The organism is Streptomyces sp. enrichment culture (assembly GCF_964272855.1).
GTDB lineage: Bacteria > Actinomycetota > Actinomycetes > Streptomycetales > Streptomycetaceae > Streptomyces.
The window spans coordinates 5,504,371-5,561,250 of the sequence record NZ_OZ186847.1 but is presented as its reverse complement, the minus strand read 5'-3'; the positions used below and the strand labels follow the sequence as shown (position 1 = coordinate 5,561,250).

The 56,880-nt window shown below is 71.4% G+C and carries 49 protein-coding genes and 2 tRNA genes (2 of these 51 cut by a window edge); 21 read left to right on the top strand and 30 right to left on the bottom strand.

Annotated elements, in window-relative coordinates; translation table 11 throughout:
• The 10 genes from ACSU6L_RS24495 to ACSU6L_RS24450 form a co-directional block, all read right to left on the bottom strand.
• Positions 1-446: the start of a CHAD domain-containing protein gene (locus ACSU6L_RS24495; RefSeq protein WP_437060073.1), read on the bottom strand. The gene continues 1,063 nt to the left of window position 1, outside the view; the window shows 446 of its 1,509 coding nt (coding positions 1-446); the start codon lies at positions 444-446; its stop codon lies beyond the left edge, outside the window.
• A gap of 118 nt (positions 447-564) precedes the next feature.
• Positions 565-1,764: a rod shape-determining protein RodA gene (gene rodA, locus ACSU6L_RS24490; RefSeq protein ID WP_073938521.1), complete on the bottom strand. Its 1,200-nt coding sequence runs from the start codon at positions 1,762-1,764 to the stop codon at positions 565-567.
• Complete coding sequence (gene mrdA, locus ACSU6L_RS24485) at positions 1,761-4,025, bottom strand: penicillin-binding protein 2 (protein ID WP_437060070.1); 2,265 nt, start codon at positions 4,023-4,025, stop codon at positions 1,761-1,763. The genes rodA and mrdA overlap by 4 nt, the downstream gene beginning before the upstream one ends.
• A gap of 229 nt (positions 4,026-4,254) precedes the next feature.
• Positions 4,255-4,923, bottom strand: coding sequence for a rod shape-determining protein MreD (gene mreD / locus ACSU6L_RS24480; RefSeq protein ID WP_437060068.1), 669 nt, complete (start codon positions 4,921-4,923; stop codon positions 4,255-4,257).
• A gap of 15 nt (positions 4,924-4,938) precedes the next feature.
• Positions 4,939-5,889: a rod shape-determining protein MreC gene (gene mreC / locus ACSU6L_RS24475; RefSeq protein WP_437060066.1), complete on the bottom strand. Its 951-nt coding sequence runs from the start codon at positions 5,887-5,889 to the stop codon at positions 4,939-4,941.
• Positions 5,890-6,018: 129 nt separating this feature from the next.
• A complete protein-coding gene (locus ACSU6L_RS24470; protein WP_028422119.1) occupies positions 6,019-7,038 on the bottom strand; it encodes a rod shape-determining protein in 1,020 nt (339 codons plus the stop codon).
• 280 nt (positions 7,039-7,318) lie between these two features.
• Positions 7,319-7,732: a nucleoside-diphosphate kinase gene (ndk, locus tag ACSU6L_RS24465; RefSeq protein ID WP_073938517.1), complete on the bottom strand. Its 414-nt coding sequence runs from the start codon at positions 7,730-7,732 to the stop codon at positions 7,319-7,321.
• A gap of 65 nt (positions 7,733-7,797) precedes the next feature.
• Positions 7,798-8,154: a DUF4233 domain-containing protein gene (locus ACSU6L_RS24460; RefSeq protein ID WP_437060064.1), complete on the bottom strand. Its 357-nt coding sequence runs from the start codon at positions 8,152-8,154 to the stop codon at positions 7,798-7,800.
• Between the two features lie 6 nt (positions 8,155-8,160).
• Positions 8,161-9,684 (bottom strand): bifunctional tetrahydrofolate synthase/dihydrofolate synthase, encoded by a 1,524-nt coding sequence (gene folC / locus ACSU6L_RS24455; protein ID WP_437060062.1) that lies wholly within the window; start codon positions 9,682-9,684, stop codon positions 8,161-8,163.
• A gap of 212 nt (positions 9,685-9,896) precedes the next feature.
• Positions 9,897-12,521, bottom strand: coding sequence for a valine--tRNA ligase (locus tag ACSU6L_RS24450; protein WP_437060060.1), 2,625 nt, complete (start codon positions 12,519-12,521; stop codon positions 9,897-9,899).
• 136 nt (positions 12,522-12,657) lie between these two features.
• Between ACSU6L_RS24450 and ACSU6L_RS24445 the strand changes: the two genes are divergently transcribed.
• Complete coding sequence (locus tag ACSU6L_RS24445; RefSeq protein ID WP_437060058.1) at positions 12,658-13,599, top strand: hypothetical protein; 942 nt, start codon at positions 12,658-12,660, stop codon at positions 13,597-13,599.
• 75 nt (positions 13,600-13,674) lie between these two features.
• On the opposite strand, the gene clpX is transcribed toward ACSU6L_RS24445, so the two are convergent.
• The 5 genes from clpX to ACSU6L_RS24420 form a co-directional block, all read right to left on the bottom strand.
• Positions 13,675-14,961: an ATP-dependent Clp protease ATP-binding subunit ClpX gene (clpX, locus tag ACSU6L_RS24440; protein ID WP_365517439.1), complete on the bottom strand. Its 1,287-nt coding sequence runs from the start codon at positions 14,959-14,961 to the stop codon at positions 13,675-13,677.
• A gap of 170 nt (positions 14,962-15,131) precedes the next feature.
• Positions 15,132-15,812, bottom strand: coding sequence for an ATP-dependent Clp protease proteolytic subunit (locus ACSU6L_RS24435; protein ID WP_437060056.1), 681 nt, complete (start codon positions 15,810-15,812; stop codon positions 15,132-15,134).
• 97 nt (positions 15,813-15,909) lie between these two features.
• Positions 15,910-16,521, bottom strand: coding sequence for an ATP-dependent Clp protease proteolytic subunit (locus ACSU6L_RS24430; protein WP_073938509.1), 612 nt, complete (start codon positions 16,519-16,521; stop codon positions 15,910-15,912).
• Between the two features lie 261 nt (positions 16,522-16,782).
• Positions 16,783-18,177, bottom strand: a complete 1,395-nt coding sequence (gene tig / locus ACSU6L_RS24425; protein WP_437060054.1) for a trigger factor — start codon at positions 18,175-18,177, stop codon at positions 16,783-16,785.
• Positions 18,178-18,403: 226 nt separating this feature from the next.
• A tRNA-Pro gene (locus ACSU6L_RS24420) sits at positions 18,404-18,480 on the bottom strand.
• Positions 18,481-18,635: 155 nt separating this feature from the next.
• On the opposite strand from ACSU6L_RS24420, the gene ACSU6L_RS24415 reads away from it, so the two are divergent.
• Positions 18,636-18,706: transfer RNA gene (locus ACSU6L_RS24415), tRNA-Gly, on the top strand.
• Positions 18,707-18,774: 68 nt separating this feature from the next.
• On the opposite strand, the gene ACSU6L_RS24410 is transcribed toward ACSU6L_RS24415, so the two are convergent.
• Positions 18,775-18,969 (bottom strand): hypothetical protein, encoded by a 195-nt coding sequence (locus tag ACSU6L_RS24410; RefSeq protein ID WP_073938507.1) that lies wholly within the window; start codon positions 18,967-18,969, stop codon positions 18,775-18,777.
• A 377-nt stretch (positions 18,970-19,346) separates the two neighbouring features.
• Here ACSU6L_RS24410 and ACSU6L_RS24405 point away from each other — a divergent pair, with 377 nt between their 5' ends.
• Positions 19,347-20,543: an acyltransferase family protein gene (locus ACSU6L_RS24405; RefSeq protein ID WP_437060052.1), complete on the top strand. Its 1,197-nt coding sequence runs from the start codon at positions 19,347-19,349 to the stop codon at positions 20,541-20,543.
• A gap of 17 nt (positions 20,544-20,560) precedes the next feature.
• Here ACSU6L_RS24405 and ACSU6L_RS24400 read toward each other — a convergent pair whose 3' ends face one another.
• Positions 20,561-21,019 (bottom strand): HD domain-containing protein, encoded by a 459-nt coding sequence (locus ACSU6L_RS24400; protein WP_437060050.1) that lies wholly within the window; start codon positions 21,017-21,019, stop codon positions 20,561-20,563.
• A gap of 12 nt (positions 21,020-21,031) precedes the next feature.
• The gene (locus ACSU6L_RS24395) at positions 21,032-22,243 is read right to left on the bottom strand and encodes a PP2C family protein-serine/threonine phosphatase (protein ID WP_437060048.1); all 1,212 of its coding nucleotides are present in this window, start codon (positions 22,241-22,243) and stop codon (positions 21,032-21,034) included.
• 168 nt (positions 22,244-22,411) lie between these two features.
• Between ACSU6L_RS24395 and ACSU6L_RS24390 the strand changes: the two genes are divergently transcribed.
• Positions 22,412-23,653 carry a GNAT family N-acetyltransferase gene (locus ACSU6L_RS24390; RefSeq protein ID WP_437065034.1) on the top strand — a complete coding sequence of 414 codons (1,242 nt, stop codon included), beginning with the start codon at positions 22,412-22,414 and terminating at the stop codon, positions 23,651-23,653.
• 10 nt (positions 23,654-23,663) lie between these two features.
• Here the strand turns inward: ACSU6L_RS24390 and ACSU6L_RS24385 are convergent, their stop codons facing one another.
• Positions 23,664-24,473, bottom strand: coding sequence for an Fpg/Nei family DNA glycosylase (locus tag ACSU6L_RS24385; RefSeq protein ID WP_437060046.1), 810 nt, complete (start codon positions 24,471-24,473; stop codon positions 23,664-23,666).
• A gap of 36 nt (positions 24,474-24,509) precedes the next feature.
• Positions 24,510-24,998 carry a ribose-5-phosphate isomerase gene (locus ACSU6L_RS24380; RefSeq protein ID WP_437060044.1) on the bottom strand — a complete coding sequence of 163 codons (489 nt, stop codon included), beginning with the start codon at positions 24,996-24,998 and terminating at the stop codon, positions 24,510-24,512.
• A 204-nt stretch (positions 24,999-25,202) separates the two neighbouring features.
• Between ACSU6L_RS24380 and ACSU6L_RS24375 the strand changes: the two genes are divergently transcribed.
• Positions 25,203-26,675 (top strand): amino acid permease, encoded by a 1,473-nt coding sequence (locus ACSU6L_RS24375; protein WP_437060042.1) that lies wholly within the window; start codon positions 25,203-25,205, stop codon positions 26,673-26,675.
• Positions 26,676-26,738: 63 nt separating this feature from the next.
• Here the strand turns inward: ACSU6L_RS24375 and ACSU6L_RS24370 are convergent, their stop codons facing one another.
• A complete protein-coding gene (locus ACSU6L_RS24370; RefSeq protein ID WP_437060040.1) occupies positions 26,739-28,199 on the bottom strand; it encodes a serine/threonine-protein kinase in 1,461 nt (486 codons plus the stop codon).
• 145 nt (positions 28,200-28,344) lie between these two features.
• Here ACSU6L_RS24370 and ACSU6L_RS24365 point away from each other — a divergent pair, with 145 nt between their 5' ends.
• Together ACSU6L_RS24365 and ACSU6L_RS24360 are read left to right on the top strand one after the other, a co-directional pair.
• The gene (locus ACSU6L_RS24365) at positions 28,345-29,064 is read left to right on the top strand and encodes a hypothetical protein (protein ID WP_437065032.1); all 720 of its coding nucleotides are present in this window, start codon (positions 28,345-28,347) and stop codon (positions 29,062-29,064) included.
• A gap of 62 nt (positions 29,065-29,126) precedes the next feature.
• A complete protein-coding gene (locus tag ACSU6L_RS24360; protein ID WP_437060038.1) occupies positions 29,127-30,434 on the top strand; it encodes an FAD-binding oxidoreductase in 1,308 nt (435 codons plus the stop codon).
• 13 nt (positions 30,435-30,447) lie between these two features.
• Here the strand turns inward: ACSU6L_RS24360 and ACSU6L_RS24355 are convergent, their stop codons facing one another.
• Positions 30,448-31,032 (bottom strand): biotin transporter BioY, encoded by a 585-nt coding sequence (locus tag ACSU6L_RS24355; RefSeq protein WP_437060036.1) that lies wholly within the window; start codon positions 31,030-31,032, stop codon positions 30,448-30,450.
• Positions 31,033-31,391: 359 nt separating this feature from the next.
• On the opposite strand from ACSU6L_RS24355, the gene ACSU6L_RS24350 reads away from it, so the two are divergent.
• Positions 31,392-32,771, top strand: coding sequence for an amino acid permease (locus ACSU6L_RS24350; RefSeq protein ID WP_437060034.1), 1,380 nt, complete (start codon positions 31,392-31,394; stop codon positions 32,769-32,771).
• Between the two features lie 170 nt (positions 32,772-32,941).
• Here ACSU6L_RS24350 and ACSU6L_RS24345 read toward each other — a convergent pair whose 3' ends face one another.
• Together ACSU6L_RS24345 and ACSU6L_RS24340 are read right to left on the bottom strand one after the other, a co-directional pair.
• Positions 32,942-33,550: a histidine phosphatase family protein gene (locus tag ACSU6L_RS24345; protein WP_437060032.1), complete on the bottom strand. Its 609-nt coding sequence runs from the start codon at positions 33,548-33,550 to the stop codon at positions 32,942-32,944.
• A 6-nt stretch (positions 33,551-33,556) separates the two neighbouring features.
• Complete coding sequence (locus tag ACSU6L_RS24340; RefSeq protein WP_437060030.1) at positions 33,557-35,035, bottom strand: FGGY-family carbohydrate kinase; 1,479 nt, start codon at positions 35,033-35,035, stop codon at positions 33,557-33,559.
• Between the two features lie 176 nt (positions 35,036-35,211).
• Between ACSU6L_RS24340 and ACSU6L_RS24335 the strand changes: the two genes are divergently transcribed.
• The 9 genes from ACSU6L_RS24335 (at position 35,212) to ACSU6L_RS24295 (ending at position 45,217) form a co-directional block, all read left to right on the top strand.
• Positions 35,212-36,633 (top strand): ABC transporter substrate-binding protein, encoded by a 1,422-nt coding sequence (locus ACSU6L_RS24335; RefSeq protein WP_437060028.1) that lies wholly within the window; start codon positions 35,212-35,214, stop codon positions 36,631-36,633.
• Positions 36,630-37,562: a carbohydrate ABC transporter permease gene (locus ACSU6L_RS24330; RefSeq protein WP_437060026.1), complete on the top strand. Its 933-nt coding sequence runs from the start codon at positions 36,630-36,632 to the stop codon at positions 37,560-37,562. The genes ACSU6L_RS24335 and ACSU6L_RS24330 overlap by 4 nt, the downstream gene beginning before the upstream one ends.
• Positions 37,559-38,383, top strand: coding sequence for a carbohydrate ABC transporter permease (locus ACSU6L_RS24325; RefSeq protein ID WP_437060024.1), 825 nt, complete (start codon positions 37,559-37,561; stop codon positions 38,381-38,383). The genes ACSU6L_RS24330 and ACSU6L_RS24325 overlap by 4 nt, the downstream gene beginning before the upstream one ends.
• A complete protein-coding gene (locus ACSU6L_RS24320; RefSeq protein WP_437060022.1) occupies positions 38,380-39,459 on the top strand; it encodes an ABC transporter ATP-binding protein in 1,080 nt (359 codons plus the stop codon). Before ACSU6L_RS24325 ends, ACSU6L_RS24320 begins: the two co-directional genes overlap by 4 nt.
• Positions 39,456-40,301 (top strand): DeoR/GlpR family DNA-binding transcription regulator, encoded by an 846-nt coding sequence (locus ACSU6L_RS24315; protein ID WP_437060020.1) that lies wholly within the window; start codon positions 39,456-39,458, stop codon positions 40,299-40,301. The genes ACSU6L_RS24320 and ACSU6L_RS24315 overlap by 4 nt, the downstream gene beginning before the upstream one ends.
• Positions 40,279-41,355 (top strand): ABC transporter ATP-binding protein, encoded by a 1,077-nt coding sequence (locus ACSU6L_RS24310; protein WP_437060018.1) that lies wholly within the window; start codon positions 40,279-40,281, stop codon positions 41,353-41,355. Before ACSU6L_RS24315 ends, ACSU6L_RS24310 begins: the two co-directional genes overlap by 23 nt.
• Before the next feature lie 92 nt (positions 41,356-41,447).
• Positions 41,448-42,452 carry a 2-hydroxyacid dehydrogenase gene (locus ACSU6L_RS24305; RefSeq protein WP_437060016.1) on the top strand — a complete coding sequence of 335 codons (1,005 nt, stop codon included), beginning with the start codon at positions 41,448-41,450 and terminating at the stop codon, positions 42,450-42,452.
• Between the two features lie 34 nt (positions 42,453-42,486).
• Positions 42,487-43,908 (top strand): FGGY family carbohydrate kinase, encoded by a 1,422-nt coding sequence (locus tag ACSU6L_RS24300; RefSeq protein ID WP_437060014.1) that lies wholly within the window; start codon positions 42,487-42,489, stop codon positions 43,906-43,908.
• A 220-nt stretch (positions 43,909-44,128) separates the two neighbouring features.
• Complete coding sequence (locus tag ACSU6L_RS24295; protein WP_437060012.1) at positions 44,129-45,217, top strand: glycerophosphodiester phosphodiesterase family protein; 1,089 nt, start codon at positions 44,129-44,131, stop codon at positions 45,215-45,217.
• Between the two features lie 22 nt (positions 45,218-45,239).
• Here ACSU6L_RS24295 and ACSU6L_RS24290 read toward each other — a convergent pair whose 3' ends face one another.
• Positions 45,240-45,884 (bottom strand): mycothiol-dependent nitroreductase Rv2466c family protein, encoded by a 645-nt coding sequence (locus tag ACSU6L_RS24290; protein ID WP_437060010.1) that lies wholly within the window; start codon positions 45,882-45,884, stop codon positions 45,240-45,242.
• Between the two features lie 143 nt (positions 45,885-46,027).
• Between ACSU6L_RS24290 and pepN the strand changes: the two genes are divergently transcribed.
• Positions 46,028-48,604: an aminopeptidase N gene (gene pepN / locus ACSU6L_RS24285; protein WP_437065030.1), complete on the top strand. Its 2,577-nt coding sequence runs from the start codon at positions 46,028-46,030 to the stop codon at positions 48,602-48,604.
• Positions 48,605-48,825: 221 nt separating this feature from the next.
• A complete protein-coding gene (locus ACSU6L_RS24280; protein WP_437060008.1) occupies positions 48,826-49,869 on the top strand; it encodes a hypothetical protein in 1,044 nt (347 codons plus the stop codon).
• A 27-nt stretch (positions 49,870-49,896) separates the two neighbouring features.
• On the opposite strand, the gene ACSU6L_RS24275 is transcribed toward ACSU6L_RS24280, so the two are convergent.
• The 5 genes from ACSU6L_RS24275 to ACSU6L_RS24255 form a co-directional block, all read right to left on the bottom strand.
• Complete coding sequence (locus tag ACSU6L_RS24275) at positions 49,897-51,669, bottom strand: TIGR03767 family metallophosphoesterase (protein WP_437060006.1); 1,773 nt, start codon at positions 51,667-51,669, stop codon at positions 49,897-49,899.
• A 283-nt stretch (positions 51,670-51,952) separates the two neighbouring features.
• A complete protein-coding gene (gene argG, locus ACSU6L_RS24270; protein ID WP_437060004.1) occupies positions 51,953-53,407 on the bottom strand; it encodes an argininosuccinate synthase in 1,455 nt (484 codons plus the stop codon).
• A 27-nt stretch (positions 53,408-53,434) separates the two neighbouring features.
• Positions 53,435-53,878 carry an NUDIX hydrolase gene (locus tag ACSU6L_RS24265; RefSeq protein WP_437060002.1) on the bottom strand — a complete coding sequence of 148 codons (444 nt, stop codon included), beginning with the start codon at positions 53,876-53,878 and terminating at the stop codon, positions 53,435-53,437.
• Between the two features lie 9 nt (positions 53,879-53,887).
• Complete coding sequence (locus ACSU6L_RS24260; RefSeq protein ID WP_437060000.1) at positions 53,888-54,775, bottom strand: pyridoxamine 5'-phosphate oxidase family protein; 888 nt, start codon at positions 54,773-54,775, stop codon at positions 53,888-53,890.
• 11 nt (positions 54,776-54,786) lie between these two features.
• Positions 54,787-55,230, bottom strand: coding sequence for a VOC family protein (locus tag ACSU6L_RS24255; RefSeq protein ID WP_437059998.1), 444 nt, complete (start codon positions 55,228-55,230; stop codon positions 54,787-54,789).
• 124 nt (positions 55,231-55,354) lie between these two features.
• Between ACSU6L_RS24255 and ACSU6L_RS24250 the strand changes: the two genes are divergently transcribed.
• Positions 55,355-55,897, top strand: a complete 543-nt coding sequence (locus tag ACSU6L_RS24250; protein ID WP_365517316.1) for a CGNR zinc finger domain-containing protein — start codon at positions 55,355-55,357, stop codon at positions 55,895-55,897.
• Between the two features lie 204 nt (positions 55,898-56,101).
• Positions 56,102-56,880, top strand: partial view of a S8 family serine peptidase gene (locus ACSU6L_RS24245; protein WP_437059996.1) — the beginning only. The gene runs 2,527 nt beyond the window's last position; the window shows 779 of its 3,306 coding nt (coding positions 1-779); it begins with the start codon at positions 56,102-56,104; the stop codon falls past the right edge of the window.

Genomic DNA, 56,880 nt, shown 5'->3' with positions numbered 1-56,880 from the left:
CCGCCGCCGTCGGTGAGCCGGTCGGCGCGTACGGCATCCACGCTGACCTCGGCGAGCAGCCGTCCGTCGGCGTCGACGAGGTCCCGGACGTCGCGGGCGGAGCGCAGCCGCACCACGGGCAGCAGTTCGGCGTCCCGCACCCGGGAGCGCACGAGTCCGGCGAGGGCGCGCGGCACGCTGTCGGAGAGCGGCGCCCGGATCTCGTCGCGCACTCCGGGGGCGACGGGGAACTTCAGATGCCAGCCGGCGTCGGCCCCGCCGGTGCGGCGGCGCAGGGTGATGGAGGCCGCGGCGAGGCGCTGGTCGGCGGTGTCGTAGTAGACGGCGTCGAGTTCGGCGACGCCCTTGTCGAGGACGGCCGCCACTCCGGCGACACCGGTCAGGTCGGGCAGGCCACTGTCGTCGGATGCGTACTTGCGCTCGATCTCGCGCTTCGTGTCCGCCATGCACCGAATCTAGTGCCAGTCACGCGGCGGCGGCAGAGCACGCGGCGGGCTGGAGGCGGGGCGGGGCCGCGGGTGATCACCGGGCACCCCCGGCCCGCGCCCCCGGCCCTCGCCCGGTTCACGCGGACAGCGGCCGTTGCACCCGGATCGACTGCAACAGGCCGACCGCCACCCACACCGCGAACATCGACGAGCCGCCGTACGACACGAACGGCAGCGGCAGACCGGTGACCGGCATGATGCCGAGCGTCATCCCGATGTTCTCGAACGCCTGGAAGGCGAACCAGGCCACGATTCCGGCGGCCACGATGGTGCCGTACAGGTCGGTGGTCTCGCGGGCGATGCGGCAGGCCCGCCACAGCACCACGCCGAGCAGCACGATGATGAGCCCGCCGCCGACGAAGCCGAGTTCCTCGCCCGCCACGGTGAACACGAAGTCGGTCTGCTGTTCCGGCACGAACTGGCCGGTGGTCTGCGAGCCCTGGAACAGTCCGGAGCCGGTGAGCCCGCCGGAGCCGATGGCGATGCGGGCCTGGTTGGTGTTGTAGCCGACGCCGGCCGGGTCCAGTTCGGGGTTGGCGAACGCGGCGAAGCGGTTGATCTGGTACTCGTCCAGGACGCCCAGCTGCCACACCGCGAGCGCGCCGGCCGTGCCCGCGCCGATCAGCCCGAAGATCCAGCGGTTGGAGGCGCCGGAGGCGAGCAGGACGCCCAGCACGATCACCACCATCACCATGACCGAGCCGAGGTCGGGCATGAGCAGCACGATCAGCATCGGCACGGCCGCCAGGCCCAGCGCCTGCAGGACCGTGCGGTGGTCCGGGTGCTGCTTGTCGCCCGCGTCCACCCGGGCCGCCAGCAGCATCGCCATGCCCAGGATGATGGTGACCTTCACGAACTCCGAGGGCTGGAGCGAGAAGCCGCCGCCGATCACGATCCAGGAGTGGGCGCCGTTGACGGTGGAGCCCAGCGGGGTGAGCACCATCAGGATCAGGAACACCGAGGCGCCGTAGAGGATCGGCACGGCGGTGCGCAGGGTGCGGTGGCCGAGCCAGACGGTGCCGACCATCAGGGCGAGCCCGATGCCGGTGTTCAGCAGATGCCGCAGGAGGAAGTAGTACGGGTCGCCCTGGTTGATCTCGGTGCGGTTGCGGGTCGCGGAGAACACCAGCACCGAGCCGATCAGCGACAGCGCGAGCGCGGCCAGCAGTATCGGCCAGTCGAGGCGGCGGGCCATCGAGTCGCGGGCGAACAGCCGCGTCCAGCCGGCGCGCTCGGGGCCGTACCCGGAGACCTGGAAGCTGTTGACGCCGGTCATCGCTGGGTCCTCCGGCTTCCCCGGCGACGGCGGCCTGGGCCGCGGCCCCGTCGGCGCGTCTCACGGTTGCCCGCCTCCGGTGAGGGCACGGTCGCCGCGGCCTGCTGCTGCTCCGCCGTGTCCTCGGGGGCCTTCTGGCTGTCCTGCTGCTCCTTCGCCACGTCCTTGGGGAGCTTGGGCGCGGTGATGGAACCGTCCGTCTGGATCTTCGGCAGGTCCTTCTGCGGGGTCGGCAGCAGGGCGTTCTTCTTGTTGATGGTGCCGTCGTCGGAGACGCCGTACAGCGCGTCGTAGATGTTGCGAACGGCGGGGCCGGAGGCGCCGGAGCCCGTACCACCCTGGGAGATCGTCATCACGATCGCGTAGTCGTCGGTGTAGGTGGCGAACCAGGAGGTGGTCTGCTTGCCGTAGACCTCGGCGGTGCCGGTCTTGGCGTGCATGGCGATCTCGTCCTGCGGCCAGCCGCCGAACCGCCAGGCCGCCGTACCGCGGGTGGCGACGCCGGCCAGGGCCTCGTCCATCTGGGCGAGGGTCTGCCGGCTCACCGGCAGCTTGCCGTGCGACTTCGGCTTGATCTCCGTGACCTCCTTGCCGTCGGCGCTGACGACGGCCTTGCCGACGGTCGGGGTGTAGAGCGTGCCGCCGTTGGAGATGGCTGCGTAGATGGTGGCCATCTGGATGGGGGTCACCAGGGTGTCGCCCTGGCCGATGGAGTAGTTGATCTCGTCACCGGCGCGCATCTTGTTGCCTTCGAGGCAGTTCTCGTAGGAGATCCGCTCGACGTAGTCGCCGTCCTTCTTGCCGGTCTTGCACCAGGCGTCCTTGTTGGCCTCCCAGTACCGCTGCTTCCACTCGCGGTCGGGGACGCGGCCGGTGACCTCGTTGGGCAGGTCGATTCCGGTCTCCTCGCCGAGGCCGAACTGGTGGGCGGCCTTGTAGAACCAGTCCTTCGGCTTGCCCTTGGGGTTGATGCCGCCGTCCTTCTTCCACTCGCTGTGCGCGAGCCGGTAGTAGACGGTGTCGCAGGAGACCTCCAGGGCGCGGCCGAGGCTGATCGGGCCGTGGTTCTGCGACTCGAAGTTCTTGAAGACCTGGCCGCCGACCGAGTACGCGCTGGAGCAGTCGTAGCGGCCGTCGAATGCGTAGCCCGCCTGGACCGCGGCGGCCGTGGAGACCACCTTGAAGATGGAGCCGGGCGCCGCCTGACCCTGTATGGCCCGGTTGAGCAGCGGGTAGTTGGAGGACTTCCCGGTGAGCTTCTTGTAGTCCTTGGCGGAGATGCCGCCGACCCAGGCGTTGGGGTCGTACGTCGGGTTGGAGGCCATGGCGACGATCCGGCCGGTCTTGGCCTCCATCACGACGACGGCGCCGGCGTCGGCCTTGTAGCGCTGCTGGGTGTTGCGGTCCCACTCCTTGCGGGCGGTCTTCATCGCCTCGTTCAGCTCGTACTCCGCGACGCGCTGGACGCGGGCGTCGATGCTGGTGACGAGGTTGGAGCCGGGCTCGGCGGCCTCGGACTCGGCCTGACCGATGACCCGGCCGAGGTTGTCCACCTCGTAGCGGGTGACGCCCGCCTTGCCGCGCAGCTGCTTGTCGTACTGCCGCTCGATGCCGGAGCGGCCGACCTGGTCGGAGCGCAGGAAGGGCGAGTCGGTGTCCTGGGCCTGCTGGATCTCCTCGTCGGTGACCGGGGAGAGATAGCCCAGCACCTGGGCGGTGTTGGCCTTGCCGGGGCTCGGGTAGCGGCGCACGGCCTGCGGCTCGGCGGTGATGCCGGGGAAGTCCTCGGCGCGCTCGCGGATCTGCAGCGCCTGGCGGGGGGTTGCCTCGTCGGTGATGGGGATCGGCTGGTACGGCGAGCCGTTCCAGCAGGGCTGGGGGGTCTCGGCGTCGCACAGCCGGACCTTCTCCTTGACCTCCTTGGGCGTCATCCCGAGCACGCCGGCGAGCTTGGTGAGGACGGCGTCACCGTCGTCCTTCATCTTCATCAGCTCGGTGCGGGAGGCGGAGACCACCAGCCGGGTCTCGTTGTCGGCGAGGGGCACGCCGCGGGCGTCCAGGATCGAGCCGCGGACGGCGGGCTGGACGACCTGCTGGACGTGGTTGCCGGAGGCCTCCTTGGCGTACTCCTCGCCCTCGCGGATCTGCAGGTACCACAGGCGGCCGCCGAGGGTGCCGAGGAGGGAGAGGACGAGGACCTGGATGACGATGAGCCGGATCTGGACGCGTGGTGTGCGTCCGGTCTCGGGGATGTTGGTCACTGCGGCTGCTCCCCCTCTCAGTGCGTGGGCGGCTGGGTGCTGACGGGTACGAGTGAGGAACGAAGGGCGCGTGCGCCGCGGTTCCTCACGAATTCACCCGTTCTGGTGAACTCACGGGCTGTGGTCGCCGCTTGGCCCTCGCGGGCGTTCACCGCGGGCTGACCCTCGCGGGCGTTCACCGCCGCTCGACCCTCGGGGACTGTCACAGCCGTTCGGCGTTCGAGGGTCTTCACAGCCGCTTGACCCCCTTGATGCGGCCGGCGCGCGCGGTGCGGGCCCGGGCGACCTTCACCTTGAGGCCGTTGCGCTGGCCCCCGATCCGCAGCCCGGTCCCGGAGAGCCAGCCGGCGGAGATGTCGGTGCCCTGGGCGGCGGAGTTGGTCTCGGTGAGCGGGTCGTTGTCGGCGCGCCGGGCGAGCGCCATGATGCCGGGCACCACGAACGGCGCGAGCAGCAGGTCGTAGACGGTGGCGGTGAACAGCAGCCCGCCGAGGCCGACATGGCGGGCGGCGGTGTCGCCGACGAGGGCGCCGACCCCGGCGTACAGCAGGGTCGTGCCGATCGCGGCGGCGCCGACCACGGCCATCGTGCCGGTGGCCGACTTCAGCCGGCCGTTCTCCGGCTTGACCAGACCGGCCAGGTAGCCGACGACGCACAGCACCAGCGCGTAGCGGCCGGCGGCGTGGTCGGCGGGCGGGGCGAGGTCGGCGAGCAGGCCCGCGCCGAAGCCGATGAGGGCGCCGCCGACATGGCCGTAGACCAGGGCGAGGCCGAGGACGGTGAGCAGCACCAGGTCGGGGACGGCGCCCGGCAGGTGCAGCCGGGCGAGGACGCTGACCTGGAGGACCAGGGCGACGACGACGAGTGTGACGGAGAGCAGGATCCGGTTGAAGCGCATGAAGGTCAGCTCCCCCTACTGGTCTTGCTGCTGGAACTCGCCGTCGCCCGGCGCCTGCGCCGACGGCGTGACCGTCACCGTCACGGTGGGCTTCGGGGTCGGCTCGGGCTTGTCGGGCAGGACCGTGTCGCGCGGGTCCTTCTCGGGCACCTGGACGACGACGCCGACGACGTCGAGCTTGGTGAAGCTGACGAACGGCGTGACGTACAGGGTGCGGGTCAGGCCTCCGCCGGAGGGGTCGACGCGGGAGACCACGCCGACGGGCACGCCGGGCACGAACGGCTTGTCGGCCTGCGAGCCGAAGGTGACCAGGCGGTCGCCCTTCTTGACCTGCGCCTTGCCGTTGAGGAGTTCCACGCGCAGCGGGCGGTCGCCCTGGCCGGACGCGAAGCCCAGCTCGTCGTTGCCCTCTATGCGCGTGCCGACGGTGAAGTCGGGGTCGCTGGCGAGCAGCACGGTGGCGGAGTTCGGGCCGACGGTGGTGACGCGGCCGACGAGCCCGTCGCCGTTGAGGACGGTCATGTCGCGCTTGATTCCGTCGTCGGCGCCGACGTCGATGGTGATGGTCCAGGAGAAGCCCTGTGCCGCGCCGATGGCGATGACCTGGGCGCCCTTGATGCCGTACTGGCCCTCGCCGGCGACCTTCAGCATCTTGTCGAGCTGCTGGAGCCGGCTGCGGTTGCGGTCGTCGCTGCCGAGCTTGGCCTTCAGGGCGGCGTTCTGCCGCTCCAGTTCGGCGATCCGGTCGTGCCGGTCACCGGAGTCGCGGACGGCGGCGACGGCGTTGCCGACCGGGTCGACCGCGGACGCCACCCCGTTCTCGATCGGGCCGAAGACCGTGGCCGCGGCGCGCCGCGCACCGTCGACCGGTGAGTCCTCCCCGCCGCGGATGTCCACCGTGATCAGCGCGAACGCGATGGCGACCAGCAGCACCAGGAGCAGCCGGCTCTCTCGTGTGTCCCTCACGTGCGGCGGCCGTGCCCTTCCTCATAGGAACCGGTGTGAACAGGAACTGGGGTGTGAGCTTGTGTTTCTATGCCAACGATCCGCCGCGCGAGAGGAGATCGCCTCGCACGGCGGAATCGTCACGGCGGGTCATCGGCGCGGCTGGGCGTCCAGCACCTGCTGCAGCGCCTCGAACTCCTCGACGCACTTGCCGGAGCCGAGCGCCACGCTGTCCAGCGGGTCCTCGGCGATGTGGATCGGCATGCCCGTCTCGCGCCGCAGCCGCTCGTCCAGACCGCGCAGCAGCGCGCCGCCGCCGGTCAGAACGATTCCGCGGTCCATGATGTCGCCCGACAGCTCCGGCGGGCATTTGTCGAGCGTGGTCTTCACGGCGTCGACGATCGCGTTGACGGGCTCCTCGATCGCCTTGCGCACCTCGGCGGCGGAGATGACGACGGTCTTGGGCAGCCCGGAGACGAGGTCCCGGCCTCGGATCTCGGTGTGCTCGTCGGTGTCCAGGTCGTACGCCGAGCCGATCGTGATCTTGATCTGTTCGGCCGTGCGCTCACCCAGCAGGAGCGAGTACTCCTTCTTGACGTGCTGGATGATCGCGTTGTCCAGCTCGTCGCCCGCGACGCGGATGGACTGGGCGGTGACGATGCCGCCGAGGGAGATGACCGCGACCTCCGTCGTGCCGCCGCCGATGTCCACCACCATGTTGCCCGTGGCCTCGTGGACCGGCAGGCCGGAGCCGATGGCGGCGGCCATGGGCTCCTCGATGATGTGCACCTGGCGGGCGCCGGCCTGGGACGACGCCTCGATGACGGCGCGGCGCTCGACGCCGGTGATCCCGGAGGGCACGCAGACGACGACGCGCGGCCGAGCCAGATACCGCCGCTTGTGGATCTTCAGGATGAAGTAGCGGAGCATGCGCTCGGTGATCTCGAAGTCGGCGATCACGCCGTCCTTCAGCGGGCGCACGGCGACGATGTTGCCCGGCGTCCGCCCGATCATCTTCTTCGCTTCGGCACCGACCGCGAGGATGCCACCGGTGTTGGTGTTGATCGCGACGACGGACGGCTCGTTGAGTACGATCCCGCGACCCCTGACGTACACCAGCGTGTTGGCGGTCCCGAGGTCGACAGCCATGTCACGGCCGATGAACGACATTGAGTTCCCCATCAGGATTCGTCTGGCCTTCCCACGGAGCTTTTGAGGGCTTGTCAGGTCGGCGTGGTGGGTGCTGTGACGTGAAGGCTTCCATCGTAGACGCGCCTTCCCGGACACTGCGCGAGGGTCTCCGCCATTGTCAGCAGATGGCGCACGGCCTCGCTTGTGGAGACGGTCCATCGGGGGCACTCGTTCCCCCGATCGCCACGGCATATGCCAAGCCACGGCCGAAAACGTACGGCCGCGGCTGTCCGGCGGAGTCCGTCGAGCTGACGTATCCTCAGGCGCGACCCGGGAAGAAGATCTTGACCTCGCGCTCGGCGGACTCCTCGGAGTCGGAGGCGTGGATCAGGTTCTCGCGGACGATGACACCGTAGTCACCGCGGATGGAGCCCGGCGCGGCGGCGATCGGGTCGGTCGGGCCGGCGAGCTGACGCAGACCCTCGATGACCCGCTCGCCCTCGACGATCAGCGCCACGACCGGACCGGAGGACATGAACTCGACCAGCGGCTCGTAGAACGGCTTGCCCTTGTGCTCGCCGTAGTGCTGCTCCAGGGTCTCCTGGTCGAGCGTACGCAGTTCCAGCGCGGTGATCTGCCAGCCGGCCTTCCGCTCGATACGGCTGATGATCTCGCCGGTCAGGCCACGACGGACGGCGTCGGGCTTGAGGAGGACGAGGGTGCGCTGGGTCACGACGGACTCCTTTGAATCAAGTTGTGCGGGGTGGGTCGAGGCTACAGGGCGACCCCGAGGCGCTGTTACGCAGCGTCAGCTTGAGAAGAAACCGCCTGCGCTGCAAATCGGGCCTTCGCCTCGTCCACCTTTCTCCCGAAATGCACCGACGCCCACCACAGCGCCGCGAACAGCACGCCCATGAAGAACATCGTCGGCACCACGAACCCGGACGCGATCAGCGCGAGCTGGAGCACCCACCCGAGGGCGACCCCGCCGGGCCGGGTGACCATCCCGCACAGCACCAGGCACAGGAACATCGCGATCCCGCTGACCGTCCACACCGCCGACATCGACAGGTCGGGGTCCTTCATCGCCACCAGCCCGGCGAAGCCGATGACGAAGAACTCGCCGATCAGCGTCGAAGCACACAGCGTACGCACGGAAAATCAGCCCTTCCCCAGCAGCAGCCGGGCCTCGCCGACGGTGATCACGGAACCGGTGACCAGCACGCCACCGCCCGCGAACTCGCCCTCCTCCTCGGCCAGCGTGATCGCCGCCTCCAGCGCGTCCGGCAGCCGCGGCTCCACCTGCACCCGCTCCTCGCCGAACACCTCGACCGCGATCGCGGCCAGCTCGTCGGCGTCCATCGCGCGATGGCTGGAGTTCTGGGTGACGACGATCTCCGCGAACACCGGCTCGAAGGCCTCCAGCAGCCCCCGCACGTTCTTGTCCCCGCTCGCGCCGACCACGCCGATCAGCCGGCTGAACTGGAACGCCTCCCCGACGGCCTCGGCCGTCACCCGCGCCCCGGCCGGGTTGTGCGCGGCGTCCAGCACCACGGTCGGCGACCGCCGGACGACCTCCAGCCGTCCCGGCGACGAGACCGCCGCGAACGCCTTGCGGACCGTGTCGACGTCCAGCGGCTCGGGGCGCTGCGAGCCGACCCCGAAGAACGCCTCCACCGCGGCGAGCGCCACGGCCGCGTTGTGCGCCTGGTGCGCGCCGTGCAGCGGCAGATACACCTCGGGGTACTCGCCGCCCAGGCCGCGCAGCGTCACCAACTGCCCGCCGACGGCCACCTGCCGGGCCACCACGCCGAACTCCAGGCCCTCGCGGGCCACCGTGGCGTTCACCTCGACGGCCTTCTTCAGCAGCACCTGCGCCGCGTCCACCGGCTGCTGGGCCAGGATCACGGTGGCGTCCTGCTTGACGATCCCGGCCTTCTCACCGGCGATCTCGGCGGGCGTCTCACCGAGCCGGTCGGTGTGGTCCAGGTCGATCGGCGTGACCACGGCGACATCCCCGTCGATCACGTTGGTGGCGTCCCAGGAGCCGCCCATGCCGACCTCGACGACGGCCACGTCGACGGGCGCGTCCGCGAACGCGGCGTAGGCCATGCCGGTCAGCACCTCGAAGAAGGACAGCCGGTACTCCTGCGAGCCGTCGACCATCTCGACGTACGGCTTGACGTCCTGGTACGTCTCGATGAACCGCTCCGCCGAGATCGGCGCGCCGTCCAGGCTGATCCGCTCGGTGATCGACTGGACGTGCGGCGAGGTGTACCGGCCCGTGCGCAGCTCGAAGGCGCCGAGCAGGGCCTCGATCATGCGGGCGGTGGACGTCTTGCCGTTCGTCCCCGTGATGTGGATCGAGGGGTACGACCGCTGCGGCTCGCCCAGCACGTCCATCAGCGCGGCGATCCGGCTGACGGACGGCTCCAGCTTGGTCTCGCCCCAGCGGGTCGCCAGCTCCGCCTCGACCTCGCGCAGCGCCTTGTCGACCTCCGGGTCCTCCGGCCGCGCGGGCACCTCGGCCTGCGGCTGTCCGCCCTGGGTACGCAGGGTGCGGCTGCCGGCCTCGATCACCGCGAGGTCGGGGTCGCGGGTCGTCTCCGCCTCGATGATCTCGTCGAAGGAGTCGAGGGGATCGTGGGGGTCTGGCTGGTCGGGGGTGCCGGGGATGTCGCTCACGGGGCCAGTCTACGGAGCGGCGACAGCTTGCGTGGCTGCGGGCAGTCGTGCCGCTGGGGCGATGGGGGTCCCCCCTGCTCGAGCGAAGTCGAGAGCTTGGGGGAGGGTGGGCGCAGCGGCACCTCGTCGCGCCGAGCTGCGCAACGCCCCTCGGAAAGCGAGAACCCCCGGCACCGAGACGGCACCGAGGGCCTTCACCCGCGTACGGACGCTCACGCCGGCGGCAGCTTCTCCAGTTGCGCGGCGATCCGCGCGATGTCCTCCTCCGCCTTGGCCAGGCGGGTGCGGATCTTCTCCACGACGTGGTCCGGCGCCTTGGCCAGGAACGCCTCGTTGCCGAGCTTGCCGGTGGCCTGCGCCTTCTCCTTCTCGGCGGCGGCGAGGTCCTTGGCGAGCCGCTTGCGCTCGGCGGCCACGTCGATCACACCGGACAGGTCCAGCGCGACCTCGACGCCCGCCACCGGCAGGGTCGCCGTCGCCGAGAAGCCGTCGCCCTCCGGCTGGAGACGCAGCAGCTGGCGGATGGCGGCCTCGTGCCGGGCGAGCGCGGTGCCGTCGAGGGCGAGGCGGGCCGGGACCCGCTGGCCGGGCTGGAGGCCCTGGTCGGCGCGGAAGCGGCGGACCTCGGTGATGACGGACTGCAGCGTCTCGATCTCCCGCTCGGCGTCCGCGTCCCGGAAGCCGCTGTCCACCGGCCACTCGGCGATGACGACCGACTCACCACCGGTGAGCGTGGTCCACAGGGTCTCCGTGACGAAGGGGACCACCGGGTGGAGCAGCCGCAGGGTGACGTCCAGGACCTCGCCCAGGACCCGCTTGCTGACCTCGGCCGCCTCGCCGCCCGCCTGGAAGGTGGTCTTGGACAGCTCGACGTACCAGTCGAAGACCTCGTCCCAGGCGAAGTGGAACAGCGCGTCGGACAGCTTCGCGAACTGGTAGTCCTCGTAGTAGGCGTCGACCTCGGCCACGACCGAGTTGAGCCGCGACAGGATCCAGCGGTCGGTGGAGGACATCTTCGACGCGTCCGGCAGCGGGCCCTCCACCGTCGCGCCGTTCATCAGCGCGAAGCGGGTGGCGTTCCAGATCTTGTTGGCGAAGTTGCGGGAGCCCTGGACCCAGTCCTCGCCGATCGGCACGTCGACGCCCGGGTTGGCGCCGCGCGCGAGGGTGAAGCGGAGCGCGTCGGAGCCGTACTTGTCCATCCAGTCAAGCGGGTTGACGACGTTCCCGAAGGACTTCGACATCTTCTTGCCGTTCTGGTCACGGACCATGCCGTGCAGCGCGATGGTGTGGAACGGCGGGGTGCCGTCCATCGCGTAGAGACCGAACATCATCATCCGGGCGACCCAGAAGAAGAGGATGTCGTAGCCGGTGACCAGGACGGAGTTCGGGTAGAACTTCGCGAGGCTCTCGGTCTGCTCGGGCCAGCCGAGCGTGGAGAACGGCCACAGGCCGGAGGAGAACCAGGTGTCGAGGACGTCGGAGTCCTGGTGCCAGCCCTCGCCGCTCGGCGGCTCCTCGTCGGCACCGACGCAGACGACCTCGCCGTCCGGGCCGTACCAGACGGGGATGCGGTGGCCCCACCACAGCTGGCGCGAGATGCACCAGTCGTGCAGGTTGTCCACCCAGTCGAAGTACCGCTTCTCCATCTCCTGCGGGTGGATCTTGACCTTGCCGTCGCGGACGGCGTCGCCGGCGGCCTTGGCCAGCGGACCGACCTTGACCCACCACTGCATGGACAGGCGCGGCTCGATCGTCGTCTTGCAGCGCGAGCAGTGGCCCACGGAGTGGACGTACGGCCGCTTCTCGGCGACGACCCGGCCCTCGGCGCGCAGCGCGGCGACGATGGCGGAGCGGGCCTCCAGGCGGTCCAGGCCCTGGAAGGGGCCGTGCGCGGTGATCACGGCGTGCTCGTCCATGACGGTGATGGCCGGCAGGTCGTGGCGCTGGCCGATCTCGAAGTCGTTCGGGTCGTGCGCCGGGGTCACCTTGACCGCGCCGGTGCCGAACTCCGGGTCGACGTGCGTGTCGGCGACGACCGGGATGGAGCGGTCGGTCAGCGGCAGCTTGATGAGCTTGCCGACGAGGTGCTTGTACCGCTCGTCGTCGGGGTGAACGGCGACGGCCGTGTCACCGAGCATGGTCTCGGCACGGGTGGTGGCGACGACGATGGTCTCGTCACCGTCGCCGTACTTCATGGAGACGAGCTCGCCGTCGTCGTCCTGGTACTCGACCTCGATGTCGGAGATCGCGGTGAGACAGCGGGGGCACCAGTTGATGATGCGCTCGGCGCGGTAGATCAGCTCGTCGTCGTAGAGCCGCTTGAAGATGGTCTGGACGGCCTGGGACAGGCCCTCGTCCATGGTGAAGCGCTCACGCGACCAGGCCACGCCGTCACCGAGGCGGCGCATCTGCCCGGAGATCTGCCCGCCGGACTCGGCCTTCCACTGCCAGACGCGCTCGACGAAGGCCTCGCGGCCGAGGTCGTGCCGGGACTTGCCCTCCTTGGCCAGCTCCCGCTCGACGACGTTCTGCGTGGCGATACCGGCGTGGTCCATGCCGGGCTGCCACAGCGTCTCGTAGCCCTGCATCCGCTTGCGGCGGGTCAGCGCGTCGATGAGCGTGTGCTCGAACGCGTGCCCGAGGTGCAGGCTGCCGGTGACGTTCGGGGGCGGGATGACGACGGTGAACGGCGGCTTGTCGCTCTTCGCGTCCGCCTCGAAGTAACCCCGCTCTACCCAGCGCTCGTACAGCTTCCCCTCTACCTCGGCCGGCGTGTACTGGGTCGGCAGTTCGGTGGTGGTCGCTGGCGGCTGCTGCTGAGTGTTCTCGGTCACGGGCTCAGTTTAGGGGTGTCACGGCGCGGTCCCGAAACCCGATTGCTTCGTAACAGTGCCCACCCCGATGCAGTGGGTTCCCGCCACCTGCGCCAGGATGTCAGGTACGCATAAGCATCTGGAGGGGAACCCAGTAATGAGCTACAACCAGCCGGGCCCGTACGGCGGGCAGCCCCAGCAGCCCGGACCGTACGGTCAGCCGGGCCCCTACGGCCAGCAGCCGCAGGCACCCCAGCCCGGCTACGGCTACCCCCAGCAGCAGCCCGGCCAGCCGCAGCCCGCCTACGGCTACCCGCAGCAGGCCCCCCAGGGCGTCCCGCCGCAGCAGCCCCCGTACGGCCAGCAGCCGCCCTACGGCCAGGCCCCCTACGGCGCCCCCCAGCCGCCGGCCCCGTCCGGAGGCAAGAAGAAGACGGGCCTCATCATCGGCGCGGTGGCGGTGGTCGCGGCGATCGCGGTGGGCGCGTACTTCGTGATCGGTGGGGGCGGGGGCGGCGCGGCCGCCGGGGACGACGGCCCGCACAAGCTCACCACCCCGGCCACGGTGCTCGGCGAGTACAAGAAGAGCGAGGGCGCCGACTCCGACGGCGCGATGACGGAAGAGGATCTGAAGGACGCCGAGAAGTGGGGCGTGACGAACCCCAAGGACGTCAACGCGTCGTACGAGGCGGGGGACGAGAGCAACCCGCTGGCGGGCAAGCTTCTGTCGTTCGGCGGCGTCTACGGCGAGATCGAGGACCCCGAGAAGGCGGTTGACGGGCTCTTCGCCCAGATGAAGAAGGACGCCGGGGACGAAGGCGTCACCTTCAAGGACGACCCGCAGCCGTACACCCCCGAGGGCTTCGACGGCACCGTCCTGAAGTGCCAGCAGGCCGTGATGAAGAACACCGACGCCACGGCGGGTTCGGGTGAGCCGTCCGAGATGAACATGACGTACTGCATCTGGGGCGACTACAGCACGATCGGATTCGTCCTGCCCATGGAGTTCGCCGACATCGCGGCCGGCAAGGAGACCGACCCGACGGAGGCGGCCGCACTCACGGCAAAGCTCCGCAAGGAAGTCCGCGTCAAGGCCTGACGCCGCCCGAGCGGCAGCAACGGCGAAGGGGCCCCGGTCGGTTGACCGGGGCCCCTTCCCGTGTGCTCGGAAGCGTCACGCCGTCTTCTGCTCCCCCGAACCCCTCCCCCGCGCATCCCGCGGGATCAGCGTCGGGTTGACGTTGGAGTGGACGACGTCCGCCGTGATGACGACGCGGGCCACGTCCTTGCGGGACGGGACCTCGTACATCACGGACATCAGGACTTCCTCCATGATGGCGCGCAGGCCGCGTGCGCCGGTCTGGCGGAGGATGGCCTGGTCGGCGATGGCCTCCAGGGCCTCGCGTTCGAAGTCGAGTTCCACGCCGTCGAGTTCGAAGAGGCGCTGGTACTGCTTCACGAGGGCGTTGCGCGGCTCGACGAGGATCTTGAGCAGCGCCTCGCGGTCCAGGTTGTGCACGCTCGTGATCACCGGCAGACGGCCGATGAACTCGGGGATCATGCCGAACTTGACCAGGTCCTCCGGCATGACGTCCTCGAACTGGTCCTTGGCCTCCAGCTCCCGCTTGGAGCGGATCGTCGCCCCGAAGCCGATGCCCTTCGCGCCGGCCCGTGACTCGATGATCTTCTCCAGGCCCGCGAAGGCACCGCCCACGATGAACAGCACGTTCGTCGTGTCGATCTGGATGAACTCCTGGTGCGGGTGCTTGCGGCCGCCCTGCGGCGGGACCGAGGCCGTGGTGCCCTCGAGGATCTTCAGCAGGGCCTGCTGGACGCCCTCGCCGGAGACATCGCGTGTGATCGACGGGTTTTCGCTCTTACGGGCTACCTTGTCGATCTCGTCGATGTAGATGATCCCGGTCTCGGCCTTCTTGACGTCGTAGTCCGCCGCCTGGATCAGCTTCAGCAGGATGTTCTCGACGTCCTCGCCGACGTAGCCCGCCTCGGTCAGCGCCGTCGCGTCCGCGATCGCGAACGGGACGTTCAGCATGCGGGCGAGGGTCTGGGCGAGCAGGGTCTTGCCCGAGCCGGTGGGCCCGAGCAGGAGGATGTTGGACTTCGCCAACTCGATCGCGTCGTCACGGCCGTTGCCGCCGCCGTTCTCGCCGGCCTGGACGCGCTTGTAGTGGTTGTACACCGCGACGGAGAGGGCCTTCTTCGCGGCCTCCTGGCCGACGACGTAGCCCTCGAGGAACTCGTAGATCTCGCGCGGCTTGGGGAGTTCCTCCCAGCGGACCTCGCTGGTCTCCGCGAGTTCTTCCTCGATGATCTCGTTGCAGAGATCGATGCACTCGTCGCAGATGTACACACCGGGGCCTGCGATGAGCTTCTTGACCTGCTTCTGGCTCTTGCCGCAGAACGAGCACTTGAGCAGATCGCCGCCGTCACCGATGCGTGCCACGGTGTGCTTCCCCTTCGCCTGGGAGACGCCTGGACGCGATGAGTCCAGCGGCTCCTGGTGCTGCCTTATGTCCGACGGTACCTTGCCGAGCCCCCCGTTCGGGCCCCCCTTGGCGCGGTTCACTTTGACGTGCACTGTGCCAAGGGGCGGCACATCCTACGGTGTCCGGGTCAGCGGACTGCGGCGTTGTTCATCTTGCGGGTCGAGATGATCTGGTCGATCAGGCCGTACTCCAGCGCGTCCTCGGCCGTGAGGATCTTGTCGCGCTCGATGTCCTCGCGGATCTTCTCGACCGGCTGGGTGGAGTGCTTGGCCAGCATCTCCTCCAGCTGCGAGCGCATCCGCAGGATCTCGTTGGCGGCGATCTCCAGGTCGGAGACCTGGCCGCGGCCGGTCTCGCTGTACGGCTGGTGGATCAGGACGCGCGCGTTCGGCAGCGCCATGCGCTTGCCCGGCGTGCCGGCGGCCAGCAGCACGGCCGCGGCGGAGGCCGCCTGGCCCATGCAGACCGTCTGGATGTCGGGCTTGACGAACTGCATCGTGTCGTAGATCGCCGTCAGCGCGGTGAAGGACCCGCCGGGGCTGTTGATGTAGACCGAGATGTCCCGGTCGGGGTCCATCGACTCCAGGCACAGCAGCTGCGCCATGACGTCGTTGGCGGAGGCGTCGTCGATCTGGACGCCGAGGAAGATCACGCGCTCCTCGAAGAGCTTCGCGTACGGGTCGTACTCCCGGATGCCCTGGGAGGTGCGCTCGACGAAGCGCGGGATGACGTAGCGGGACTCGGCCGCCGGGCCGGTGTACTCGGCGCGCACACGGTCGTAGAGGCCGCTGCCGGGGAAGTCGTTCACGGTGTCTCCTGAAAGGGGCTGGGGCGGTGGCTGGGGTGTGGCGGGGGCTCGTCGGGCCTCTGGGGCCGTCGGGGCCGTCGAAGGGCCGCTACGGCCCTCAGGAGCCCGCCCCGGTGCCGCCGCCGCCCGGCATGCCGGCGGCCGTGGCGATTACGTCGTCGATCAGGCCGTACTCCTTGGCCTCGTAGGCGTCGAACCAGCGGTCGCGGTCCGAGTCCCGGGTGATCTGCTCGACCGACTGGCCGGTGTGCTGCGAGGTGAGCTCGGCCATGCGCTTCTTGGTGTGCAGCAGCCGCTCGGCGTGGATCTTGATGTCCGAGGCCGAGCCGGCCAGGCCGGCGGAGGGCTGGTGGATCAGGATCTCCGCGTTCGGCAGGGCGAAGCGCTTGCCGGGGGTGCCCGCGCTGAGCAGGAACTGGCCCATGGAGGCCGCGAGGCCCATGGCGATCGTCACCACGTCGTTCTTGATGTACTGCATGGTGTCGTAGATCGCCATGCCGGCCGTGATCGAGCCGCCGGGGCTGTTGATGTACAGGAAGATGTCCTTGTCCGGGTCGGCGGCAAGGAGCAGCAGCTGCGCGGTGATCTTGTTGGCGATGTCGTCGTCCACCGGCTGGCCGAGGAAGATGATCCGCTCGCCGAGCAGCCGGTTGTAGACCTGGTCGCCGAGGCCACCACCGATGGAAGGCTCGCCGGCGGCGGAGGGCATCAGATTCGTCACGTATCCACCTGCTCGTCTTACGACGGCGCCGGGCCGTCTCACGTGTACTACGTATTCATGGACCCTAACGCCGTGCCCCTTCCGGGGAATCCCGGTAACGGGGGTGTTCGCCGGGGGCGTAGCGCCATATGGGTCGGCGGAGCCGCGCAACGCCCGGTCCGGCGCCCCCGAAGACGTCGACGGGCCCTGGGCGCGTGCGCGCCCAGGGCCCGTCCTACGTGATCAGAGGATCAGAGGTGCCCGTACGGCTCAGCCCTCGGACTTCTCCTCGGCGGCGGCCTCGGTGGTCTCGGCGGACTCGGTGCCGGCCTCGGCCTCGGTCTCGTCCTCGTCCTCGTCGGACAGGTCGACGACCTCGCCGTTGGTGTCCTTCACCGTGGCGGCCTCGACCACGACGGCCAGGGCCTTGCCGCGGGCGACCTCGCCGACGAGCAGCGGGACCTGGCCCTGCTCGACGACGGCCTGGGCGAACTGGTCGGGGGACATGCCGGAGGAGGCGGCACGCCGCATGAGGTGCTCGGTGAGCTCCTCCTGGTTGACGTTGAGCTTCTCCTGCTTGACCAGCTCGTCGAGGACGAACTGGGTCTTGATGCCCTTGACCGCGGCCTCGCGGGTCTCGGTCTCGAACTCCTCGGCGGTCTTGCCCTGGAGCTCCAGGTACTTGTCGAGGGTGAGGCCCATCTGGCCGAGCTGGTGGTGCTCGAGGTTGTGCTTGCGGGTGTTGATCTCGTCCTCGAGCAGCTTCTCGGGGACCGGGACCTCGACCAGCTCGAGCAGCTTCTCCAGGACGCGCTCCTGCGCCTGGGTGGCCTGGTCGAACTGCTTCATGTTCTCGAGGCGCTTGCGGCTGTCGGCCTTGAGCTCCTCCAGCGTGTCGAACTCGGAGGCGAGCTGCGCGAACTCGTCGTCCAGCTCGGGCAGTTCGCGCTTGGCGACCTGGGTGACCTTGACGGTGACCTCGGCCTCCTTGCCGGCCGCGGAGCCGCCCTTCAGCTCGGAGGTGAAGGTGGCCTCGCCACCGGCCTCCAGGCCCTTCACGGCGTCGTCGATGCCGTCGAGCAGCTCGCCGGAGCCGATGGTGTAGGAGACGCCGTTGGCGACGCCGTCCTCGAGGACCTTGCCCTCGACCTTGGCCTCCAGGTCGACGGTGACCACGTCGCCGTCCTCGGCGGCGCGCTCGACCGGGCTGGTGGAGACGAAGCGCTCACGCAGCTGCTCGACCGACTTCTCGATGTCCTCGTCGGTGACCTCGACGGCGTCGACCTCGACCTCGATGCCGGAGTAGTCCGGGATCTCGATGGCCGGGCGGACGTCGACCTCGGCGGTGAAGTTCAGCGTCTCGCCGTCCTTCAGCTCCGTGATGTCGACCTCGGGCTGGCCGAGGACGTTGAGCTCGGCCTCGTTGACCGCCTCCGTGTAGAACTTCGGAAGCGCGTCGTTGACGGCCTCCTCCAGCACGGCGCCACGGCCGAACCGCTGGTCGATGACCCGGGCGGGGATCTTGCCCTTGCGGAAGCCCTTCACCGTGACCTGCTGGTTGATCTTCTTGTACGCCGCGTCGAGGCTGTCCTTGAGCTCCTCGAAGGGCACCTCGACAGTGAGCCGAACCCGGGTCGGGTTCAGGTTCTCCACGGCGCTCTTCACGGTTCGGTCTCCTTGTGGCTGACTTCTCGGGTTCTGCCGGAGCCAGACTGGTCCGGCGGATTTCGCCGCCCGGAGGAGTTCGTAGGCCGTAAGGCCGGACACACGGGCGTGCAGCTTGCATAGTAACGGCAGCAGCTACACGGCCCAAAAGGCGATCACGCGTGGTGGCGGGAAGGATCACTCGACACGATCACCGGGGGCGCGTCGCACACGGCGATCGGGTGGCTGGTCGGGGTGGCGGGATTTGAACCCACGGCCTTCCGCTCCCAAAGCGGACGCGCTACCAAGCTGCGCCACACCCCGTCTGGTGCGACACGTAGGGTACATGCCCGCGGACAGCCCGTCCGCCGCATTGCGCGGGACGCGGAGGGCGGGACGGGAATGGGGTGTGCGGCGAGGGGGGCCGACCCGCTACGATGCCTGTCGTGCCGCGGTCGCCCGACCGGCGGCGCCTGTGTGCGGGCGTAGCTCAATGGTAGAGCCCCAGTCTTCCAAACTGGCTACGCGGGTTCGATTCCCGTCGCCCGCTCTCTACGGCTCAGGGCCGGCCGGAGATCATTTCTCCGGCCGGCCCTGACGCGTTTGCGGACCCGGTGATCAGAAGCTGATGGAGTTGATCATTTCCGCTATCGAGTCGAGGAAACGCTGGATGGACGGGGCCATGCCGGTCGAGGCGAGGAAGAAGCCGAAGAGGATCGCCACGATCGCGGGCCCGGCCTTGATCGAGCCTCCGCGCATCATCACCACCAGGATGATCGCCAACAGCAGCACCACTGACAGTGAAATGGCCACAACAGATCACACCCTCGGTCGGTCCGCTCTACCGGCCGGGGGATGCCAGGCCTGCACGCCCCCGCCAGAACCATCGTGCCACCAACCGGGCCGCCCTATGCGGCCCGTGACGCAACGTCGGTCACGGCAGTGCCGCGCGGGGACCCGCATCCCGTCCCCAACAGCCTTGCCGGAGCGCGCCGGAGAGTAATTCGACGGCATGTTCGCGACAGGAATTCGACAGGTTGGTTTCCATGTCCACACAACATGCGCACAGACAAATCCAATTGCCTCCAACTGGACATTTTGCCTGCGTAAATCCGGGGTAACCGAGTGCGGAAGCATGAATGACGTGGAGGGTTTTACGCGACCCCACAGACGACGCTAGGGTGCCTCAGATGTTCCACGCCGCCTCCTCCCGCCGCAGGGCGCCGCTTCCACCGGCACAGTCGCCGGCTTCGGGAGTGCCGAGCCCGCGCTCACCGCAGAGCCCGCAGTCCGGCAAGCAGCGCGACGCGTTCTTCGACAACGCCAAATACCTGGCGATCGTGCTGGTGGCCATCGGTCACGCCTGGGAGCCGCTGAAGGACGACAGCCGCATCCTGGAGGGCGCGTACACGGTCGTGTACACCTTCCACATGCCGGCGTTCATCATCATCTCCGGCTTCTTCTCGCGCAGTTTCGACATGCGCCCCAGCCGGCTGAAGCGGCTGATCACCGGTGTCGCCGTGCCGTACATCGTCTTCGAGACGGCCTATCCGCTCTTCAAGCGGGTGATCGACCACGATCCGGGACAGGAGATCAGCCTTCTCGATCCCTGGTATCTCACCTGGTTCCTGTGCGCGCTGTTCCTGTGGCGGCTCACCACCCCGATCTGGAAGCTGATCCGCTGGCCGCTGCCGATCGCGCTCGGCATCGCGATGGCCGCGTCGGTCGCCCCGGAGATCGGTGACGACCTTGACCTGCAGCGGGTGCTGCAGTTCCTGCCGTACTTCGTGCTCGGCCTGTGCATGAAGCCCGAGCACTTCCAGATGGTGCGCCGCCGCTCGGTGCGGATCCTGTCGGTGCCGGTCTTCGCCGTGGCGATGGCCGTGGGCTGGTGGGCCGTGCCTCGGATGAACACCGCCTGGTTCTACCACCGGGACTCCGCGCAGGAGCTGGGCGTGCCGTGGTGGGTCGGGCCGGTGATGGTGCTGGCCATGTTCGGCTGCTCGATGGTGCTGACCGCCTGCTTCTTCGCCTGGGTGCCGCGCCGCCACCTGTGGTTCACCGCGCTGGGCGCGGGCACGCTGTACGGCTATCTGCTGCACGGCTTCGTGGTGAAGGCCGGCGAGTACCGCGGCTGGTTCGACCACGCCTGGCTGCACCGGCCGCTCGGTGAGATCTTCGTGTCCGTGCTCGCCGCGATCGGCGTGACCCTGCTGTGCACCAAGCCGGTGCAGCGGGTGTTCCGGTTCGCGATGGAGCCGAGGATGGAGTGGGCGTTCAAGCAGGACGCCGCCCAACTCGCCCGGGACCGCCAGAAGAACGAGTCGGGCGGTAACGGGACGAACGGCGGCAGGAGCGACAGCAGGCGCGAAACCGCCCGCGTCTGAGGCAGGTTCGCCCGGCGTCACCCTCGAAGACCGAGAAGTTCGCGCATCCGCGCGTACTTCTCGGTCAGTCGTGTGCGGGTCGGTTCGTCGAGGGCGGCGAGACGGGCCGGGTCCGCGTTGTGGGCCAGGTCCGCCTCCTTCACCAGCAGTGCGCCGGGAGTGGCGAGGATGCGGGCGGCGTACTCCTGCGGGGATTCGCCCGGCCGCTTGGTGACCGCCCGCACGATGTCCTTCGTGCGGTGGCTCAGCGGGGCCTGGTCCAGCCACCGTACGGGCAGCGCGTCGTCCTCCACGGCGTCGTGCAGCCAGGCGGCGGTGATCTGCTCGGCGTCGCCGCCGCGGGCTCGGACGCCCTCCGCGACGGCCTGGAGGTGTTCGGCGTAGGGGCGGCCGGCCTTGTCGGTCTGGCCCTGGTGCGCGGCGCGGGCCAGGGCCTCCACCTCGGCGAGGGGCAGGGTGCGCGGGGTCTCGGTCACCCCGCCAGTGTCTCAGCGGACGGCCGCCCGCGCCTGCGCGTGCAGCTGGGCCTGGGCCGTGGCCGTGGGGCCCTCGCGGCAGATCAGCAGCAGGGCCCGGTCGTCGTTGACGTCCTTGGCGACGGCCTCGATGAGGTGCCAGGCGGCGCCCTGGAAGCCGCCGGCGACATAGCGGTCGGCCTCGCCGGTGAGGCGGTCGATGCCCTCGACGATGTCGCGGTCGGAGGTCTCCACGAGTCCGTCCGTGAACAGCATCAACACGTCTCCGGGCCGCAGCGAGCCCTTCACCGGGTCGAACTGTGCGCCCTCGTACACACCGAGGAGCGGGCCCTCGGCCGCCTTCTCCTCCCAGCGGCCGCTGCCCGCGCTCAGCTGGAGCCCCGGCGGGTGGCCCGCGGAGTACAGCTCGTAGTCGCCCGAGTCCAGGTCCAGGACGAGGTGGATGGAGGTCGCGAAGCCCTCGTCCCAGTCCTGCCGGAGCAGATAGCCGTTGGCGGCCGGGAGGAAGGTGTGCGGCGGCAGGGAGCCGAGCAGGCCGCTGAAGGCGCCGGCCAGGAGCAGGGCGCGGGAGGCCGCGTCCATGCCCTTGCCGGAGACGTCGGTGAGGACGACCTCCAGGGTGCGGCCGCCGCCCGTGCGGGCCGCGACCACGAAGTCGCCGGAGAACGACTGGCCGCCGGCCGGGCGCAGCGCCATCTCGCGGTGCCAGCCGGCCGGCAGCTTGGGCAGCCGGCTCTGGGTGCGGATGCGTTCGCGCAGGTCGAACAGCATGGTCCCGCCGCGCCGCCAGGGCACGCCGACCCGGCTGCGGAACTGGGCGATGAGCAGCCCGAAGAACCCGCAGGCGGCGACCACCAGCACCACGCCCGGGGTGACCCGGGAGGGGCCCTCGGTGTAGGGGCCAAGCTGGACGGACTCCACGATCAGCGCGGTCGCGGCGGCGGCGTACAGGCCGAGCAGGCTCGCCGGGCGCAGCAGCAGGCCGCCCGCGACGATCGGCAGGACCAGCGCGGCCGGGGAGCACCACACCGGGTTGGCCAGTGTGGTGACCGCGATCAGCGGGACGGTGAGCAGCAGTCCGGCGAGGGCGACCCAGTCGGAGCCGTCGCCGCGGAAGTAGTCGACGGCGCTTCTGCGCAGGCCGACGCGGACCCGGTGCCACTGCATCTTCCACCGGGCCGGGAACGTCTCGGCCGCCGCGCGCCGCTCTCGTCCTGCTGCCATCAGTTCGGGACCCTATCCATCGGACCAGTCGCTTGGCACGGGAGGTCCCACTTGTCCCCCGTCCGAGGCTCGACTTCACAGTGAACTTCACGGAAAGCCGCCGTGCCGCCACCTGCCGGAAATTCCCTGGCTCGCCCCTGCTTGCCCTGGTAGGCATGGACCATGGCGATGGCGAGTGACGGGTCGGGCGGGCCTCGCGTCCTGCGGCCGGACGACTGGGACGTGTGGTACGAGACCCTGCTGCGCGCGTTCGGCGGGGTGCCGGAGGCGGCCGAGGAGCGGGAACTGTGGCGTGAGCTCACCGAGTTCGACCGTTCCCTGGGTGTCTGGGACGGCGACGCCTGTGTGGGCACCGCGGGGGCGTTCACGTTCCGGCTGACCGTGCCCGGCGGAGCGTCGGTGCCCGCGGCGGGCGTCACGATGGTCGGCGTGGCGGGCACGCACCGGCGGCGCGGGGTGCTGACCTCGATGATGCGCAGGCAGCTGGACGACGTCCGCTCCTGGGGCGAACCGCTGGCGGTGCTGACCGCCTCCGAGCCGGCCATCTACGGCCGGTTCGGGTACGGCGTGGCGACGTACGCGCTCGGCGCGGAGATCGACACCGCCCGGGTGCGGTTGTCGGTGCCGGCCGGGACCGATGACGTACGGCTGCGGTTCGCGGCGCCCGACGAGGTGCTCGGCGCGTGCGAGGCGGTCTACGCCGGGCTGGTGCCCGGGCGGCCCGGCATGCTGGCGCGGCGGCCGGGCTGGGAGCGGGTGGGCCTGCTGGACCCGGAGAGCGAGCGGGACGGGGCGTCGCCGCTGCTGTGCGTGGTCGCCGAGCGGGACGGCCGGACCGTGGGGTACGCGCGGTACCGGGTGCGGATCGGCTGGGGCGAGAGCGGCCACGACGGCACGGTGGTCCTGGAGGACACGGCGGCGCTGGACCCGGCGGCGGACGCGGCGCTGTGGCGGTTCCTGTTCGGGATCGACCTGACGTCCACGCTGGTCGTGCGGGGGCGGCCGCTCGACGACGCCTGGCAGTACCTGGTGTCGGACATCCGGCGGTGCCGGCCGCGGCGGCGGGACTCGCTGTATCTGCGGCCGGTGGAGGTGGGCGCCGCGCTTCAGGCGCGGACGTATCAGGCGCCGGTGGACGTGGTGCTCGACGTGACGGACGACTTCTGCCCGTGGAACACGGGCCGCTGGCGGCTGAGCGGTGACGCCAAGGGCGCGTCGTGCGAGCGTACGACGGACGCGGCGGACCTGGCGCTGTCCGTGCGGGAGTTGGGGTCGGCGTATCTCGGCGGGGTGGGTCTGACGGCGCTGGGCGCGGCCGGCCGGGTGCGGGAGCTGCGGGCCGGGGCGCTGGCGGAGGCGTCGGTGGCGTTCGGTTCCGCGGTGGCGCCCTGGCTGCCGCACGGGTTCTGAGCCGGCCGGGTCAGGCGCGCTGGCAGGCGGGGCACCAGAAGAGGTTGCGGGCGGCGAGACCGGCGGTGCGGATCTCGCCGCCACAGATGTGGCAGGGCAGGTTCGCCCGGCGGTAGACGTACACCTCGCCGCCGTGGTCGTCGACGCGCGGCGGGCGGCCCATGGCCTCCGGCATGTGCTCGGGGCGGACGGTGTCGATGCGGTTGTTGCGCACGCCCTCGCGCATCAGCTCGACGAGGTCGGCCCAGATCGCCCGCCACTCGGCGGGTGTGACGTCCTTGCCCGCCCGGTAGGGGTCGATGCCGTGCCGGAAGAGCACCTCGGCGCGGTAGACGTTGCCGACTCCGGCGATGACCTTCTGGTCCATCAGCAGGGCGGCGATCGTCGTGCGGCTGCGGGAGATCCGCCGGTAGACGGCGTCCGGGTCGGCGTCGTCGCGGAGCGGGTCGGGGCCCAGCCGGTCGTGTATCGCCCGCTTCTCGTCGGGGGTGATGAGCGCGCAGGCGGTCGGCCCGCGCAGGTCGACGTAGGAGCTGTCGTCGGCGAGGCGCAGGCGGACGGTGTCGGTGGGCGGCGGGGCGGGGGCGTCGCCGAAGGTGACCTTGCCGAACAGGCCCAGGTGGATGTGGACCCAGTCGGTGTCACGGAAGCGCAGGAACAGGTGCTTGCCGTGGGCCTCGGTGGCGGTGAGGACCGACTTGTCCAGGAGGTCGGCGGCGTCCGAGAACTTGCCCTGGGGGCTGGTCACCCGGGGGGCCGTGCCGGAGAAGCGGGCGGCGTAGTCGGACGCCAGCCGGTGGATCGTGTGCCCCTCTGGCACGGTGCCTGTTTCCTTCCAGCCCCCCGGGGGGCAGCGTCAGTCCTGCTGCGGGTGGTGCGCCGGGATCGGCGGCAGGTCGCCCGTCGTCTCGTACCCCGCCAGCATGTCGATACGGCGGATGTGACGCTCGTCACCGGAGAAGGGGGTGCCCAGGAAGACCTCGACGAACTTGGTCGCCTCCTCCTGGGTGTGCATGCGCGCGCCCACGGCCACCACGTTCGCGTTGTTGTGCTGGCGGCCCAGCGCCGCGGTCTCCTCGCTCCAGGCGAGCGCTGCCCGGACGCCCTTGACCTTGTTGGCCGCGATCTGCTCGCCGTTGCCGGAGCCGCCGATCACGATGCCGAGGGCGTCGGCGTCGGCGGCGGTGCGCTCGGCGGCGCGGAGGCAGAAGGGCGGGTAGTCGTCCTGGGCGTCGTAGATGTGCGGGCCGCAGTCGACGGGCTCGTGCCCCGCCGCCTTGAGCCATTCGACGAGGTGGTTCTTGAGTTCGAAGCCGGCATGGTCCGAGCCGAGATACACGCGCATGGGATGAGTGTGACATGCGTGTTGCGGGTCGGCAGGCCCGGGTGTGGCGCCGAAAAATGTGAGTCCTGCCACGAAACCTCAGGAAAACCTCAAGTAACGATCCGGAATCAAAGGTTCAAGAATTCCTTCGCCTCGGATTCACTGGTCCGACTCGTACGCCGCTCGTACGGGAATCTGATCATCCGGCGCAAAGGAATCCGTCCCATGACTTCGCAGCCGACCCTGACGAAGGCCGAAAACGGCCACGGAGGCCCCGGAGGACCCGGCGATCCCGGTTCCGGTGGCGGGCTTCACGCAGGGCTCAAGAACCGCCATCTGTCCATGATCGCCATCGGCGGCGTCATCGGCGCCGGACTCTTCGTGGGGTCCTCCTCCGGTATCGCCACCGCCGGCCCGGGCATCCTCCTGTCGTACGCGCTCGTCGGCACGCTCGTGGTGCTGGTGATGCGCATGCTCGGCGAGATGTCGGCCGCCAACCCGACCTCCGGCTCGTTCTCCGCGCACGCCGACCGCGCCCTCGGCCGCTGGGCCGGGTTCTCCATCGGCTGGCTCTACTGGTTCTTCTGGGTCGTGGTGCTCGCGGTCGAGGCGACCGCCGGTGCCGTGATCCTCGAGGGCTGGGTGCCCGCCGTACCGCAGTGGGCCTGGGCCCTCATCGTGATGATCGTGCTGACCGGCACCAACCTGGTCTCCGTCAGCTCCTACGGCGAGTTCGAGTTCTGGTTCGCCGGCATCAAGGTCGTCGCCATCGCCGCGTTCATCGTGGTCGGCGGTCTCGCCGTCTTCGGGCTGCTGCCCGGCGTCGACAGCGAGCAGGCCGGACTGTCCAACCTGACCGAGCACGGCGGCTTCCTGCCCAACGGGCCGGGAGCGATCCTGACCGGTGTCCTGCTCGTCGTCTTCTCCTTCATGGGCTCCGAGATCGCCACCCTCGCGGCCGGTGAGTCCGAGGACCCGCAGCGGGCCGTCACCAAGTCCACCAACAGCATCATCTGGCGTATCGGCGTCTTCTACCTGGGCTCGATCCTCGTCGTCGTCTCGCTGCTGCCGTGGGACTCCAAGGCCATCGCGGACAAGGGCTCCTACGTGGCCGCCCTCGACTCGCTCGGCATCGCGCACGCCGGTCAGATCATGAACTTCATCGTGCTGACCTCGGTGCTGTCCTGTCTCAACTCGGGCCTGTACACGGCCTCCCGGATGGCCTTCTCGCTCGGCCAGCGCGGTGACGCGCCGAAGGCGTTCGCGAAGACCACGAGCCGCGGTGTGCCGCGGACCGCGATCCTGGTGTCCGTCGTCTTCGGGTTCGTGGCGGTGTTCTTCAACTACAAGTTCCCGGACTCCGTCTTCCTCTTCCTGGTCAACTCCAGCGGTGCGGTCGCGCTGTTCGTCTGGCTCGTCATCTGCTTCTCGCAGCTGCGCATGCGGAAGATCATCCAGGCCGAGGCGCCGGAGAAGCTGGTCGTGAAGATGTGGCTGTACCCGTACCTGACCTGGGCGGCCGCCGCGCTGATCGTCTTCGTCCTCGGCTACATGCTCACCGACACCGAGCACGACGGACGCAAGACCGTGCTGCTGTCGCTGCTGGTGGCGGCCGTGGTGCTGGCCATCGCCTTCGTCCGGCAGAAGCTCGGCGCCGGCCAGGAGCAGCAGGAGCAGGAGGCGGTCACGGCCGACTGACCTCCGGTCGCCCGACATTTCCGGGGCCCCGCGGCCGCAAGGCCGCGGGGCCCCTCGCGTGTCTCACAGCACCGTGAAGCCCTGCTTCACGTCGTCGTAGACCCGCAACGCCGCCGCCTCCGTGCGCGGCCGGTACCAGGTGTTGATCTGGTACGACTTCCCCTTCGCGGTGAAGCCGAGCAGCCGGGCGTGCCAGTCGGCGCCGTCGAGGGTGAAGGCGTACTCCCAGACCACCGCCGGATGGCCGCGGAACTCCGTCTCCTCCAGCCGGATCTTGCGGTAGTCGCGCCCTTGGTGGGCGTTCTGTTCCGAGGTGCGCCACGTCTCCATCAGGTCGCCGCGGGCCAGGGCGGACTTGGCGACGAGTTCCTGGGTGCCGTCGGGAGAGGTGTAGTGGATCTCGGCCGCCGTCTTCACGTCCCGGCGCCAGCCCTCCGGGGGTGCCCAGGCGAACCCGCCCGCCTCCCTGCGGGTGCCCGGCGGGAGACTCGGCGGCCGGGAGGTTCCCTCGACCGTGGGGTGCGCGCCGGTGGCAGGCGACCCGGCCGCCCGGTCGTCGCCGTGGTCCGGGGTGCCGGAGGTGGCGGTGAGGACGATCGCGGTCAGGGCGGCGGCGGTGAGGACGCCCGCCGCGGCCAGGAACACCTGGAGACGGGGGCGGGTTCTCGCGGGCCGCGGGTCCGGGGGGCGGATGAGGACCGGGGTCGGCTCGAGGGTCGGCGTCGGCGCGGGGAAGGCCACGGGGTGCAGGGCCGCCTCCACGGCCGCCAGATCGGGGCGGGCCGCCGGGTCCTTGGCGAGGAGGGCGGACAGCACGTCGGACAGCGGACCCGCGGAGTGCGGCAGCCGAGGTTCCTCGTAGAGGACGGCGTGCAGGGTGGCGAGCGTGGTGTCACGGGAGAACGGGGAGTGCCCGGCGAGGGCCGCGCAGAGGGTGGCGCCGAGGGACCACAGGTCGGACGGCGGGCCCTGGGGGCGGCCCGACACCCGCTCGGGGGCCATGTAGTCGGGTGAGCCGACCAGCATGCCGGCCATGGTGAGCGCCTTGGCGTCCTGGATGGCGGCGATGCCGAAGTCGGTGAGCACGACGCGCCGGCCGTCCGGTCCGGCCAGCACGTTGCCGGGTTTGATGTCCCGGTGCAGGACGCCCCGCGCGTGCACCTCGCGCAGGGCGGCGACCAGGCCGAGACCGACGCGGGCGGTCTCGCGCGGGCTGAGCGGGCCCTGCTCGGTCATCACCTGCTCCAGGGAGCGGCCGGGTATCAACTCCATGACGATCCAAAGGCGTTCACCCTCGTCGACCACGTCGTAGACGCGTACGACGTTGGGGTGGTCGAGGCGGGCGGTGGCCCGGGCCTCGCGCAGGACCCGTTCGCGGCGGGTGCGGGCGTCCTCCGCGTCGAGACCGTCTATCCGCATTTCCTTGACGGCGACTTCCCGGTCGAGTATTTCGTCGGCGGCTCGCCACACCCGCCCCATTCCTCCCTGGCCTATGCTTTCGACCAGCCGATAGCGCTCCGCCACCAACAGCCCCGAAGATCCCGGCAATTCGCTGCACCCCCATAATGGCCCCACTTCGCGCCGTACCAGCATAGTGGGGCGAAATCTTGTGGTACCTCTTCAAGTGCTGCGAATTCAGGCGCAGCCAAGGGGGACGAGGGGGCCGAACATGAGTTCTCGCCGTAGGACGGCCATCGTGGGATCGCTGGTCGCGGCATCTTTCTCGGCAGTGGTGATCCTTTCCACCACTGCCGGCGCGAAGGACGAGGGACCTGGCAGCAGCGAAGGGGGAAAGGCCGTCGAACAGGCTCCGGCGGGCGTCGAACTGACGACGTTGCTGCCCGAGCGGATCTCCGTCGACAACAGTTCGAAAAAGACGGCGATCACCGCGACGGTAAAGAACGGAGGAACCAAGGAAAGCGACGACATCCGGCTCTTGGTCGTCGGATTCGACGGCCTTCGGATCAATGAAGTGAAGGGCTGCACGGAGATTCCGGAAAAGGATCTGCCCGAGGGTTCGAACAGCGGCTACAGCTGCGCCGTCGGCGAACTCGGCGCCGGGAGGTCCCGGTCTTACGACGTCGACGCCACCTACGACCTCGGCAAGGAGGGGAAGATCTGCCTGCCGGTGCAGTCCGCCGACGGGAGCACCACGTTCTGGCAGCAGGGCCCGGTGCCCTTCGGCACGGTGAACCCGTCGCCGGACGCCCCGGCCACTCCCCTGCTGCTCGGCACCGACAACCAGCCGGTGGCGCCGGGCGGCGACGAGCTGCCGAGGACCGGCGTCGCGCGGGAGGCGCTGGTGCCGCTGGGCGCGGCCGGGGCCGTGCTGGTCGCGGCGGGCGCGGCCGGGGCGTGGTGGACCCGGCGGCGGCCGGCCGGGAGTTGATTCCGGAGCGGACTGGGAAAAGCTGACGGTGGTTGTCAGGTTATGGCGCCATCCTCGCCGCCATGAGCCTCCCGAACAGCACCGCAGATCTGCTCGTCCTCCGCCCCGGTGACGCCGGTTACGCGGAGGAGACCGCCGGTTTCCAGACCGGGTTCGTACGGCGGCCCGCCGTCGTCGTCGGCGCTTCCTCGGCCGGGGACGTGGCGGCCGCCGTGCGGTACGCGGCCGCACGGGACCTGCCGCTCGCCGTCCAGGCGACCGGCCACGGCGTGCCCGGCGCCGTCGAGGACGGGGTCCTCGTCACCACGCGGCGCATGGACCGCGTCACCGTCGACCCGGTCGCCCGCACGGCCCGCGTGCAGGCGGGTGTCCGCTGGGGCGAGGTGGTGGCGGCCGCCACCCGCCACGGGCTGGCGCCGCTGAACGGCTCGGCGCCGTCCGTCGGGGCCGTCGGCTACACCCTGGGCGGCGGACTCGGCATCCTCGCCCGGGAGTTCGGCTACGCCGCCGACCACGTCCGCTCCCTCGACGTCGTCACCGCCGACGGGCGCCTGCACCGCGGGCTGACCCGGGACTCGGAGCTGTACTGGGGGCTGCTGGGCGGCGGGCACGGCCTCGGCGTCGTCACCGGGCTGGAGACCGGGCTGGTCCCGGTGGCCCGGCTGTACGGCGGTTCGCTCGCCTTCGACGGGCGGCGCGTGGACCCGGCGGCCGTGCTGGCGGCCTACGAGGCGTGGACGCGGACCGTGCCGGACGGGCTGACCTCGTCCTTCGCGGCCGTGCCGTACCCGGACGTCCCCGCGCTGCCGCCGGGTCTGCGGGGCCGGTACGTGGTGTCCGTGCGGGTCGCGTACACCGGCGCGGACGGGGAGCGGCTGGTGGCGCCGCTGCGGGAGATCGGGCCGGTACTGGCCGACTCGCTGCGGGAGATGCCGTATGCCGAGAGCCACACCATCCACAGCGACCCGGACTTCCCGCACGCCTACTACGGCGACAGCGCGGTGCTGGGCTCGCTGGACGCGGCGCGGGCGGGCCGGGTGCTGCGGCGCACCGGGCCGGACGCGGAGGCCATGGTGGTCGTACAGGTCAACCATCTGGGCGGGGCGCTGGCGCGCAGCGCGCCGAACGCGGTGCCGTTCCGCGAGGGGCGGTTCCTGGTGCGGCTGCTGACGACGGGCGACCGGGAGCGGGCCCGCGCGCTGCTGGACCCGGCGTTCGCGCTGCTCGCGCCGGACACCCTGGGGCGGGCCGTCAACTTCGCCTTCGGGGCCGGGGACCGGACCGAGGGGCTGTACGACGCCGGGACGCGGAAGAGGCTCGCCGGGCTGAAGTCGCTTCACGACCCGGCGAACCTCTTCCGTACCGCCTGAGAGAACCTCGCGGTCAGCGCTTGTCGACGAGCTTCCAGGCGGTGGGCAGCACGCCCATCGCCAGGGCCGCCTTCAGGGCGTCGCCGATCAGGAACGGGGTGAGGCCGGCCGCGATCGCGGCGGAGGCGGACATGTCCGTCGCCAGCGCCAGGTAGGGCACGCCGACCGCGTAGATGATCGCCTCGCCGAGCAGCATCGCGCCGGCCGTGCGCCACGGGGAGCGGTCGGCGCCGCGGCGGGCGAGGGCGCCGACGGCGAGCGCGGCGAGCATCATGCCGACGATGTAGCCGAAGGACGGCATGACGCCGGAGGAGCCGCCGGCGAACCACGGCACACCGGCGAGCCCGGCCAGGGCGTACAGGGCGAGGGAGAGGAAGCCGCGGCCGGCGCCGAGGGCGGTGCCGACGAGCAGCGCGGCGAAGGTCTGGCCGGTCACCGGCACCGGGGAGCCGGGCACGGGCACGGAGATCTGGGCCGCGAGGCCGGTGAGCAGGGCGCCGCCGGCCACGAGGGCGATGTCGCGGACGCGGGAGGCCGGGAGGAGGTCGGCGAGGACCTGCCCCGGGCGGGCGGGGGACGTGGCGGTGGCGGTGCTCATGGGGACTCCGCGGATGAGGGCGGTACGGGACTTGGTGACGCTAACCCAGGGCACCTGAGCGGATCACCGTTACGGCTCGACAAAGGCTGGAGCGCGAGTGTGGTGGGATGCTCACAAAGAGTGCGGATGACACCTATCTTGGCGTGATACCCGTCACTGAGGTGAGGACGTATATCTCACGTGCGCCTGGGAAGGGTCGGCTGTAGGGTTCCGCCAACCCGCCGATGTGACGGGGGTCGTACACTCCGTAGTTCGCGCGTCCGCATAGTGAACGGCGGTGTCCCTCGTTCGGCACCGCCGCCCAGACTGTGGGCGCTTTTTACCCTGTCCCCGCACCCCTGGACGGACGAGCCGCGCCCATGCCCAGCACCAGCACGCAGGAGACTTCGCCGCAGGCGGACGCCTCCCTCTCCCACGGCCTGAAGCAGCGCCACCTCTCGATGATCGCCCTCGGCGGCGTGATCGGCGCGGGGCTGTTCGTCGGCTCCGGCGCGGGCATCGCCGCCGCGGGACCCTCGATCATCATCGCCTACGTCCTCTCCGGCCTCCTGGTGATGCTGGTGATGCGGATGCTGGGCGAGATGTCGGCGGCGTACCCGTCGTCGGGCTCCTTCTCCGCGCACGCCGAGCGGGCGATCGGCCCGTGGGCCGGGTTCACCGTCGGCTGGGCCTTCTGGGTGCTGCTGTGCACGGCGGTCGGCCTGGAGGGCATCGGCGCCGCGAAGATCGTCAGCGGCTGGCTGCCGGGGACGCCCGAGTGGGCGTGGGTGGCGCTGTTCATGGTGGTCTTCTGCGGGACGAACCTGGCGGCGGTGAAGAACTTCGGCGAGTTCGAGTTCTGGTTCGCGGCGCTGAAGGTGCTGGCGATCTCGCTGTTCCTGGTGCTGGGTGTGCTCGCCATCCTGGGCGTGCTGCCGGGCACGGACGCGCCGGGCACCAGCAACCTCTCCGACTTCATGCCGGGCGGCGGTGAGGGCCTGGTCATCGGCCTGCTCGCCTCGGTGTTCGCGTACGGCGGCCTGGAGACGGTCACCATCGCGGCGGCCGAGTCCGAGGACCCGGTGCGGGGTGTGGCGAGCGCGGTGCGCACCGCGATGTGGCGTATCGCCCTGTTCTACATCGGCTCGATGGCGGTCGTGGTGACGCTGGTGCCGTGGGACTCGAAGGAGGTCGTCGAGAAGGGCCCGTACGTCGCCACCCTCGACCACCTCGGCATCCCCGGCGCGGGCCAGCTGATGAACGTGGTCGTGCTGGTCGCGCTGCTGTCCGCGATGAACGCCAACATCTACGGCGCCTCGCGCATCGCCTACTCGCTGGTGGAGCGCGGGCAGGGCCCGAAGGCTCTGGGCCGGGTGTCGGGCGGGGTGCCGCGGATCGCGGTGCTGGCGTCCAGCGTGTTCGGGTTCCTGTGCGTCCTGCTCAGCTACTGGCGGCCGGACGACGTCTTCACCTGGCTGCTCAACATGATCGGCGCGGTGATCCTGGTCGTCTGGATCTTCATCGCCGTCTCCCAGCTGCGGCTGCGCCGCCGGGTGGAGCGTGAGGCGCCGGAGAAGCTGGTCGTGCGGATGTGGGCGTTCCCCGTGCTGACGTGGGTGGCGCTGGCCGGCATGGTGGCGATCTTCGTGCTGATGGCACGGGAGCCGGACACCCGGGTGCAGCTGTACTCGACGGGCGCGATGACGCTGGTCCTGGCGGCCGTCGGCTACGCCTGGCAGCGGGCGCGCGCCAGGGACTGACCCGCCGCGACGACACGAAAGCCCCCGTGCGATCCACACGGGGGCTTTTTGCTGTTAGTTTGTTGTTGCAATTCAGTTGCAACAAGCCTGCCTCGTGATCGTCTTCTCACCCTTCACGCGGGCGGGCGCGGTGAAGGGGCAGCCCTGTGAGGACCTGACTCACAGGGCTGTCACCCGCTGGGCAGGTTGAGGGACAGCAGGGCGGCCTGCCCGGCGTCCAGGCGGAGTTCGCTGACGGCGGCGTTGCGCAGCTTGGGGAAGACCCGGCGGTAGTCGCCCAGCGGAATGCCGAGCAGCCGGCACAGCACCAGCCGCAGCAGGGTGTTGTGGGCGACGACGAGGACCCGCTCGCCGGGGTGTTCCGCAGCGATGCGGCGCAGGGCGGCCGTGCCCCGCCCGGCGGCGGCCGTCGGGTCCTCGGCCCCGGGGAAGGGATGGGCCACCGGGTCCGCCCGGTAGGCCTCGGCGTGGGCCGGGTCCTCGACGGCGAACTCCGCGAGCGTACGGCCCTCCAGCACCCCGAAGTCGCATTCGCGCAGATCGGGGTCGCGGTGCGGGGTCAGCCGCAGCGCCGCGCAGGCGGGCTCGGCGGTCGCCACGGCCCGGGACAGCGGCGACGTCCAGACGGCGTCGACCGGATGCGCGCCGATCCAGCGCCCGAGGGCCCGCGCCTGCTCGCGGCCGGTGTCGGTGAGCGCGATGTCGCTGACGCCGGCGTACCGGTTCTCGGCGTGCCAGACGGTCTGGCCGTGCCGGGCGAGGAGAAGGGTGGCGGTCATGAGCCGTCAGTCTTCCTTTCCGAGTCCCGCTCCGCCCGCCGCCGCGCCCTGTTCGGCCCGGCGCCGCGCGTGCGCCGCCACCGGGGCCGGCAGCCAGCCGCGGGACTCCAGGGCGTCGAGGAGGCGGAGGTAGGGGCCGGTGTAGCGGTCGGTGTGACCGGGGCGGGGGTGGACGGTGGTGCGGACGCGGACCATGCGGTCGGTCGTGTCGGTGAGGGCGGCCGTCGGGCGGGTCAGGGCGTGGCAGGCCAGCGCGGCCATGCCCAGGGCCGGTTCGGGGTGGTCGGGGATGCGGGCCGGGCGGCCCAGGATGTCGGTGCGCAGCTGGGTCCAGTAGGGGCTGCGGGTGGCGCCGCCGGTGAAGGCGAGGGGGCCGTCGAGCGGGGCTCCCAGGTGGTCGAGGTAGTCCAGGCACAGGCGTTCCGCGAGGCCGACGCCCTGGAGGAGGGCCGCCCACCGGTCGGCGTCGGAGGCCGGCTCTCCCAGGAGCAGGGCGGTGGCCTCGGGGGCCTGGAACGGGAAGCGTTCGCCCGGTGACACCAGGGGGTAGGCCACCGCGCCGGAGGGTTCGTGGGCCGCGGCCCGCCGGTCCATCGCGGCGGCGTCGGCGTCGGGGAAGCGGGCGGTGAGCACGCCGGCGCCCACGCTGGACGCCCCGCCGGGCAGCCATCTCCCGTCCGGGGCGCGGTGGTTGTAGACCACGCCGGCGCCGTCCCGCACCGGCTCGCGGGCCGCCCCCTTCAGTACGAGGGTGGTGCCGAGGACCGAGTTCCAGGCGCCCTCCCGCAGCGCGCCGGAGGCGATCTGGGCCGCGCAGCCGTCGGTCATCCCCGCGACGACCGGCGTGCCGGCGGGGACGGCGCTGGCCTCGGCGGCGGCCGGGCAGACCGTGCCGAGGACCGTGCCGGGGCGGACGACGGCGGGCAGCGCCTCCTCGGGGACGCCGGGCAGGCCGGGCCAGGCGTCGGCCGCCACGTCGTACGCGGTCTTCAGCGCGTGGCTGGAATCGGCCGGCACCGGGTGTCCGACCAGCCGGGCCGTGATCACGTCCGGCTGGTGGGTGATCCGGCCGGGTCCGTGCGCGGCGGTGAGCCAGAGCGCCTTGGGCAGGGCCCAGGTGTCCTGGACGGTGACGCCCGCCGCGCGCAGCCGGGCGGCCTCGGCCGCGGCCCGGCCGTCGTCGTACATCAGCGCCGGTCCCAGCGGGCGCCCGGTGTGGTCGGTGAGCAGCACGGTCCCGGACGTGCCGCACACCGCGAGCCCGCCGATCCGGGTCCCGGGGCGCTCCCGCAGCGCCTCCCGGGTGGCCGCGCACACCGCCGTCCACCACTCCCCCGGGTCCTGCTCGTGCCGCTCGCCGTCCCGCCGGCCGCGCACCGGGACCGCGCCGGAGCCGAGGACCGTGCCGTCCCCGGTGGCGAGGAGGGCGCGGACGCTCTGTGTGCCGAGGTCGACGCCCAGCCAGGCCGCAGTCTCGTCCGCCATCGCGTCCTCCCACGCTTCGCGTGCCGGGATGTGAACTTCTCACTGTGCCCTGAGATTTTCGGGTGCGCGAGGGATTGACGCCCAACTTCCGCCGTTCCACTCTCTGTTAGCGAATCGACTCGACGTGTTAACGCGCCCCGCCCCGGACCCGACCCGCCCTCACGTGGAGGTCACGGATGGACACGCCCGTGCACGACCGCCGCCGCTTCCTCGCCCTCACCGCCGCCGCGGCCGCGGCGCCCCTGCTCTCCGCCTGCGGCGCGGGGTTCGGCGGGAACGACGGCGAGAGCGACGGCTCGGCCGCCGACGACATCACCGGCGCCTTCGACTGGAAGCGGGAGAAGGGCACCACGGTCAAGGCGCTGCTGAACAAGCACCCGTACACGGACGCGCTCCTCGCCGACCTGAAGTCCTTCACCGAGAAGACCGGCATAGAGGTCGAGTACGACGTCTTCCCCGAGGACAACTACTTCGACAAGCTCACCGTCGACCTCTCCAGCGGGCGCGCCTCCTACGACGTCTTCATGCTCGGCGCGTACATGGTCTGGCAGTACGGCCCGCCGGGCTGGCTGGAGGACCTCGGGCCGTGGATGCGCAACTCCTCCGCGACCGGCGACGAGTGGGACCGGGACGACTTCTTCCCCAACCTGCTCCAAGCCGACCAGTGGAACCTGAAGGCGGGCGCGCCGCTCGGGCAGGGCGGGCAGTACGCGCTGCCGTGGGGCTGGGAGACCAACGTCGTCGCCTACAACACCGACGTCTTCCGCAAGCTGGGCCTCAAGCCTGCCGAGTCCTTCGACGAGCTGCGCGAACTCGCCGAGACGATCAAGCGGAAGGCGCCGGGCGCCGGCTTCGACGGCATGTACGGCATCGCCGTGCGCGGATCGCGCAGCTGGGCCACCATCCACCCCGGCTTCATGACCATGTACGCCCGCTACGGCCTGAAGGACTTCACCGTCTCCGGCGACCGGCTCACCCCGGCGATGAACTCCCCGGAGGCGGTGGCGTTCACCGAGGACTGGGCCGGCATGGTGCGCCGGGGCGGGCCGCCGTCCTGGACGTCGTACACCTGGTACCAGTGCTCCAGCGACCTCGGCGCGAAGAAGGCCGGGATGCTGTTCGACGCGGACACGGCGGCCTACTTCCAGGCGGTGAAGGGGGCCGGCCCCGCCTCGGGGAAGATCGCCTTCCATCCGGGCCCGAAGGGACCGGACGGGTCGCTCGCCACCAACATGTGGATCTGGTCGCTCGGCATGAACGCCAGAAGCGAGCGCAAGAACGCCAGTTGGCTGTTCCTGCAGTGGGCGACCGGCAAGGAGCATCTGCGGCGCGGCGCCGTCACCCACAACCACATCGACCCGGTGCGCAGGTCCGTCAGCCAGGACGCGGCCTACAAGGACAAGATGAAGGACATCCCCGGCTTCATCGAGACCTTCGAGACGGTCGCCGGGCAGACGGAGATCCAGTTCACCCCGCAGGCGCAGTTCTTCGACGCGACGACCAGCTGGGCGTCGGCGCTCCAGGAGATCTACGGCGGGAAGGGCGCGCGGCCGGTGCTCGACGGGCTCGCGGACGACCTCGCCCGCAAGGTCGGATGACCGTGCGTCCGACCGCGTCCTCCGGTTCGCCTCCGGGGCGCTCCAAGCAGCTCCGGCTCACCCTGCGCCCGTATCTCCTGATCGTCCCCGCCCTGCTGCTGACCTGCGGGATCCTCTACCCGTTCGGACTCGGCCTGTACTACACGGTCTTCGACTTCGCGGCGAGCAAGCCGCAGCCGGACATGGTCGGCCTCGACAACTACCGGACCGTCTTCACCGAGGAGTCCTTCTGGAACTCCGCGTGGGTGACGGTGCTGTACGCGGTCGGGGCGGCCGGGTTCGAGACCGTGCTCGGGGTCGCGGTGGCGCTGCTGCTGAACCGGTCGTCGCTGGTCGGACGGGTGCTGGAGAAGATCCTGATCCTGCCGCTGATGATCGCCCCGGTGATCGCCGCGATCATGTGGAAGCTGATGCTCCAGCCGTCGGTGGGGGTCGTCAACCATCTGCTGGAGCCGTTCGGACTGGGCGATGTGCAGTGGACGGACACCCCCGCCGGGGCGCTGCTGTCGTCGATCGCCGTCGACGTGTGGGTGTACACGCCGTTCGTGGCGATCCTGGCGCTCGCCGGGCTGCGCTCGCTGCCCGCCTCCCCGTTCGAGGCGGCGGCGGTGGACGGGGCGGGCCGGTGGTACACGTTCCGGCGGCTGACACTGCCCATGCTGTGGCCGTACGTGCTGGTCGCGCTGATCTTCCGGTTCATGGACTCGCTGAAGGTGTTCGACATCATCTACGCCCTCACCGAGGGCGGGCCCGGCGACTCCACGGTGGTCCTGCAGATCCGGGCGTACCTGGAGGCGATCCGCTTCCAGCGCTACTCGTTCGGCATCAGCTACACGGTCGTGCTGTGGGCCGTGGTCTATCTCGCCGCGATGGTGCTGGTGAAGCACCTGGGGCGGATCCAGCGCCGGGCCGCGGAGGTGACCAGGTGAGAAAGCGGTGGCTGGGGTGGCTCGCGGACGCCGCCCTCATCCTCTACTTCGTCTTCGCGCTGTTCCCCATCGCCTGGATGGTGATCCTCTCCCTGAAACCCGCCGACCAGCTGTTCAGCACGTACTTCTCCTTCACCCCCACCCTCGACGGCTACCGGACGGTGCTCGGCGACAGCGAGGGCATCCCCTTCACCCGGTTCTTCGTGAACAGCCTGGTCGTGTCGCTGGGCGCGGTGGCGCTGTCGCTGCTGGTCGGGCTGCCGGCGGCGTACGCCTCGGCGCGCCGGCGGTTCAAGGGCTCCGACAACCTGATGTTCACCCTGCTGTCGTTCCGGTTCGCGCCCGAACTCACCGTGATCATCCCGCTGTTCGTGCTGTACCAGGAACTGGGCCTGTTCGACACCTACGTCGGGATGGTGTGGGTGCTCCAGCTCGTCACCCTGCCGCTGATCGTGTGGATCATGCGATCCTACTTCGCCGATCTGACACCCGAGCTGGAACAGGCGGCGCTGCTCGACGGCTACACCCGCAAGCAGGCGTTCTTCCGGGTGGCGGTCCCGCTGGTCAAGCCGGGGATCGCGGCCGTGTCCCTGCTGGCGTTCATCTTCGCCTGGAACAACTTCGTCTTCCCGCTGATCCTCACCTCCAACGAGGCGCAGACCGTCACCGTGGGCGCGCTGTCCTTCCTCGGCGGCGACCGGCCCAAGTACAACCTCACGGCCGCCGCCGCGCTGGTCTCCGTCGTACCGCCGCTGCTGCTGGCGCTGCTCATCCAGCGGTACCTGGTGCGCGGGCTGTCGTTCGGGGCGGTGAAGTCGTGACGGTGTCGCTGCGGGGGATACGGAAGGCCTACGGCCGCACGGTCGCGCTCGACGGGGTCGACCTGGACGTGGCGCAGGGCGAGTTCTTCTGCCTGCTCGGCCCGTCCGGCGCGGGCAAGACGACCACACTGAAGGCGGTCGCCGGACTGGAGCGGCCGGACGCCGGGACCGTCGCGATCGACGGGCGGGACATGAGCGGGGTCGAGCCCTACGACCGGGGCGTGGCCATGTGCTTCGAGAGCTACGCCCTCTACCCGCACCGCACCGCCCACGACAACCTGGCCTCCCCGCTGCGCTCCCCCCGCCACCGCGTCCCGGCGGCGGAGGCCCGCCGCCGGATCGACGAGGTCGCCGGACTCCTCGGCATTCAGGGGCTGCTGGACCGCCCGGTGGGCCAGCTGTCCAACGGGCAGCGGCAGCGGGTCGCCCTCGGCCGGGTCCTGGTCCGCCCCGCCCGCGCCTTCCTGCTCGACGAACCCCTCTCCCACCTGGACGCCAAGCTGCGCCAGCAGATGCGGGCCGAGCTGAAGGCGATCGGCGCGGTGCGGCGCACGACCACGCTGTACGTCACCCATGACGCGGTGGAGGCGCTGGCGCTCGGCGACCGGATCGGGGTGATCCGGGACGGGCGGATCGTGCAGACCGGGACCCGGGAGGAGATCTGGCACCGGCCCCACGACACGTGGGTTGCGCGGGCGTTCGGCAGGCCGCGGATCAATCTGCTGCCGGGGGCCGTCGAGGACGGTGTCTTCCGGACGCCGGACGGGGCGGTCGCCCTGCCCGTGGCGGCCTCCGCGCGCGGCGAGGCGCAGATCGGCGTACGCCCCCGCGATCTGACGCTCGGCGGGCCGGGCCACCCGCTGGACGGCACGGTCTACGTCACCGAGGTCCTCGGCCGGTCCGTGGAGGTGACCGTGCGGCTGGGCGCCCACCAGGTCGCCCTGGTCGCCTCCCGCGCGGAGGCCGCGGGGCTGCGTCCCGACGCCCCGGTACGGCTGTCGGTGCGGCCTGAGAGCCTGCTGCTGTTCGAGGCCGACGGGCCGGAGCGCCCAGGACGACGGATCGGGACACGATGAGCAGCGGCAACCACGCGTTTCAGGGACCGGCGGCCCGGCAGGCCGCCATGGCCGAGCAGGTGCTGGCGGAGGGATCGGCGACGGCGGCCGAGCTGGCCGAGCGCTTCGGGGTGAGTCTGATGACGATCCACCGGGACCTCGACGAGCTGGAACGGCAGGGCATCGTACGGAAGTTCCGGGGCGGGGTGACCGCGCAGCCGTCCGGTGTGTTCGAGTCGAACGTGCAGTACCGGCTGAAGACGATGCGGGCCGAGAAGGCCGCCGTCGCCGACCGGGCGGCACGGCTGATCGAACCCGGCATGGCGGTCATGCTGGACGACTCCACGTCCACCCTGGAGATAGCCCGCCGGCTGCGGCTGGGCGAGATCACCCCGCTCACCGTCGTCACCAACTTCCTGCCGGCCGTCAACCTCCTCGCCGACCAGCGCGGCATCCATCTGATGGCGCTGGGCGGCGACTACGACCCGCTGCACTCCTCCTTCCTCGGCGTGTCCTGCGTCGAGGCGGTGCAGCAGCTGCGCGTGGACGTCTGCTTCGCCTCCACGTCGGCCGTGCACGCCGGTCACGCCTACCACCAGGAGCAGCACATCGTGTCCGTGAAGCGGGCGATGCTCGACTCGGCCGCCCGCAACGTCCTGCTGATCGACCACACCAAGCTGGGCCGGGTCGCCCTGCACCGCGTCGTGCCGCTGTCCCGTTTCGACCTGCTGCTGGTCGACGACGGGGCGTCCGCCGAGGCGCTGCGCGACCTGGACGAGCACAAGGTCCGCTACGAGGTGTGCGCGACGCCAGCGAGCCGGGAAAAAGGGGACGCCGTCGATGACCGAGCTGGAGCTACGTGAGCTGCGCAAGACGTACCGCCCACGCGGGCGGCCCCCGGTCGACGCGGTGCGCGGTCTCGACCTCGCGCTGCGCTCCGGAGAACTGCTGGGGCTGCTCGGCCCGTCGGGCTGCGGCAAGTCCACCACCCTGCGGATGATCGCCGGGCTGGAGGCGGTGACCGGCGGGGACATCCTGGTCGGCGGGGCGTCGGTCGTGGACCGCCCCGCGCAGCGGCGCAACATCGGCGTCGCGTTCGAGAACTACGCGCTGTACCCGCCGCTGACGGTCGCCGAGAACCTGGCGTTCGGGCTGCGGGCGCGGGGCCGCCGCAAGGACGTGGACCGCAGGGTCGGCGAGATGGCGGAACGCATCGGCCTCACCGGCATCCTCGGCGCCCGGCCCGCCGGTCTGTCCAGCGGGCAGAAGCAGCGGGTGGCCCTGGCCCGCGCCCTGATCCGCGAACCGGACGTCCTGCTCCTCGACGAACCCCTCTCCCACCTGGACGCGGCCCAGCGCGACACCACCCGCCGCGAGCTGAAACGCATCCAGCGTGACCTGGGGCACACCACGATCCTGGTCACCCACGACCAGGAGGAGGCCCTGTCGCTCGCCGACCGGATCGCCGTGATGCGTGACGGCGTGATCCAGCAGCTCGGCACCCCGTACGAGATCTACGACAGCCCGGCCACCGTCTTCGTCGCGGACTTCGTCGGCGAGCCCGCGATCAACCTGCTGCCCGGCACCGCGGCCCCCGGCGGCCGTGCCACCCGCCTCGCCGACGGGCTGGAACTGCCGCTGCCGGTGCCGGTCGATGCGGGCCGCGAGGTGGTCGTCGGGGTCCGGCCCGAGGACCTTTCGCTGACCGGCGCCGGCGGGCTGCCCGCGAAGGTGCTGGCGCACGAACCGCTGCTGGAGTCGGGCATCGCCACCGTCGCCCTCGCGGGCGTCGCCCGGCCCGTCACCGTGCTGACCGGCCCGGAGGTGCGGCTCGCCCACGACGAACGGGTCCGCATCGCCGCTGACCCCGGCCTCACCCATGTCTTCGACGCCGAGACAGGAGAGTCCCTGCGATGACCTTTGCGACGACCCCTGCGACGACTCCTTCGCCGACTTCTTCGCCGACTTCTTCGCCGACTTCTTCGACGAGTTCCGGCCCGGTCCGTGTGGTGGCCGCCGGTGACCGCTTCGTGCTGCCGTCGCTGATCGCGGAGGCGGTCCGGCACGAACACCCGGCGGACGTGCGGGAACTGCGGCTCGGCTGGCCGCTGGAACCGTTCGGACCGGTGGCGGAGGTGACCGAGGCCAGCGACGCCGAGGACGAGCTGATCGAGGCACTGGGCGACGGCCGTCAGGTGCTGGTCACCCAGATGGGCCCGGTCACCGCCCGCGTCCTCGACGCCTCGCCCGGACTGCGGCTGGTCGTGGTGTGCCGGGGCGGCCCGGTGAACGTCAACCTCGACGCGGCCAAGTCGCATGACGTGCGGGTCTGTTACGCGCCCGGCCGGAACGCCGCCGCCACCGCCGAGTTCACCGTCGGCCTGATGCTGGCCGCCCTGCGCCGCATCCCGCAGGCCCACATCCCGCTGGCCGGCCGGGGCAGCTGGGAGGGCGCCGCCTACTACACGTACGAGCACAGCGGTCTGGAGCTGGAGGACCTGCCGGTCGGGCTGGTCGGCTACGGCGCGGTGGGCAGCCGGGTGGCTCGGGTGCTGTGCGCGTTCGGGGCGCAGGTCATGGTGTACGACCCGTACGCGCGCGGCGAGATCCTCGGTCTGCGCGTCTCGTCCCTGGACGAGCTGGTGCGCCGCTCCCGGCTGCTCAGCCTGCACGCCCGGCTCACCGCCGAGACCCGGGGGCTGATCGGCGCCCGTGAGCTGGACCTGCTGCCGGCCGGCGCGGTCGTGGTGAACGCGGCGCGCGGGCCGCTGCTGGACGAGGACGCGCTGTGCGCGGCGCTGGCGAGCGGGCGGGTGTCGGCGGCGGCGCTGGACACCTACGCGCACGAGCCGCTGCCGCCGGACTCCCCGCTGTACGGCTTCGCGGACCGGCTGGTGCTGACCCCGCACCTGGGCGGCGCCAGCCGGGCGGTCGCCGAGAAGGCCGCGCGCATCGCGGCCGCCGAGGTGGGGCGCTGGGCGCGCGGGGAGTCGCTGGCGCACTGCCTGACCTGAGGGGCCCACCAACCGGCACTAAGGGGAGGTCGGAATGTTCGTCGGTATCGATGTGGGCACGTCCGTCGTGAAGGCCGCCGTCTTCGACGAGGGCGGGCGGGAGCTGGCCGTCGAGTCCCGGCCGGTGCGGCTCGCGTTGCGGGGCGGGTTCGTCGAGCAGGACATGGAGGAGGTGTACGCGGCGGTCGTCGAGGTGCTGGGCGCGCTGACCGCGCGGGTGCCGGGGCCGGTCGCGGTGGCCGGGCTGACCGGGCAGGGCGACGGGGTGTGGCTGGTGGACGAGGAGGGGCGCCCGGTGCGCGCGGCGGCCTCCTGGATGGACGGGCGGGCGCATCAGCTGCTCGGCCAGTGGCTGGCGGACGGCACCTTCGAGGCGGTGTTCCGGCGCACCGGGAGCGCGATGTTCCCCGGCTGCCCGGGCCCCCTGCTGGCCTGGCTGGACCGGCACGAGCCGGCCGCCCTCGACGCCGCGGCGACCGCGCTGTACTGCAAGGACATGGTGTTCCGGCGGCTGACGGGAGCACCGGCGACGACGGACGTGTCGGACGCGTCGATGCCGTTCCTGGACCCCCGGAGCAGGGCGTACGACAACGGGGTCGTCGAACTCCTCGGCCTCACCCACCGCCGGGGCCTGCTCGCGCCGGTCAGCGACCCGGTGGCGACCGCGCCGGCCCGCGAGGGCCTGCCGGCGGGCACGAGGCTCGCGAACGGGCCGTACGATCTGCCGGCGAGCGCGCTCGGCGCGGGCGTCACCGCCCCCGGCGACGGCCTGCTGATCGTCGGCACCTGTCTGGCCGCGCTGGTGGCCACCACCGACCTGGATCTGACCGGTGAGCCGGCCGGCCTGTACATCTCCACCGACCGGCCCGGCCACTGGCTGCGCGCCATGCCCGCGATGGTCGGCGCGGCGGCCCTGGACTGGGTGCTCGCCACCACCGGCGTCCGGCACGCGGAGGTGGACGGCCTGCTGGAGGCCACCCCGCCCGGCGCGCACGGTGTCCGGGTGCTGCCGTACTTCGCCCCGTCCGGTGAGCGCGCCCCGTTCGTCGAGCCCCGGCTGCGTGCCGAACTCCTCGGCGTCAGCCTGGAGTCGACCCGCGCCGACCTGGTCCGTGCGACCTGCGAGGGCATCGGCTACGCGGCCCGGCACTGCCTCCAGGCGGCGGGCCTGACCGGTTCGCTCGCGGTGTGCGGCGGCGGCACCCGCAGCCCCGCGTGGATGCGGCTGCTCGCCGACGTGCTGGGGCGGCCGCTGCGGGTCGTCGAGGGCGAGGTGGGCGCGCGGGGCGCGGTGCTCGCGGCGGCCGAGCGGTTCGGCGTCGAACTGGACGCCGGGGCGTGGACGCGGCCGACGGCCGTGGTGGAGCCGGACGCGGACCGGGCGGCGTACTACGCGAAGGGATACGAGGAGCATCTGGCCCGGCTGACGGAGGCCCGGGCCCGCGCACAGGGCTGAACCGCCCTAGTTCGTGTCCGCAAAGTCCCGCCTGGCTCGCGGCGCCCGGCACGCACTCCCCCAAGCTCTTCGAGCAGGGGGCACCCCCAGCCGCGTTGTCGGGCCGCCCGCGTCCGCCCAGTACGCGGGCGGCCCTCCGCCTTGCGACGCACGGCACCAGACGCCGCTCCCTGATCCGGCCTGATCGACGAGACACCCCCTACGACGAGAGGACGTTCCGATGCCGATAAGACGCCGATCCGTGCTGCTCGCGGCCGCCGCCGGCGGCCCCGCGCTCGCCGCCGGCCCCGCGGCGCGGGCCGCCGAAGACGCCGGGCGCCCGCGCCGGCCCCTGGTCATAGGCCACCGGGGCGCCGCCGGCTGGCGGCCGGAGCACACGGCCGCCTCGTACACGTACGCCGTGCAGACCGGCGCGGACTGGATCGAGCCGGATCTGGTGCCGACCAGGGACCATGTGCTGGTGGTCCGGCACGAGAACGAGATCTCGCAGACCACCGACGTGGCCGCGCACCCGGAGTTCGCGGACCGCCGGACCACGAAGACGGTGGACGGGCGGGCGGTGACCGGCTGGTTCACGGAGGACTTCACCCTCGCCGAGCTGAGGACGCTGCGGGCGGTGGAACGCCTGCCCCTGGTCCGCGACCGCAACACGGTCTTCGACGGGCGTGAGCGGATCATGACCTTCCAGGAGGTCGTGGACCTCGCCCGGCGCCTGTCGAGGACCCACGGGCGGACGGTCGCCGTCTTTCCGGAGACCAAGCACCCCACGTACTTCCGCGCGCTCGGCCTGCCCCTGGAGCCGAAGCTGGCGCAGGCCGTCCGCCGCAACCGGCTGGGCCCCCGTGAATGCGTGGTGCAGTCGTTCGAGCCGACGAGTCTGCGGCGGATCGCCGACGAACGGCTCGGCGTGCCGCTGTGGCAGGCACTGGGCACCACGGGCGGGCCGTACGACCTGGTCTCGGCCGGGGATCCGACGACGTACCGGGACATGATGACCCCGGCCGGGCTGGCGCGGATCGCCGGGTACGCGGACTGGATCGGCCCGGACAAGTCCTCGATCGTGCCGGTGAACCCGGACGGCGGCACCGGCACGCCCACCTCGCTGGTGGCGGACGCGCACGCGGCGGGCCTGCGCGTCGGGGCGTACACCTTCCGCGCCGAGAACCAGTACCTGCCGCCCGCCCTGCGCCGCGGTGCGACGGCGACCGGCTTCGGCGACGCGTTCGCGGAGTACGCCCTGCACTACGGGCTCGGCGTGGACGCGGTGGTCACGGACTTCCCGGATCTGGCGCGGATCGCCGCGGCCTAGACACCCCTGGCATCCCTGGGCGTCACAGGTTGCCGAAGTCCGGGCCCTTGGTGCGGGTGCGCTTGATCTCGTAGAAGCCGGGCACGGACGCCACGGCGAGGACGCCGTCCCACAGGCGGGCGGCTTCCTCGCCCTGGGGCGTCGGGGTGACGACGGGGCCGAAGAAGGCGATCTGCTCGCCGTCGGCGCCGGGCACGGCGATGATCGGCGTGCCGACGTCCTGGCCGACCTTCTCGATGCCCTCCTTGTGGGAGGCGCGCAGCTCGGCCTCGAACTCGAAGTCCTCCTGGTGGGCGTAGTCGATGAGGTCGGCGGGCAGGCCGACGTCGGCGAGCGCGCCCGCGATGGCCTCCAGGGTGGTGCCCTCGCCGTTGTTGTGGAAGCGGGTGCCGAGCGCGGTGTAGAGGGGGCCGACCACCGCGTCGCCGTGCTTCTGCCAGGCCGCCGTGACCACCCGGATCGGCGGCCAGGCCCGCGTGGTCAGCATCTCCCGGTAGTCCTCGGGCAGGTCGTCCATCCTGTCCTCGTTCACCACGGCGAGGCTCATGACATGCCAGCGGACCTCGATGTCGCGGATCCGCTCGACCTCCAGCACCCACCGGGAGGTCATCCAGGCCCAGGGGCACACCGGGTCGAACCAGAAGTCGACGGGGGTCTTCTCCGACATGTCTCTCCTCAAGGGGCGTTCTCCGGGAACAGGGGGAGAACGCCACCGGTGTCCCCGCTCATTCCCTGCTGTGCCGTGTCAGGGGCACATGGCAGGATCGGTCCTGTTCAGCCGTAGCCATGACGTACGAGGGAGTGCCGCCCGTGCCCGGTGAGAATCTGTCCCGCGACGAGGCCCGGGAGCGGGCCGCACTGCTGTCCGTCGACGGGTACGAGGTGTCCCTCGACGTGCGTTCGGCCGTCGGCGAGCACGAGGGCGACGGCCCGCGCACCTTCCGCTCGGTCACCACGATCCGCTTCCGGTGCGCCGAGCCGGGCGCGTCGAGCTTCGCGGACCTGATCGCGCCGAGCGTCACCGCGGTCTCCCTCAACGGCCGCGACCTCGATCCGAGCGAGGTGTTCGACGGCTCCCGGATCGTGCTGGAGGACCTGGCCGCCGACAACGAGCTGATCGTGGACGCCCAGTGCGCCTACTCCCGCACCGGCGAGGGCCTGCACCGCTTCGTCGATCCGGAGGACGGCGAGGTCTACCTGTACACGCAGTACGAGCCGGCCGACTCCCGCCGGGTGTTCGCGAACTTCGAGCAGCCGGACCTCAAGGCCCCGTTCCGCTTCGAGGTGCGGGCGCCCGAGGAGTGGACGGTGTGGAGCAACGGGGCCGGCGAGCGGGCCGACGGCGTGTGGCGGTTCGCGGAGACCAAGCCGATCTCGACGTACATCACGTGTGTGGTGGCCGGCCCGTACCACTATGTGACGGACTCCTACGAGCGGGTGTTCGCGGACGGCACCCGCCTGGAGATCCCCCTCGGCGCGATGTGCCGCAAGGGCCTGGCCCCGTACTTCGACTCCGACGACGTCTTCCTGGTCACCAAGCAGGGCCTGGACTTCTTCCACGACCACTTCGACTACCCGTACCCGTTCGGGAAGTACGACCAGGCGTTCGTGCCCGAGTACAACCTGGGCGCGATGGAGAACCCGGGCCTGGTGACCTTCCGCGAGGAGTTCATCTTCCGCGGCAAGGTGACGCAGGCGTCGTACGAGGGCCGGGCCAACGTCATCCTGCACGAGATGGCGCACATGTGGTTCGGTGACCTGGTCACCATGGAGTGGTGGGACGACCTGTGGCTGAAGGAGTCCTTCGCCGACTTCATGGGCGCGTTCTCGCTGGTCGGCGCGACCCGCTTCACCGACGGCTGGATCACCTTCGCCAACCGCCGCAAGGCCTGGGCGTACCGGGCCGACCAGCTGCCCTCCACGCACCCGATCACGGCCGACATCCGTGACCTGCAGGACGCGAAGCTCAACTTCGACGGCATCACCTACGCCAAGGGCGCCTCCGTGCTGAAGCAGCTGGTGGCGTACGTCGGCCAGGACGCGTTCCTGGAGGGCGCCCGGCGCTACTTCAAGCGGCACGCCTACGGCAACACCCGCCTCGGCGACCTGCTGTCGGTGCTGGAGGAGACGTCCGGCCGGGACATGGGCGCGTGGGCGCGGTCCTGGCTGCAGACGGCCGGGGTGAACTCGCTGACGCCGCAGGTGCTGCTGGACGCCGAGGGGCGGATCGACGAGCTGGCGGTGGTGCAGGAGGCCGCCGAGTCGCACCCGGAGCTGCGGCCGCACCGGGTCGCGGTGGGCCTGTACCGGCGGGGCGCCTCGGGTGCCCTGGAGCGGTACGCGCGCGCCGAGGCGGACGTCGACGGCCCGCGCACGGTCGTGGCGGAGCTGGCGGGTGCCAAGGCGCCGGAGCTGGTGCTCGTCAACGACGACGACCTGACGTACTGCAAGATCCGCTTCGATGCGACCTCGCTGGAGACGCTGCGCGGCCACCTGGGCGCGATCGAGGACCCGCTGGCGCGTGCCCTGTGCTGGTCGGCGCTGTGGAACCTGACCCGGGACGCGCTGCTGCCGGCGCGGGACTTCGTCGACCTGGTGCTGCGGTTCGCGGGCCGCGAGTCGGACATCGGCGTGCTGCAGATGCTGCACGCGTGGGCGAACTCCGCGCTGGTCCACTACGTGGCCCCGGACTGGCGCGCCGAGGGCGAGCGGCTGCTGGCGGAGGGCGCCCTGCGTGAGCTGCGGGCGGCCGAGCCGGGCAGCGAGCACCAGCTGGCGTGGGCGCGGTTCTTCGCGACGACGGCGTCCGGTGACGCGGACCTCCGGCTGCTGCGCGGTCTGCTGGACGGCACCGAGAAGATCGACGGTCTGGACGTGGACCAGGAGCTGCGCTGGGCGTTCCTGGAGCCGCTGGCCGCGCACGGGGCGGCCGACGAGCGGACGCTGGCCGAGGAACTGGCCCGCGACGACACCGCGTCCGGCAAGCGGCACCAGGTGCGCTGCCTGGCCGCGCGGCCCTCCGCGGCGGTCAAGGCGCAGGCGTGGGCGCAGGTCGTGGAGTCGGACGCGCTGTCCAACGCGCTGGTGGAGGCGACCATCGCGGGCTTCGCGCAGCCGTCGCAGCGGGAGCTGCTGGCGCCGTACGCGGAGAAGTACTTCGCGGTGATCGAGCGGGTGTGGCGGGAGCGGTCCATCCAGATCGGCATGGACGTGGTGCGGGGTCTGTTCCCGTCGCTCCAGGACTCGCCGGAGACGCTGCGGGCGACGGACGCCTGGCTGTCCGCCCACGAGGGCGCCCCGCCGGCGCTGCGCCGCCTGGTGCTGGAGGCGCGGGACGACCTGGCGCGGGCACTGCGCGGCCAGGAGTGCGACGCGGCGGCGAACTGAGGCCCGGCCGACGGCCTTTGGCCTGAGCTTAGGCCGTAGGTCACCGTTACGAAATCCCGGCAGGAAAGACCGTAACCCCTGGACCGCCCCCATACGGACCAGGGGTTTTCGGTGCCTACTCGGCATCCGAACATCCGTCCTTTAGTGCAAGGTTGTCCGCATTTGTCGACGGGTGTGTAACAGCGGTTAAGAGGCGTTCCGAGTGCGGGAATCCCCGGTGCATGACCCACAACACCCCGCTCTCCCCCCGCCCCCTGCGCCACATCGCCGAGGGCACCCGCCGTGTCCTGACCGCCGCCCAGCTCCGCTCGCACGGCGTCTCCCCCGCGGACATGGCCGAGCAGTGCCGCCCCGGCGGCCCCTGGCAGCAGCTGCTCCCCGGCGTCTACGTCCTGCACCCGGGCCCCCCGACCAGCGAGGAGCGCCTGCACGCCCTGCTGACCTACGCGGCCCGCGAGACGACGACCCTCCCGGCGGTGCCGTCCCAGCCGGGCGCCGAGCAGCCGCACCGCCCCGTCTACTCCGACGCGGTCGTCACCGGGCCGGCGGCGCTGACCCTGCACGGCTTCACCACGTCACCGCCGCTGCCCGCCCTGGACCGGCTCGACGTCCTGGTGCCCCGGCTGCGCCGGCTGCGCTCCACGGGTTTCGCCCGGGTCCTGCGCACCGCGCACCTGCCCGTCCCCGAGCAGGTCACCGGTCTCCCCGTCGCACCCGTGCCGCGCGCGCTGGCCGACGCGGTGGCGGACCTGCGGGACGCGGGCGCCGTGCGCCGGCTGCTCACCGAGGCCGTCCGGGGCGGTCACTGCGACCCGGCGTCGGTGGTCCGCGAGCTGACCCAGGCGAAGCTGCTGGGCCGGCCCCACGTGGTGGACGCGGTGGACTCGCTGCTCGCGGAGGGACGGGCGATCGCGGAGGACCGGCTGTACCGGATGGTGCGGGAGTACGGCCTGCCCGACCCGGTCTGGAACGTGGACCTGCGCCTGCCCGGCGGCCCCCACCTCGGCGGCCTGGACGCCTTCTGGCCGGAGCACTCGGTCGCCGTCGAACTGGACACCCGGGCCCCGCGCCAGGACGAGGACGCGATGTGGTCGGAGTACGCCCGCAAGCGGGAGCACCTGGAGCGCCTGGGCATCACGGTCGTCCACATCACCCCGAGGAAGCTCCGCGAGTCCCTGGAGCAGCAGGCCACGGTCGTCCGCACGGCCCTGATGGCCTCGGCGGACCGCGACCCGGCGGCGTACGTCGTCGTGGTGCCCCGCTAGAGACGCCCCCTTGGCCGTGCCTTCGGATCAGCCCTTCTTCAGCACCAGTTCGGTGTTCCGGTCCCGGGTGCCGCCCGCCAGGTCGGTGCGGGCGCCCGGGGCGTTGAAGGACAGCTCGCGGTAGAGCGCGGCCAGGCCGGTCTGGGAGAGGTCGGTGAAGTCGGTGCGGTGGGGGGCGGCGGACTCGACCATGGTGGTGAAGACCGAGAGGGTGCCGTCCTTGTTGTCGGTGAGTTCGACCACCCGGGCCAGCTGCGGGAAGTCCACGTGGGACGCCGTGGAGATCTCCCAGAAGGCGTGGCCGTCCGTCCCGGTGTGCGGGGTGATCTCGTTGCGGTGGATGTGGCCGTTGATCCAGGCGAGCGTGTTGCGGTGGCGGCCCAGCACGGCCAGGACGTCGGCGCCGCGGTACCGCCGCTCGTTCGGGCGGGCCGGGTCCGGGCGCCCGTTGTCCATCGTCCTGCTGGTGTGGTGGCTGAAGACGACGGCGTGGGAGTCGGCGTTCTCCCGCAGGGTGCGGTCCAGCCAGCGCAGCTGCGCCGCGCCGACGGAGCCCTCGTAGTGGCCGCCGGGGTCGGTGGTGTCGAGGCTGATGCCGATGACGTCGTCGGCGATGCGGAAGCTGTAGTACTGGGTGCCCGCGTCGAGGTTCGCCGTGGAGTAGCCGTGCCCGACCGGGCCCATCCCCGTGTACGCCGGGTCGAGGTGGGCCTTGACGTACTCGGCGGCGGTGTAGGGCGCCCGCCGCTCGTCCGGTGTCACCGGGCGCAGGTCGCGGGCGTGCGCCTCGAGCAGGTCGCGGAACCGGACGCCCAGCGGGTCCGTGGCGTTCTTGATCGCGTCCTGGAGCTTCTTCGCCTCCGCCGCCGACAGGGTCATCAGCTTCCTGCCGCCGACGGCGAAGTCCGCGAGGTAGGGGTCGCCGTGGCCGTAGCAGCCGAGCGGGAGGGAGTCGTGGTTGCCGACGGTCGAGTACCAGGGGAGATTCAGGCCGGGGCTGCGCACCTCCCGCGTCGCGGCGGCGAGGAACCCGTCCAGCTGCGGGAAGCCGCGCTGCTTGTCGGCGTCGCGCAGGGCGGAGTCGGGCTGCCAGTACTGCCCCAGGCCGCTGTTCTGGACGCCCTCGTAGCGGCGCGGGTCACCGGTGTTGGGGGTGATCCGCCCGCCGCTCAGGACCGTCAGGAACCACTCCAGCTCCGTCATGGCGTTGTTGTCGGTGTTGTCGCCGGTCGTCATCGCGAAGTGCAGCGGTGCACCGGTGACGGGCGCCCCGCGCAGCGCGTTGACCCGCTCCACCAGCGACACCGCGCCCTGCACGGTCAGCAGTTCCTGCGGCCGCCAGGCGTGCACGTCGGCCGAGCGCAGGAACTCCAGCCGCAGCGGATGCTGGGCGTCGATCAGGTGCAGGTCGGTGAGCTGGACGAAGGCCGCGAGCGCGGTACGCCGCTCGGCGCGGCCGGACTTGGGCGTCGCCAGCTCGCTGCGGACGACCCGGGGCCAGCCCTTGCCGTCGCCGAGCCGCCGGTACCCGGTGGAACCGCCGCGCGGGACGGCGACGCCGGACAGGGTGGTGCCGCGGGTGTAGGGCGCGAGGGGGCCGGCCGGCGCCCTGCGGGAGGACGCGACCGGCGCCTCCCCCGCGGTGGCCGGGGACTGGGTGGCGGCCCGGCTGTCGGTGGGGCGCAGGGCGTAGCCGACGCCCGCGGACAGCGACACGGCTCCGGCGGCGGCGAGGACGGTGCGGCGGTCGACCGCCAGTCCGTGGGCGGTGGAGCTGGCGACAGAGCGTAGGCGCGACATGGCGCGGTCTCCCCGAGTGCGAACGCGTCGGCAGTGGCGCGGACGGCCGCTCGCGCGAACCCCCCGCTCGCTCTGGATCGTTGGCATCGGGAATGACCTGCGTGTGAACGCGGCGGCAACGGGCAGCGCCGATCACCGTACGTGGATCACCCTCCACCCGGCGCGTCCGCGGACGCTCCTTCGCGGGCCGGGACGGCGTCACCCCGCGTTCATCCGGCGGGGTACGCGAACGGGCCCCGGCGGGACGAGGTGTCCGCCGGGGCCCGTATGCCTGGGGCCGGGATCAGTCCGTGCCGGACTCCATCGCGGCGCGGTCCAGCAGCGCGTCCTCCTCGGACACCTCGCCCCGGGAGGCGATGACCTCGGCGCCGCCCTCGGGCAGCTCCGGCATGGTGCCGATCAGGCCGGTGGCGGCGGCCTGGGAGGCGCCGATGGTGGGGCTGCCGCTGCCGATCAGGCCGAGGCCCGCGTACTGCTCCAGCTTGGCGCGCGAGTCGGCGATGTCGAGGTTGCGCATGGTGAGCTGGCCGATCCGGTCGACCGGGCCGAAGGCCGAGTCCTCGGTGCGCTCCATCGACAGCTTGTCCGGGTGGTAGCTGAACGCCGGGCCGGTGGTGTTGAGGATCGAGTAGTCCTCGCCACGCCGCAGCCTCAGCGTCACCTCGCCGGTGACCGCGGCGCCGACCCAGCGCTGGAGCGACTCGCGGATCATCAGGGCCTGCGGGTCAAGCCAGCGGCCCTCGTACATCAGCCGGCCGAGGCGGCGGCCCTCGGCGTGGTACTGGGCGAGGGTGTCCTCGTTGTGGATGGCGTTGACGAGGCGCTCGTAGACGATGTGCAGCAGCGCCATGCCGGGCGCCTCGTAGATGCCGCGGCTCTTGGCCTCGATGATCCGGTTCTCGATCTGGTCGGACATGCCGAGGCCGTGCCGGCCGCCGATCGCGTTGGCCTCCATGACGAGGTCGACGGCGGAGCCGAACTCCTTGCCGTTGATCGTGACCGGGCGGCCCTGGTCGAAGCCGACCGTCACGTCCTCGGTGGCGATCTCCACGGCGGGGTCCCAGAAGCGGACGCCCATGATCGGCTCGACGGTCTCGATGCCGGTGTCCAGGTGCTCCAGGGTCTTGGCCTCGTGGGTGGCGCCCCAGATGTTGGCGTCGGTGGAGTACGCCTTCTCCGTGGAGTCCCGGTAGGGCAGCCCGTGGGCCACCAGCCACTCGGACATCTCCTTGCGGCCGCCCAGCTCGGTGACGAAGTCGGCGTCCAGCCAGGGCTTGTAGATCCGCAGGTGCGGGTTGGCGAGCAGGCCGTAGCGGTAGAACCGCTCGATGTCGTTGCCCTTGAAGGTGGAGCCGTCGCCCCAGATCTGCACCCCGTCCTCGAGCATCGCGCGGACCAGCAGGGTGCCGGTGACGGCGCGGCCCAGCGGCGTGGTGTTGAAGTAGGCGCGCCCGCCGGACCTGATGTGGAACGCGCCGCAGGCGAGCGCGGCCAGCCCTTCCTCGACCAGCGCGGCCCTGCAGTCGACGAGCCGGGCGATCTCGGCGCCGTACGCGGAGGCACGGCCGGGCACGGAGGCGATGTCGGGCTCGTCGTACTGGCCGATGTCGGCGGTGTACGTGCACGGGATGGCGCCCTTGTCGCGCATCCAGGCGACGGCGACCGAGGTGTCGAGCCCGCCGGAGAAGGCGATGCCGACGCGCTCGCCGACAGGGAGGGAGGTGAGGACCTTGGACATAGCAAAACTATGCAACATCTCGCATTATCATGCAACACCGGGGTCCCTCTCCCGCCACATCCGCAGCGCCGTGTCCACGAGCGGGATCCTGACCAGCCCGGACACCGCGTCCAGGTCGTGCCACGCCGCCATGTCCGTCGAGCCGCCGACCTCGAAGCGCAGCTCGCCGCCGACGACCTTCGCCTCGTAGAGCAGACGTACGGAGTGCAGGTCGACGGGGCCGCGCAGTCCCCGGCGCGGCAGGGAGCGGCGGCTGGAGCTCACGCCGAGGAGACCGGCCACCTCGACGTGGTAGCCGGTCTCCTCCAGCAGTTCCCTGACGACCGTGTCGTACGGGTCCTCGCCGTGCTCCATGCCGCCGCCGGGGAGGACCCATTCGAGGGTTCCGTCCCAGGCCGGCGAGCGGGCCAGCAGGACATGGTCGTCACGGACGCATATGGCGTAGGCCGCCACCCTCAGTTTCCGGCGCATCCAGGGACGTTAACGCGCCGGGAGCGGGTTGGCCGGGGAGTGTTCGGGAGCGGACCAGCGCAGTGGGAGCGCGGCCGGCGTCTCGACGAGCCGGGCGATCGTGAAGTGGACCGCGCGTGCGCCGTCCGCCCCGAACTCCGTGCGCGCCGTGCCGGTCAGCTGGAGGACCGTGCCCGTCGTCCAGTCCAGGACGAGCAGGCCCGCCCGGGGGTCGGCGGCGAGGTTGCCGAGGGTGAGGAACATGGAGTTGCCGGGATAGTCGCGCCAGCTCAGGTCGCGCGGGGAGTCGACCCGGAGGAAGCCCGGGTGGCCGCCGCGATGGCTGGCGTCGGCGCCCTCCGGGTGGACGGTGGCCAGGAAGGCGGTGTCGGCCGCCGCGAGGAACCCGGCCTGGGCGGGCGTCAGCTCGTCCGCCGCGCGCGGCTCCCCCGGCACACGGTCCGCGACCACCTCGTACGACTCCCGCCGCTGGAGGTACTTCGGGCAGTTGGAGAACACCTGCCCCGCCGTCACCGCGAACCCCCGTTCCGTCGGCTCGGCCACGCCGTTGAGGCGCATCCGGCGGCGGGTGCGCGGATCGAGGGCGATCGTGCCGACGGGGGTGCCGGGGGTCGCCAGGGCCGTCGCGAGCGGGTCGGCCGGGGCGGGCCCGCCCGCGACGGAGACCCGGTGCGGGCCGGTGGCGCGGACGAAGCCGGGGTCGCCGGCGACCGGCGAGGCCCACACCGCGCCGGTCGCCGGGTCGGCCGCGCCCACCACCAGCAGCGGCTGGATTTCCAGGAAGGCCGCCGCCACCGGTTTGATGCCGGACCCGATCGAGCGGCCCACGTGATCGGCCTGCTCCCGCACGCCGACCCGGTCCTGCACGGCCCGCGAGCCCGAGTGATAGACGCCCATGACCCTCACGCCTAGAAGAAACCGCAGGTCGGAGCGGACTCGGCAGGGGCGGGGGCGTCTTCGGCGCCCTGCGGGGCGTAGATCTCCAGGCGCGTCCCGTCGGGGTCGTGGAAGAAGATGCCGCCGGAGGCCGCGCCCTCGCGGTGGGCCACCACCCCGTCGTAGGCGAACTCCGCGCCGTACGACCGCAGCGCCGCCTCGTACTCCTCGACCCGGGCGATGGAGTCCACCTCCAGCGCGAGGTGGTGCAGGCCCGCGCGCCCGGTGTCGTACGGCTGCCCCGCCTGCTGCCAGAGGGTGAGGACCAGACGGTCGGCCTCGCCCAGGAAGGCGTACCGCCGGCCGTCCTCCTTGCCCTCGGCCAGCACGGCGAAGCCCAGGACGTCCCGGTAGAAGGCGAGGGAGCGGTCGAGGTCGGTGACGTTCAGGCCGATGTGGCCGGTGCGCAAGGTCATGGCTGTCCCCTTCAGCTGATCTCTGATCTCATTTTCTAACCTGTATAGATGACGTTAGTGGTTAGACTCGGCGGGCGTCAACCGGTGATCTAACCTTTAGGGGTTAGACCGGAAGGAGCCCCTGATGTCCGCCGCCCGCGACCCCCGCCCGCTCACCGGCGAACCCCTCTCCCTCGACCTGCTCAACACCCGCTGGGTGCACGACGGCGCCCCGCGCGACCTGCTCGACGGCACGGAGGGGCTGGCGGTCTGGCTCGCGGCGAACGGGCTGGAGGAGCGGTTCGCGGCCGACCCGGCCACCCTGCGGCACACCCTCCAGGCCCGGGACGCGCTGGCGGCGGCGGTCGACGACTCCCTGACGGCCGGCGCGGCACGCGTGGACGCCGTGCTCGCGCACGGCCGGATCCGGGCGACGCTCACCCCGGCGGGCCCGGGCGAGGAGCCCGAGTTCCCGGACGCCTCATGGGGACCCGCCTGGCTCGCCGCCCGCGACTACCTGCGGCTGCTGTCCACCGCGCCGGACCGGATCCGCCACTGCGCCCACGAGGCGTGCGTCCTGCACTTCTTCGACACCTCACGCAACGGCACGCGGCGCTGGTGCTCCATGGCGGTGTGCGGGAACCGTGCGAAGGCGTCCCGCCACTACGCCCGTTCGAAGGGTGACTGAGCAACACCTGTGTGAATGAGGTTGGTTGCCCGTGTTCAGGGAAGAATCAGCCTGATTGTCATCGCGGGTTTTCCCCATACATCCATATCGTTTCGGTCAACCCTCCCCAAACTTCGGTCCCTTGCGTAAAGCTGAGCGGTCGTCCGGTGTCGCATTCCGGACGACAAGCGACACGCTCGTTCCCTCCACCTTCAAGGGATGCCGATGACCCACACCCCCCAGAGCGAATCGATACCGGGCGCGAGACGCGTGGCCCGTATCGCCCTGGCCGCCGGTCTCGTCGCCGCGCTCTCCGCGGCCGCGCCGATACCCATGGCCTTCGCCGCGGACCCGGTCGCCCCCGCCGCGGCCGGCCCGGGCGTGAAGTCCGCCCACGACAAGCTGGGCTCCGACGACGCCGATCTGCTGGCCGAGGCGAAGGCCGACGGCGTCAAGAGCGTGACCATGATGGTCGCGACCGCCCCCGGTCAGACCGAGCAGGTCGCCAAGCAGCTGGACTCCGTCGACGGCGGTCTCGTGGGCCGAACGTACGACAAGCTCGGCTACGTCCGCGCGACCGTTCCCACCGGCAAGGCCGAGTCGGCCATCGCCGCCGCGGTGAAGCTCTCCTCCGTGCACGGCATCGACCTGCGCCAGGAGATCCCGCTGGAGGACCCGTCGCCGAACGCGGGCGCCGCGAAGGGCGCGCAGGCGACCGGGAGTTATCCGGCCCCCGGCGAGGACACCCCCGCCGAGAACCCGTACAACCCGTCCTTCGAGACCGGTGCCGTCGACTTCGTCGAGGACCACCCGAAGGCGGACGGACGCGGCGTCACCATCGGCATCCTGGACTCCGGTGTCGACCTCGGCCACCCGGCACTGCGGAAGACCACCACGGGTGAGCGGAAGATCGTCGACTGGGTGACGGCCACCGACCCGGTCGTCGACAACGACGGCACCTGGCGGCGGATGACCACCTCGGTCTCCGGCCCCACCTTCTCCAT

What these genes read in the sequence shown, in the direction of transcription:
- rodA (WP_073938521.1), bottom strand. Translation starts at nt 1,764, where the DNA reads ATGACCGGCGTCAACAGCTTCCAGGTCTCCGGGTACGGCCCCGAGCGC.
- mreD (WP_437060068.1), bottom strand. Translation starts at nt 4,923, where the DNA reads ATGCGCTTCAACCGGATCCTGCTCTCCGTCACACTCGTCGTCGTCGCC.
- ACSU6L_RS24470 (WP_028422119.1), bottom strand. Translation starts at nt 7,038, where the DNA reads ATGTCGTTCATCGGCCGTGACATGGCTGTCGACCTCGGGACCGCCAAC.
- ACSU6L_RS24445 (WP_437060058.1), top strand. Translation starts at nt 12,658, where the DNA reads ATGAGCTACAACCAGCCGGGCCCGTACGGCGGGCAGCCCCAGCAGCCC.
- ACSU6L_RS24430 (WP_073938509.1), bottom strand. Translation starts at nt 16,521, where the DNA reads ATGCCCTCCGCCGCCGGCGAGCCTTCCATCGGTGGTGGCCTCGGCGAC.
- ACSU6L_RS24405 (WP_437060052.1), top strand. Translation starts at nt 19,347, where the DNA reads ATGTTCCACGCCGCCTCCTCCCGCCGCAGGGCGCCGCTTCCACCGGCA.
- ACSU6L_RS24395 (WP_437060048.1), bottom strand. Translation starts at nt 22,243, where the DNA reads ATGGCAGCAGGACGAGAGCGGCGCGCGGCGGCCGAGACGTTCCCGGCC.
- ACSU6L_RS24390 (WP_437065034.1), top strand. Translation starts at nt 22,412, where the DNA reads ATGGCGAGTGACGGGTCGGGCGGGCCTCGCGTCCTGCGGCCGGACGAC.
- ACSU6L_RS24380 (WP_437060044.1), bottom strand. Translation starts at nt 24,998, where the DNA reads ATGCGCGTGTATCTCGGCTCGGACCATGCCGGCTTCGAACTCAAGAAC.
- ACSU6L_RS24375 (WP_437060042.1), top strand. Translation starts at nt 25,203, where the DNA reads ATGACTTCGCAGCCGACCCTGACGAAGGCCGAAAACGGCCACGGAGGC.
- ACSU6L_RS24365 (WP_437065032.1), top strand. Translation starts at nt 28,345, where the DNA reads ATGAGTTCTCGCCGTAGGACGGCCATCGTGGGATCGCTGGTCGCGGCA.
- ACSU6L_RS24360 (WP_437060038.1), top strand. Translation starts at nt 29,127, where the DNA reads ATGAGCCTCCCGAACAGCACCGCAGATCTGCTCGTCCTCCGCCCCGGT.
- ACSU6L_RS24355 (WP_437060036.1), bottom strand. Translation starts at nt 31,032, where the DNA reads ATGAGCACCGCCACCGCCACGTCCCCCGCCCGCCCGGGGCAGGTCCTC.
- ACSU6L_RS24350 (WP_437060034.1), top strand. Translation starts at nt 31,392, where the DNA reads ATGCCCAGCACCAGCACGCAGGAGACTTCGCCGCAGGCGGACGCCTCC.
- ACSU6L_RS24345 (WP_437060032.1), bottom strand. Translation starts at nt 33,550, where the DNA reads ATGACCGCCACCCTTCTCCTCGCCCGGCACGGCCAGACCGTCTGGCAC.
- ACSU6L_RS24340 (WP_437060030.1), bottom strand. Translation starts at nt 35,035, where the DNA reads ATGGCGGACGAGACTGCGGCCTGGCTGGGCGTCGACCTCGGCACACAG.
- ACSU6L_RS24335 (WP_437060028.1), top strand. Translation starts at nt 35,212, where the DNA reads ATGGACACGCCCGTGCACGACCGCCGCCGCTTCCTCGCCCTCACCGCC.
- ACSU6L_RS24330 (WP_437060026.1), top strand. Translation starts at nt 36,630, where the DNA reads ATGACCGTGCGTCCGACCGCGTCCTCCGGTTCGCCTCCGGGGCGCTCC.
- ACSU6L_RS24315 (WP_437060020.1), top strand. Translation starts at nt 39,456, where the DNA reads ATGAGCAGCGGCAACCACGCGTTTCAGGGACCGGCGGCCCGGCAGGCC.
- ACSU6L_RS24310 (WP_437060018.1), top strand. Translation starts at nt 40,279, where the DNA reads ATGACCGAGCTGGAGCTACGTGAGCTGCGCAAGACGTACCGCCCACGC.
- ACSU6L_RS24300 (WP_437060014.1), top strand. Translation starts at nt 42,487, where the DNA reads ATGTTCGTCGGTATCGATGTGGGCACGTCCGTCGTGAAGGCCGCCGTC.
- ACSU6L_RS24295 (WP_437060012.1), top strand. Translation starts at nt 44,129, where the DNA reads ATGCCGATAAGACGCCGATCCGTGCTGCTCGCGGCCGCCGCCGGCGGC.
- ACSU6L_RS24290 (WP_437060010.1), bottom strand. Translation starts at nt 45,884, where the DNA reads ATGTCGGAGAAGACCCCCGTCGACTTCTGGTTCGACCCGGTGTGCCCC.
- ACSU6L_RS24280 (WP_437060008.1), top strand. Translation starts at nt 48,826, where the DNA reads ATGACCCACAACACCCCGCTCTCCCCCCGCCCCCTGCGCCACATCGCC.
- ACSU6L_RS24275 (WP_437060006.1), bottom strand. Translation starts at nt 51,669, where the DNA reads ATGTCGCGCCTACGCTCTGTCGCCAGCTCCACCGCCCACGGACTGGCG.
- argG (WP_437060004.1), bottom strand. Translation starts at nt 53,407, where the DNA reads ATGTCCAAGGTCCTCACCTCCCTCCCTGTCGGCGAGCGCGTCGGCATC.
- ACSU6L_RS24265 (WP_437060002.1), bottom strand. Translation starts at nt 53,878, where the DNA reads ATGCGCCGGAAACTGAGGGTGGCGGCCTACGCCATATGCGTCCGTGAC.
- ACSU6L_RS24260 (WP_437060000.1), bottom strand. Translation starts at nt 54,775, where the DNA reads ATGGGCGTCTATCACTCGGGCTCGCGGGCCGTGCAGGACCGGGTCGGC.
- ACSU6L_RS24255 (WP_437059998.1), bottom strand. Translation starts at nt 55,230, where the DNA reads ATGACCTTGCGCACCGGCCACATCGGCCTGAACGTCACCGACCTCGAC.
- ACSU6L_RS24250 (WP_365517316.1), top strand. Translation starts at nt 55,355, where the DNA reads ATGTCCGCCGCCCGCGACCCCCGCCCGCTCACCGGCGAACCCCTCTCC.